Origin of the sequence: Liquorilactobacillus cacaonum DSM 21116 (genome assembly GCF_001436735.1) — a bacterium.
GTDB classification, from domain to species: Bacteria; Bacillota; Bacilli; order Lactobacillales; family Lactobacillaceae; genus Liquorilactobacillus; species Liquorilactobacillus cacaonum.
In genome coordinates this window covers 405,107-454,672 of the sequence record NZ_AYZE01000014.1, presented here as the reverse complement: position 1 = coordinate 454,672, position 49,566 = coordinate 405,107, and the positions used below count along the sequence as shown (strand labels likewise).

Below are 49,566 nucleotides of genomic sequence, written 5' to 3'. Positions count from 1 at the left end.
TCAACTTATTTGTAGCCCAAATCTGCTATTTCATAAGTTACTGTTAGTGCTCATTGTCTATTCAACATTTCTCACACTCTGATTTAATTAATTTGTTTTACAAAACATAAAATTTAACGCATAATTATAATTACTAACTCTTGCAGTCTATAAATGAATGAGTTATTTTATTCTTGTTAACACTACTAGGAGGAATTTGAATGAGTGAAAAAACTGACACCGCTATTTTTGCTGGGGGATGCTTTTGGTGCATGGTAAAACCTTTTGATGAGTATCCTGGAATTATCAAAGTTGTTTCTGGGTATACTGGTGGGCATGTTGCTAATCCCACTTATGAACAAGTGTGTTCGCACACTACTGGACATACTGAGGCGGTTGAGATAACTTTTGACCCAGAAGTTGTTTCTTATGAAAAATTAGTAGAAATTTATTGGCAGCAGACTGATCCAACCGATGCAATGGGTCAATTTCAAGATCGAGGCGATAGTTATCGCCCCGTAATTTTTACAAAAAACAAGGAACAAAATAGAATTGCGATTGATTCAAAAGAAAAATTAGCTAAAAGTGGTAAATATGATAAACCAATTGTGACCTCCATCGAAGATGCAAAGCCTTTTTATAGGGCAGAAGAGTATCACCAAGAATTTTACAAGAAAAACCCTGAACGTTTTGCCATGGAAGAAATTGGTAGAATGGAGTATCAAAGAAGATTCTTATAATTTTATAGCAATTAAATCAATCAGAGGAGAATGAAAAAAGAATAAATGGACGAACTTCAAAAAATATGGAAGAGACATCAATATGTTGCCCGTGCTTCAACTGCCTTTATATATGGTATTTTGGTTTCTATTGCAATGAATTTTTTTTGGACTCCTGGTAAAATTTATTCGTCAGGGGTTACAGGACTAGCACAATTGATTGAAACAATTACGCGAAATGCTGGGCCTATTCATCTATCAACTGCTCTGCTTTTATTAATATTAAACCTGCCTTTATTTGTAATTGCTTGGCGCAATATTGGTCATCGTTTTACCTTTTTTACTTTCTTAGCAGTTATTTGTTCAAGTATTATGATAAAGTCCTTGAAACCAATTACACTTACAACTGATCCAATTATTTGTGCTATTTTTGGCGCAGCAATTAATGGTTTTGGAACAGGATTGGCCTTGAAAAACGGGATTTCTACCGGTGGTCTAGATATTATTGGGTTAACTTTGCGTAAAAAAACAGGTAAAAGTATCGGAACTATTAATATGGCGTTTAACGCTTTAATAGTTTTAGCTGCTGGTGCTGTATATGGATGGCCTTATGCTTTTTATTCTGCTCTCGGAATTGTAATTAATGCTCGGGTGATGGATATGGTTTATACAAGACAGCAAAAAATGCAAGTGATGATTGTGACTAACAAACCTAAAAGTGTGGTGGATTGTATTCAAAGCCATATGCGTCGTGGAATTACAATTGTACACGGAGCTGAAGGTGCTTACCATCATGATGAAAAGTCAATTTTATTTACTGTAATTTCACGGTATGAACAGGCTGAACTTAAAGCTGCAATGGAAGAATCTGATCCTTATGCATTTGTAAGTATTTCTGAAAATGTTCAAATTATGGGGCATTTTTATGAGCCTGAACCGTAAGTGAAAGAGGAGGATTAAGATGTTAATAGGATCACATGTTGGAATGAAAGGAAATGATATGCTATTAGGATCTGCTAAAGAGGCAGTATCCTATGGTGCATCAACTTTTATGATTTACACAGGGGCACCTCAAAATACTCGGAGAAAACCAATTTCTGAAATGAATATAGAAGCTGGTCATGAGTATATGAGTGACCATAATTTGAGTAACATTGTTGTTCATGCTCCTTATATTATTAACCTGGGGAATACCACGAAGCCTGAAAATTTTGGATTTGCAGTTGAATTTTTACGTGCAGAAGTTGAGCGTGCTGAGGCACTTGGAGCGACACAAATGACTTTTCATCCTGGAGCTCATGTGGGAGCAGGAGCAGATGCAGCGATTGCTAATATTGTCAAAGGACTAAATGAGGTTATTACGCCTAATCAAAAAATTCAAATAGCTCTTGAAACAATGGCTGGAAAAGGTACAGAAGTTGGACGTACTTTTGAAGAGATTGCGCAAATGATTGATGGCGTCAAGTATAATGATAAGCTATCAGTTACTTTTGATACTTGTCATACAAATGATGCCGGATATAATATCAAAGAAAACTTCGATGGTGTTCTTGAAGAATTCGACAAAATTATTGGAATTTCGCGTTTAAAGGTAATGCATGTCAATGATTCAAAAAACGTACAAGGTGCACATAAAGATCGCCATGAAAATATTGGTTTTGGGACGATTGGCTTTGATGCATTGAACTATATCGTACATCACGAATCATTAGTTGATGTGCCCAAAATTATGGAAACGCCTTATGTTGGTCCTGATAAAAAAAATCAATATGCACCGTATGCATTTGAAATTAAAATGTTTGAAGAACAATTATTTGATCCAAAAATGCAAGAAAAAGTATTTGACCAAAAAGGTAAATTATAAACAGTTAAATTCTGATGATTAATTTTTAAATTAACATAATGACAAAAAAGCCTTGTATCTAATAATTAGAATAGCAAGGCTTTTAATTACTTGGATACAAAGTAATTATTTTGGTAAACTTTCCATAATTAATGTTGCAGTTTCTTCGATAGATTTGTTAGAAACATTAATGATAAGACATCCAATTTTTTTATATAAATCGGCCGCAAATGCTAGTTCTTTTTCAATGTTTTGAATGCTTGAGTAGTTCGTATCAGGGTTTAAACCATAGGTAATCATTCTTTCCCTACGAATATTATTTAGAATTGTAGGATCATTTGTAAGTCCAAAAATTTTTTGAGGATCAACTTGCCAAATTTCTTTGGGAATTCCTGCCTTGGGGACAAGCGGAAGATTTGCAACACGAAAATTTTTATTTGCTAAATATAATGAAAGTGGTGTCTTAGATGTTCTTGAAACACCTAGAAGTACAATGTCAGCTTTTTCAAAACCTGCGGGGTCTTTTCCATCATCATATGTGACCGCAAATTCAAGTGCTTCAATTCGATTAAAATAACTTTGGTTAAGATTATGATTTCTTCCAGATTGGTATAAGGGAGTTTCTCCAGTTTTTTCTTCAATTGTTGTAATAATATTGGACATCCCATCTAGTACACAAAGATGATTTTCATTGCAATAGGAATTGACATAAGAGGCCAGTCCTTTGCCGACTAGTGTGTGCACGACGAATGCATCTAATCTTTTAGCCTTTTCTAAAATGCCTGCTAAAAGAGAAGTTGTTTTAGTTAATGGAAAGCGATGATATTCAAATTTAACATTTGGAAATTGTACAGTAGCAGCTTCAGCAAGGTTATTTCCGGTTTCTCCAAGTGAATCTGAAATTACAAAGATAACCATCTTTTTTTCTTGTGTCATCTTTAATCCCCTTTATAAATATTTATAGTTTGTTTTATTATACATTAGAATAATATTTCTCGTAAATAAAACGATTTCATTGTTTTTTGAAGATGTTTACTTTGATGTATTGACGGTTTGTTACCATTTATGTATAATAGTTAGGAACTGTTATTAAATTTGTGTATTTATGCAAGAATAGACGGTTACTTTAAAGCTCGGAGGGAGGGAAACAATATGTCAAAGACAGTCGTTCGTAAAAACGAATCTCTTGATGATGCTCTTCGTCGCTTCAAACGCACCGTTTCAAAAACAGGTACTTTACAAGAATTCCGAAAACGTGAATTTTACGAGAAGCCAAGTGTGAAACGTAAGAAAAAGTCAGAAGCAGCAAGAAAACGTAAAAACAAGCGTCGTTTCTAATTCCTAAGGAGGGGTAGAACTGATGAGCTTACTAGATTCATTAAATAATGATTTGAAAACTGCGATGAAGGCTCACGATAAAGAAACCTTAAGTACTGTTCGAATGTTAAAAGCAGCTGTTACGAACGAACAGATTAAGGTTGGTCATACTTTGACCTCTGATGAAGAAGTTAGTGTCTTATCTCGTGAACTAAAACAACGTAAGGATTCTGTTGATGAATTTACATCTGCAGGTCGTAGTGACTTAGTTCCTGCACTTGAGAAGGAAATCGAGATTGTCGAACGTTATTTGCCGGAGCAACTTAGTGAGGATGATGTAAAGTCAATTGTTGAAGAAACGATTCGACAAATTGGAGCAACATCTAAGGCTGATTTTGGTAAAGTAATGGGTGCAGTTATGCCTAAACTCAAGGGACAAGCCGATGGAAAAATTGTTAATTCAGTTGTGAAATCATTATTGAACTAATATGTAAGTAATAACCAAAACAAGCGAGTTAATTTTTGATTAGCTTGTTTTTTTTTGTAAAGCGATAATTTATATATTGGGAATACTAGGAATTAAAGCAATATAATTCTTGTTCTATCTCCTAGGCTTTATTAGATATTAAATATATGCTATTATTTAGGCATAATATGGTTATTTGAAGGAGTCCATGCGGATTGACGGAAGAACAATTAATTGAAAAAGAATTTAGATTAGAAGATCCACAACAAAGCGTTGCATTGATGGGTACGCATGATAAGTACATCAAGTTAATTGAAGAAAGCGAAAATGTTGTTTTAAAACCATTTGGTGAAGTAATCAAAGTTAGTGGAACAAGTGTAGTTGTTGACAAGACAGTGGAAATACTAAAGCAGTTGACAAATTTAATTACACAAGGTGTTTCAATTAGTAGTACTGATGTTTTATCGGCTATTAAAATGGCAGACCGTGGTACCTTGATATATTTTCAGGATTTGTACACTGATACACTTTTACGAGATCAAAAAAAGAAGCCAATTAGAGTGAAAAATTATGGACAGCGTCAATATGTTCAAGCCATAAACAATAATGACTTGGTTTTTGGAATTGGTCCAGCTGGAACAGGAAAAACATTTTTGGCTGTTGTAATGGCGGTAGCAGCTCTTAAAAAAAATAAAGTAGAAAAAATCATTTTGACTAGGCCGGCAGTAGAAGCTGGAGAGTCACTCGGATTTTTACCTGGAGATTTGAAAGAAAAAGTCGATCCGTATTTAAGGCCTGTATATGACGCACTTTATAGTGTTTTAGGTAAGGAACATACAGAAAGATTGTTAGATAGAGGAATTATTGAGATTGCGCCCCTTGCATACATGCGTGGTCGAACACTTGAAAATGCATTTGTGATTCTTGATGAAGCACAAAATACGACACGTGCACAAATGAAGATGTTTCTAACTAGGCTTGGATTTGGTTCTAAGATGGTCGTTAATGGTGACAAAACACAGATTGATCTACCCAAAGGTCATAATCAAAGTGGGCTTGTAGATGCTGAAAAAATATTAGTTGGTCGTCCGCATATTAGTTTTGTGAAATTTGATGCTGCCGATATCGTACGTCACCCAGTTGTTGCAGAAATAATTGATGCTTATTCGAAACAAGTTGAAAAAGAGAGGTAAATTGATGGATTTAGAAATTTTTGATGAAACTAAAAGTGTTTCTGAAAAAAGAATTGATTTGGTAAAAAATGTATTGGACTATGCTGGAAAGTATATTAATTTACCTGATGATACAGAAATGTCAGTAACATTAATGGATAATGAACGAATACATGAAATAAATAAGCAATATCGTGGAGTTGACAAGCCGACTGATGTTATTAGTTTCGCAATTGAAGAAGAAAGTGATGACGACTTGCCAATAATTCTGCCAGATGATGAAGATTTTGATGTACCTAAAAATATTGGTGATATTATGGTATCTATGGATAAAGTAAAGGAACAAGCAGAATATCTTGAACATTCAGAAGAACGTGAATTAGGTTTTTTGGTTGTACATGGTTTTTTGCATTTAAATGGTTATGATCATATGCGTAAAGAAGATGAGGAAGTTATGTTTGGATTGCAACGTGAGATATTAGATGCCTATGGACTTAAAAAATAAACGTGCCGCAAAGTGGAAACACCATCATTTTTGGGTATCTTTTTGTCATGCTTGTCAAGGGTTGAATACTGCATGGAAAGAGGAGCGTAATTTACGATTTCATTCTATGATGACAATCTTGGTAATACTTATTGGTTTTGGGCTTAAAGTTACCTTAGGGGAGTGGTTATGGCTTGGGCTAAGTATAACGTTAGTTTTGGTTTGCGAGTTAATTAACACGGCAATTGAGAATGTTGTTGATTTGATTGTTGGTGCTCAAAATAATAGTTTGGCAAAAAAAGCAAAGGATATTGCATCTGGAGCTGTTTTGGTTGCTTCCATTTTTTCATTAATTGTTGGTTTTATGGTCTTTGTACCTCATTTGTGGCAAATATTTTTTAATTAGAAGGGATTATAAATGCAAATAAAAAAACATTCAGGATTTATTGCGATAATTGGAAGACCAAATGTTGGTAAATCAACATTTTTAAACCAAGTAATTGGCGAAAAAATTGCAATTATGAGCGATAAGGCCCAAACTACTCGAAATAAAATTCAGGGGATTTACACGACAGAAGATACTCAAATTGTTTTTATTGATACTCCAGGAATTCATAAACCCCAAAGCCGTCTAGGAGACTTTATGGTGGAATCAGCATTGTCAACTTTAAATGAAGTTGATACAGTCATTTTTATGGTTAATGCAACTGAGAAAAAGGGACGTGGAGATGAATTTATTTTAGAACGTTTAAAACAAGTTAAGAGTCCAGTTTTTTTGGTGATTAATAAAATTGATAAAATTCATCCTGATGCTATCTTTGATATTGTCGAGAATTACCGTAATGAGTTAGATTTTAAGGAAATTTTTCCAATTTCAGCCTTGCAAGGAATTAATTGTGAGGAATTAGTAAGTTCAATTAGTAATAGCTTATCTGAAGGACCACAATATTATCCCGAAGATCAAGTAACTGACCATCCAGAACGGTTTATAGCTGGTGAACTAATTCGTGAACAAGTGCTTGATTTAACACACGAGGAAGTTCCCCACTCTGTTGCGGTGGTTGTCGAAAGAATTAAACGCGAAGATGAAGAAAAGATTTTAGTGCAGGCTACGATTATTGTTGAGCGTTCTTCTCAAAAGGGAATTTTAATTGGTAAAGGCGGTAAAATGCTCAAAACAATTGGAACAAGGGCACGTAAGGAGATAGAAAAAATGCTTGGTGATAAGGTCTATCTTGAGTTGTGGGTTAAAGTACAACCTAATTGGAAAGATAAAAAAGCAGATTTACAAGCACTTGGGTATAAGCAAGATGACTATTAAAAAACACTCTTGAAGATCTTGAGGTGAAAACCAGTGGGAAGTACAAAAATGGCTGAATTTTCTGGAATTGTGGTTTATCGCAAAGATTATCGTGAACGTGACATGTTAGTTAAAATTTTGACTGATCACTTTGGGTTCAAAATGTTTTTTATAAGAGGCGCACGAAAAAAAGGGTGCAAGTTAGCAGCTGCAATTTTACCGTTTACCTCTGCAACTTTTATTGGAACAATAAATGACAATGGTCTTTCTTTTATTTCTGCAGCAAAAGAAGTTTCACAATTTCAAATGATTTGTAATGACATTGAACTAAATGCATATTCATCGTATATTCTTGGTTTGGCAGAAGCTGCTTTTGGTGATACATCTTCGTTAGGAATATGGTATGAGAGATTATTGCATATCTTACAGGTGATTAATAAGGGAATTGATGCTGGGATTCTTACAAATATTGTGGAGCTGCAGTTGCTAAGTTACTTTGGAGTCAAACCAAATCTTATTGGTTGTGTAGTTTGTGAAAACCAAACGAGCCAATTTGATTTTTCACAAAGTTTTGGTGGTCTCTTATGTCAAAATCACTGGCACTTAGATCCCAATCGGATGCATTTAGATAAAAGAACTATCTTTTTTTTGAGACGCCTTAGTACAATTGACATTTTGAAGGTCCGTAGTATTAATGTCAAAGATGAAACCAAAAAGAATTTGCGGATGACACTTGATCAAATTTATAACAATGAAGTTGGTGTTAATATCAAGGCCAAACACTTTATTGATAATATGGTTAATTGGCCAACTGAGATATTGATTGATCGAGAAAATGAGCAAACAAAGGATTGACAAAATTTAGTGAAACGCTTATCCTTACTTAGTAAGATGTTATGAAGATAATGATGAAAAAAGGTGTTACCTTTGGTACCAAAAGCGAGTTCGAAGAGTGAAAGCGGACAATTATGAGGTAATATTGGCATTTTCGGAGTCTTCATTAGTATGAATGAAGTTGCTAGCTTTTGCTAGAAGTAGGGTGGAACCGCGATTATTATAAAGTCGTCCCTATGTAACCATTATTTATGGGTTGCATAGGTTTTTTTGTGTTTAAAACTCATAAATAGTAAAAAGAATATCTAAATTTAGGAGGAAGAATATGTCAAAAAAATTAGCACTACAAGATATTATTTTAACCTTGCAACAGTTCTGGGCGAAACAAGGGTGTATGTTAATGCAATCTTATGATACTGAAAAAGGTGCAGGAACAATGAGCCCTTATACATTTTTGAGAGCAATCGGTCCTGAACCATGGAACGCAGCTTATGTTGAACCTTCTAGAAGGCCTGCAGATGGGCGATATGGTGAGAACCCTAATCGATTATATCAACATCACCAATTTCAGGTAATTATGAAGCCATCCCCTTCAAATATTCAAGAATTATATCTAGATAGCTTACGTGCACTTGGAATTGATCCAAAGGAGCATGATATTCGTTTTGTTGAAGATAATTGGGAAAATCCGTCGATGGGTTGTGCTGGTGTTGGTTGGGAAGTTTGGTTAGATGGCATGGAAATTACGCAGTTTACCTATTTTCAACAAGTTGGTGGATTAGAGGTTCGTCCGGTTGCAGCTGAAGTGACTTATGGTTTAGAAAGATTGTCATCATATATTCAAGATGTGAACTCTGTTTTTGATCTTGAATGGTCAGATGGGGTTAAATATGGCGATATTTTTAAGGAACCTGAATACGAACATTCAAAATATTCTTTTGAAAAAAGTAACCAAGAAATGTTATTTAATTTTTTTGATACTTATGAAGCTGAAGCAAAGAAGCAAATAAAAAATGGATTAGTACATCCAGCCTATGATTATGTTTTAAAATGCAGTCATACCTTTAATCTATTAGATGCTCGAGGTGCAGTATCTGTAACTGAGCGCGCAGGATACTTAGCTCGAATTAGAAATATGGCAAAAGATGTGGCAAAGGCGTTTGTTGCTGAACGAAAGAAACTTGGATTCCCGTTAATAAAGGATGAAAAAATTCGTCAAAATTTGTTGAAGGAGGATAAATAAGATGACTCATACATTCCTTTTAGAGGTGGGGTTAGAAGAAATTCCAGCTCATGTAGTAAGTCCAAGTGCAAAACAACTTACAGAGCGTGTTAGCTCGTTTTTGAAAGAACAGCGACTTTCTTTTGAAAGCATTGAAACTTTTTCAACACCAAGGCGTTTGGCTGTTAAAGTCTCAAAACTGGCTGAAAAACAAACTGATATTGAGGAAGAAGCAAAGGGACCTGCAAAAAAAATTGCACAAGATGCACAAGGTAATTGGTCCAAAGCAGCAATTGGATTTTCTAGAGGTCAAAAAATGGCACCCGAAGATATTTACTTTAAGGAGTTAAAAGGTGTTGAATATGCTTATGTAAATAAGTTTATTGCTGGAGAAAAAGCACTAGTGATTCTTAGTGATGTCAAAGAAGCCATCATATCAATGATTTTCCCAACAATGATGCGCTGGGGAAATAATGATTTTAAATTTGTACGTCCTATCAAATGGATTGTTGCGATGCTAGATGAAGAAATTGTTCCGTTCAATATTTTAGATGTCAAGAGTGGTAATGAGACAAAAGGGCATCGTTTCTTAGGAAAGGAATTTGCAATAAAAAATGCTAACGACTATCCAGATGTACTTCTAAAGGAATTTGTAGTTGCAAATAGCCAAGTGAGAAAAGATATGATTAGACAGCAAATAAAGGATTTGGCAGTTAAAAATAATTGGCAAGTTGTTATTGACGAAAATTTACTTGAAGAAGTTAATAACTTAGTTGAATATCCAACTGTTTTTGCAGGCAGTTTTGCAACAAAATACCTTGATATTCCAGATGAGGTTTTAATTACTTCAATGAAAGACCATCAACGATTCTTTTATGTTAAAGATGCTGCAGGTAATTTATTGCCAAACTTTGTTTCTGTCCGCAATGGGGTAAATGAAAATTTGAATACCGTAATTGCTGGAAATGAAAAAGTTTTAACGGCACGTCTTGAGGATGCAGAATTTTTCTTTCAAGAAGATCAAAAAAATTCAATTGCTGACTATGTGGAACGATTAAAGAAAGTTATGTTTCATGATAAAATTGGAACTACTTTTGAAAAAATGCAGCGAGTGCAATCACTAAGTGGGCTTTTAGCAAACTTTTTAGGATTTACTGAGGAAAAAAGAGAAGACTTAAAACGAGCTTCTGAAATTTATAAATTTGATTTAGTTACAGGTATGGTTGGGGAATTTTCAGAATTACAAGGCATTATGGGTGAGAGATATGCATTGATGATGGGTGAAAAACCAGCAGTGGCAACGGCAATTCGAGAACATTATCTACCAGTTTCTGCAGAAGGTGAATTACCTGTATCAGATATTGGCTCATTATTAGCACTTGCTGATAAATTAGATAGTATTGCAGCTTTTTTCGCTGCTGGAATGATTCCAACTGGTTCCAATGATCCTTATGCACTTCGTCGTCAGGCAGCAGGAATAACTAGGATTATTATGAATCATAATTGGCCATTATCCGCAGTTCAATTATTTGCATTTGTAGAAGAAAATGCTTCTAAAGTACCAAGTTTATATCAAAAGATTGCTCCCAACAATATAAAATCAGAGTTTACGAATTTTATAATTGAGCGTATTAAAAAGATCCTTGAAGAACAACACTATAGTTTTGATATTATTGAGACTGTTGTAGCGGTACCTAGCAATGGTTTTGCAAAAATGCTTGAAGCGGCTGAAGTTTTAAAAAATCATAGTACTACCGCAGATTTTAAGGGGACAATTGAAGCAACTATTCGTGTTTTAAGGCTTGCAAAAAAAGCAAAATTACCTGCAGGTATTAAGTTAAACACTGAATTATTTGAAAACACAGCAGAAAATGTTTTTTCAGAAAAACTATCCTTAATTAAGGATAAAGTTTATGAAAGTGAAGAAGCGGTATTTGAAGAACTAAGCAATATGCGTCCTGTAATAAATGCTTATTTCGATCAAACGATGGTCATGGTTGAAAATGAAGAAATTCGCAATAATCGACTCTATCTATTAAGTCAATACGCATTATTTTCATACCAATTGGGAGATTTAACGAAATTAAATGTAAAATAAATTTTATTTTTAATTCGTCTAAGATCTAAAGTTGTAAAGGGCTGAGTCAAAAGTTAATTTTGACTTGGCTCTTACTTTATCTCAGTAGTTATTTTTCATAAATTTTGATTTTTGCGGATAGCCTTCTGGGTCTATTCACATTTCTTCTTCTTTGATTTTCATTCTTAATATTGTATAATTGTAAATGATTGTTTTTAGAGTGATTTAGCTAATACATGGAACATATTTATAATGATGAACAGTGAGTTTAAGTAGGCACATTAACTTTTCACCTAACATTGTAATTTCGTTGAAGTTTTTTGGTAATTAATTCTGTACACTAAGTCAATGAGCGGGGTGATTTTTTTGAGTCAACGAATACCTGAACAAGTAGTCGAAGACGTTAGGAATAATGTCAATATTGTTGATATCATTGGCCAATATGTTCAGTTGAGTAAGTCAGGAAAGAATTTATTTGGTCTTTGTCCTTTTCATGAGGAAAAAACACCTTCTTTTTCAGTTGCGGAAGAAAAACAAATATTTCATTGCTTTTCTTGCCATAGGGGTGGAAATGTTTTCAAATTTATAATGGAAATTGAAAATATAAATTTTCCAGAAGCTGTTCTTAAAGTTGCAGAATTAGGAAACGTACAGGTTGATGAAAAGATTTCTCAGGAATTTGATTCAACTCAGAGTGAATCATCTAAGTCGATAAGATTAAAGAAAATTCATGCTGATGCTGCACAATTGTATCACCATATCTTAATCAATACAGAAATTGGTGAAGAGGCGCTTAATTATTTACATGAACGTGGCTTATCAGATGATATTATTAATGATTTCAATTTGGGATATGCACCTGATAGACCAATATTGGAGGCTTTCTTTAAAGAAAGAATGGTTGATCAGGAACTACTGAGAATGTCTGGACTTTTTGTTGAACGTGGAGATGGGACCTTAAATGATCGGTTCCGGAATCGAGTTTTATTTCCGATTAGGGATGCCCAAGGAGCAACAATTGCTTTTTCAGGGCGATTGCTACAAAAAAATGATAAGTTACCCAAATATCTGAATAGTCCTGAAACAGAATTGTTTAATAAACGCAAAATTCTTTTCAACTTTGATAAAGCTAAAAGTGAAATTAGGAAAAAACATTTTGGAATTTTATTTGAAGGTTTTATGGATGTATTAGCTGCTTATCGTTCTGGTGTGAAAAATGGAATTGCTTCAATGGGAACAAGTTTAACTAATGAACAAATTTATTTACTTGAAAGAACAACTGATGAGCTGTTTTTATGTTACGATGGTGACAAACCTGGGCAAAATGCTACAGCTCGTGCTCTAGAGTTACTTGAACCGATTACTAAGTTAAAATTAGGCGTAATTCGAATCCCTGAAAAGTTAGATCCTGATGAGTATGTAAAAAAGTACGGGGAAAATGCATTTGAAAAGCTTGCACTTACTTCACATGAAACAAAATTGGCTTTTTATATGCGCTATTTTCAAGCTGAGCGAAATTTAGCAAATGAAGAAGATCAACTTGCATATATCTCAGATGTTATGCAAAAGTTAGCGGGTGTTGAGTCACCTGTTGAACAGGATTTGTATCTTAATCAAATAGCTAATCGATTTTCTCTAGAAAAAGATAGTTTGAAGTTGCAATTACTTGAATTTATTAATAAAACGAAGTCTAAGCATCAAGTAAATTCAGCTAGAAAAGAAAATTTATACTATTTAAGCAGGAGTTCAACAGATAATTTTCCAAAGTATTCAAAAGCAGAACGGGCAGAAAGATTATTAGTTTATCGGCTATTACATGATCCCAATATACGGATTAGGATGAAAAACTATCCAGATTTTTCATTCATTCATGAAGAATATCAGATGATTTATATCCTTTCAGAAGGCTATTTCAACGCATATCCAGAATATGAGACTGCACGGTTTCTGGATTTTATAGATAAAGAAAAGATTAGACAAATTGTTGTAAGCCTTGAATTGCAAAATCTTTCCAAGGAGTCTAGTGACGAAGAATTTGAAGACTGTATTAATGTAATTGGGAGACAATCTCCCCTTGAACAACAGATTAATAATCTGAAACAACAAATTACAGATGCAAAAAAATTAAACAATATTGAGCGCGTTACTTTTCTAACGATTGAGTTAATAAAATTGCTTCAGCAACAACAAAATGATAAGTCAGCATCATTATAAGGAGGACCATCATGGCAGAAAATATGAATAATGGAACTGAAAGTGCAGCATATATTAAGACCTTGAATGAAATAATAAAAGAATATAAGGTTCAAAAAGAAATAAATTATGATGATTTAAGTGAGAAATTAGTTACACCGTTTAGTTTGGATTCTACTCAAATGGATGAGCTGATTCAAAAACTTGAAGATTCTGGTATATCTGTTGTCGACGAAAAAGGTGATCCTAGTGAACATAGTTTAAAAGCCACATCAGATGTTGCTGAAAAAGCTGCAAAAGATAACAACATTTCGGCTCCAGCAGGAGTTAAAATTAACGATCCAGTTAGAATGTATCTTAAAGAAATTGGACGTGTTAATTTGCTAACTGCAGATGAAGAGGTTGCTCTTGCCTTAAAAATTGAGGAAGGTGACGAGGAATCTAAGCAACGTCTAGCTGAGGCCAACTTAAGATTGGTTGTTTCAATTGCTAAACGTTATGTCGGACGTGGAATGTCTTTCCTAGATCTTATACAAGAAGGAAATATGGGTCTAATGAAGGCTGTTGAGAAATTTGATTATCGAAAGGGATTCAAATTTTCAACTTACGCAACTTGGTGGATTAGACAAGCGATTACACGTGCAATTGCAGATCAGGCACGTACTATTAGAATTCCAGTTCATATGGTTGAGACTATCAATAAATTGATTCGAATACAACGTCAGATGTTGCAAGATTTAGGGCGTGAACCTGTTCCAGAAGAAATTGGTGCAGAGATGGATATGCCAACTGATAAAGTTCGTGAAATTTTAAAAATTGCTCAAGAACCAGTCTCTTTAGAAACACCAATTGGTGAAGAGGACGATTCACATTTAGGAGACTTTATTGAAGATCGTGATGCGACAAGCCCTGCTGACCATGCGGCATATGAGTTGTTGAAAGAACAATTAGAGAGTGTTCTTGATACTTTAACAGATCGTGAAGAGAATGTTTTACGCCTTCGATTTGGGCTTGATGATGGGCGTACTCGTACACTCGAAGAAGTAGGTAAAGTATTTGGTGTGACTCGTGAGCGTATTCGCCAAATTGAAGCAAAGGCATTGAGAAAATTACGACATCCTTCACGTTCAAAACAGTTGAGAGATTTCTTAGAATAAAAAACACTTGATTTTTATAAATTTATGGGTTAACATTCTCCTTATTAAGAAAAGAGGTTTGACAAATGGTTGTACTTAACTTTAAAAAGATGAATAATGCTTGTTGCTGTCTCATTCCGCGTGTTAGTGTGGATGAAACGGCTACTTTGGGTTGGAATCTTTCTTTTAGAGAGTTGAGTTAAGAAAAATTCCATTTGAAGGGCTTTTCCGGACTAGGGCGCGAATCTTTTAAGATTCGTGCCTTTTTTCTTTTCAAAAATTAAGGAGGATTCAAAATGATTTACCATAATATTGAAGAATTAGTAGGAGATACACCATTATTGGAGTTAGATATCAAAGTGCCTAACGGCTCACATATTTATGCAAAGATTGAATCAAAAAATCCTGGTGGGAGTATCAAAGATCGTTTAGGATTTTATATGATTGAACAAGCAATGTCAGAAGGAAAGCTAAGAAAGAAGATGACTGTAATTGAACCAACTGCGGGAAATACCGGAATTGGTATAGCTATGGCAGCATCGTATTATGGAATGAAGACAGTACTGGTAGTTCCTGAAAAGTTCAGTCAAGAAAAACAAACACTAATGCGCGCCCTAGGAGCACAAATTGTACATACTCCTAGTCAAGAGGGAATCGTTGGTGCTATAAAAAAAGCACGAGAACTTGAAAAAAATATTGAAAATAGTTATGTTCCAATGCAATTTGAAAATTTAGATAATCCTGATGCATATTATCATAGTATCGCACCAGAGATTTACCACGAGATGAAAGAGAACAATTTGAAAATTAATGGTTTTGTTGCAGGCGCTGGGAGTGGTGGAACCTTTGTTGGAATGGCAAGGTATTTTAAAGAACAAGATAGAAGTATAAAAACAGCGATTGTAGAACCAGAAGGATCAATTCTAAATGGTGGTCCAAAGCATGCTCATCGAACAGAAGGAATTGGTGTTGAATTCATCCCACCGTTTTTGGAAAGAGATAATCTTGATTATATTTATACAATTAGTGACCACGATGCTTTCGACTTTGTAAAAAGGCTAGCTAGTGATCACGGCATTTTTGCTGGTAGTTCTAGTGGTGCAGCTCTTGCAGCAAGCATTAAACTGGCAGAAGAGCTTCCTGCAAATAGTAATATTGTCACCGTTTTTCCTGATAGTAGCGAACGTTATTTAAGTCAAAAAATATACAATTAATTCAAAGGGAGATATTAATAATGAAATTTAATACAAAACTTATTCATGGTGGAATTAGTCAAGACAAAACCACCGGAGCAGTAACAGTTCCAATTTATCAAACATCAACTTACGCTCAAAAAGAACTAGGTGGGACGCCTGAATTTGAATATTCAAGAACTGGCAATCCAACTAGAAAAGCCGTTGAAGATTTAATTCGTGATCTTGAGGAAGGTGTTGCAGGTTTTGCCTTTGCATCAGGTTCTGCAGCAATTCATACAATTTTTACACTCTTTTCGGCGGGTGATCATATTATTGTAGGCAATGATGTTTATGGTGGAACTTTTAGGCTAATCAATACAGTTTTAACTAGATTAGGGTTAACGTTTACAGTTGTTGATACACGTAATATAGCTGAGATAAAAGAAGCGATTAAGGACAACACCAAAGCGATTTATATGGAAACTCCAACAAATCCATTGTTACGTATTACCGACATTAAGAAAGTGTCACAAATAGCAAAGAAAAATGATTTATTAACGATTGTAGATAATACTTTTGCTACTCCATATATTCAAAAGCCCCTTACCTTAGGCGCCGACATTGTCATTCATAGCGCATCTAAATATCTTGGAGGACACAGTGATTTAGTTGCAGGTTTAGTTATTGTTAATACAAAAGAATTATCAAATCAAATCGGCTACCTACAAAATGCAATTGGTGGGATTTTAGGTCCTCAGGATAGTTGGTTATTGCAACGAGGAATAAAGACTTTAGCGGTAAGAATGGAAGCACATCAAAAAAATGCGATTGCAATTTATCAATTTCTAAAAAATGATAGTAGAATTGCTAAGATTTATTATCCAGGCGATGAATCTGCACAAGATTTTGCGGTAGTCAAGAGTCAAATGAATGGTTATGGTGGAATGCTTTCCTTTGAATTGCGACAGGGGTTATCTGTTAAAAAATTTGTTGAATCTCTTCAAATTATTACCTTGGCAGAAAGTCTAGGTTCTGTTGAAAGTTTAGTTGAGGTTCCAGCCGTGATGACACATGGTTCTATACCTGAAAAAATCCGTTTACAAAATGGAATTTCTAATGAATTAATTCGGTTATCAGTTGGAATTGAACAAAAAGAAGATTTATTAGCTGATCTGAAACAAGGTTTGGATGCTGCAACAAAATAAATAATTTTTGAGATTGTTAGGAGCAAGGATCTATGTTAGTATCAACTAAATAATTAATTTGGTTGTGGGGGGATTACCCATGTTATTGGAACATTTTGATGCTAATGAAGGAATAATTACTCCTTGGGAAAGTGATTTAGAAAAAACAGTAGAGTTTTTACCCAAAACATTAATAATGCCATTTGATAAGGATATAAATCAACGGATATTTCAAGATGCAAACTATCAAAAGATAGGTGTTCAACACAGTATTGTACAGGATGCAGTAATTGGAAGTTACTCATATGGTGCACAGAAATTTACTATTGCAGCAGCTGACTTGGGCGCCCCAGCTTTGATTGGTAGATTAGAGGAGTTAATGTCTGGAGGAATTGAGAATGTAATCTTATTTGGAACCTGTGGTGTTTTGGATAAAAATCTTGCTGCACATCAAATAATTATTCCTACTAGTGCTGTTCGAGACGAAGGAACTAGCTTTCATTATGTCCCAGCAAGTGATGAAATTCAGATGAATCCGAAGTCAGTTAAAGCATTGACAGCAATTCTCGATGAATTGAAAATTGGCTATACGACTGCTAAAACGTGGACAACAGATGCTCTTTTTCGTGAAACACTAGAAAAAACAAGAGAAAGAGTTGCCATGGGATGTTCAGTTGTTGATATGGAAGCTTCAGCTGTTGCTGCTTGGGCACACTATAGGCAAAAAAATGTTTATCAGTTCTTTTATACTGCAGATCATTTGAATACTGAGACAGGTGAGTGGAACAAGAGAAGTGAGGAGCGGATGCAGGGAAGATCAGTCTATGATTTTTTTGAGTTAGCACTTACAATTGGAAGTAAATTAGATTAGCTATAAGAAGGTTATAAGTACATTTAAAAAAGTGACTGAACTAAATTCATGCTTTAAACTCCTATATAAAAGATTGTGACAAGTTGTAGACTTGGAACGGTCTTTTTTTGTGGAAAAACATGTCTTTTTTTATTGTTAAATCTTCGTTATACTTTAGTAATAAGAAGGAGTGTTTTTTAATGGATGCAAGACATTTATCACAGCGACTTTTAGGAGTTGCTTCATATGTTCCAAATAATGCAAGGTTGGCAGATATTGGTTCTGATCATGCTTATTTACCAGCGTATCTGGGATTAAATAATAAGCTTGCTTTTGGAATTGCGGGTGAAGTTGTTGAAGGACCATACCAAAATGCTATTAGTGAAATAAAAAAAGAGGGATTAAGCGAGATAGTCAAAGTTCGACAAGCTGATGGATTAGCAGCTATTAACGATGATGACGATATTGATGTAATCACGATTTGTGGCATGGGTGGTCCATTGATTAGAGAAATTTTGGAAAAAGGAAATTTAAAATTGGTTAATCATCCATTATTGATTTTGCAGCCAAATGTTGGTGAAAAACAGGTTCGTAATTGGATTGTAGCCAATCATTATAGAATTATTGCTGAAGAGATATTAACAGAAGATAATCATATCTACGAAATAATTGTGGCTAGATACGATGAAAGTCTGTTTGAACTAACAGCGACAGATTTAGAATTTGGTCCATTTTTAAGGAAACAAAAAAATGAGGTTTTTGTTGCAAAATGGCAGGCTGAACTACAAAAAATCAAGTATGTCCTTGAAGAAATGAAAAAGGCAAAGGAATTTCCAATTGAACAAGAACACAAAATGTTAGCAAAAATTAAACGGATAGAAGGAGTATTAGATGACTAATGTTGGTGAAATAGTTGCACGATTTGAACAATTTGCACCACAAAATTGGGCAGAAGATGGTGATCCAGTAGGGTTACAATTAGGAGATTTAAAACAAACAGTTCATAAAATGATGGTGACTCTTGATGTACGACCTGAAGTTGTAGATGAAGCAATTAAAAATAATGTTGATTTTATTTTTGCTCATCATCCAGTCATTTTTCGACCGATAAAAAAATTTGATTTAGCTGATCCGCAAAATAAGATGTATGCATCTTTGATTAAGCATAATATTACTGTGTATACTGCTCATACAAATTTAGACAATGCTCCAAATGGAATGAATGATTGGTTAGCTGATTTGCTAGAATTAAGTAAACGTGAACCACTTCTAAAAGAACATGAAGAAAGCTTACTAAAACTAGCAGTATTTGTACCAAAGAAAGCAGCAGCAAAGCTCAGAAACGCGTTGACAACAGCAGGAGCTGGTCAAATCGGTGATTACCTTGATTGTTCATATACCCTCAGTGGTATTGGACGTTTCACACCCCAAAAAGATTCACATCCAACAATTGGAAAAAAATTAGAACCGACTGAAGTGGCAGAAGAAAAAATTGAAGTAGTATTCCCACAAAAATTACGTTCAAAAATATTGAAAACATTAAGAATTGTTCACCCTTATGAAGAACCGGCATTTGACCTATTTGAAATTCAAGGTAATGGAATAAAGTATGGGATGGGAAGAGTGGGCAACTTGGAACATGAGATGAGTGTTACTGAATTTGCAAAATATTGCCAAGCAAAGTTTAAAATTGCTCATTTAAGGATTGTAACAGACGATTTGGAAAAAAGAGTTAAGAAGATTGCAATTCTTGGTGGAAGTGGTGGCCAGTTTTATCGCGAAGCTTTAAAAAAAGAAGTTGATGTTTATGTAACCGGGGATATCTCTTATCACACTGGGCATGATATAATTGCTAACGGGTTGGTTGCAGTTGATCCAGGCCATCATATCGAACAAATTTGTAAACCATATTTGCAAGAACTTTTCTCAAAATGGAATGCTGAGAATTCCTGGAAAATTGAAGTTTTACAATCAAAACTAATTACTGATCCATTTATTTTTATTTAAGAAGGAGTAATTCAAAAATGACAAAATATGATAATTTGGTGCCACGATTTATAACATATGTAAAAAAAGAAACTAGATCAGACGAAAACTCAACATCAATTCCTTCGACTATTACTCAAGTTGAATTTGCAAAGGATATTGCACATGAATTGCAAGAAATTGGTTTAGAAAATATTCGAATTTCTGATAAGGATGGCTATGTATTTGCAACACTGCCATCTAATGTGGCCGATTCTGTAATAAAAAAAGTTGGGTTTATTGCACATATGGATACAGCAGATTTCAATGCAAAAAATGTTAAGCCCCAAATTCAGGATAATTATGATGGTGAATCTATCATCAATTTGGATAGTGAGGGGGCTTTAACATTAGATCCGAAAGATTTCCCAAACTTAAAAAACTATAAAGGTCATGATTTAATTACAACAGATGGAAGTACGTTACTCGGAGCCGATGATAAAGCTGGTGTTGCAGAGATTGTTACAGCTGTTCAATATTTGATTGACCACCCAGAAATTAAGCATGGTGAAATCGAAATAGGGATTGGTCCGGATGAAGAAATTGGGACAGGTGCTGATCATTTTGATGTTACCGGTTTTGGTGCGGATATTGCATATACAGTTGATGGTGGTCCGTTAGGGGAACTTGAGTTTGAAACGTTCAATGCAGCTAGTGCCAAGGTAAAGATTATTGGGAAAAATGTTCACCCAGCAACTGCAAAGGGTGTAATGATTAATGCTTTACAGTTAGCAATCAACTTGCAAAACGAACTCCCACAAGCTGAGGTTCCAGAAAAAACTGATGGCAGACAAGGATTTTTCCATTTGCTTCAATTAGATGGGACTGTTGATGAAGCACAAATGGCCTATATTATTCGTGATCATGATCGTGAAAAATTTGAAGATCGAAAAAAATTGTTTATGGAAATAATTAAAAAAATAAATGCTCAATTTGATGAGCCAAGACTATTGGTAGAGATGAATGACCAATATTATAATATGCGTGAAATTATTGAAAAAGACATGACGGTTGTTGACTTAGCAAAACAAGCAATGAAAAATTTAAATATTACACCTGTAATATATCCAGTTCGTGGAGGAACTGATGGCTCAAAAATTTCATTTATGGGATTGCCGACACCTAATTTATTTGCTGGTGGAGAAAATATGCATTCCCGTTTTGAATATGTATCTATCCAAGTTATGGAACAAGCAATAGATGTAATTTTAGAAATTATTCAATTAATCCCTAAGCAAAACGATTAACGCAAACACACGTTCGTGATATAATTATAGTTGACCAAGGGATGTTGTAAAAGAACACTCAATTATACAGAGGGGCTAGGTCAATTCTGACTCAGTCCCTAATTTGTTTATCATAATTGCGTTTCATAAGTAAAATTAGTTAGGCTATTTGGTCATAGAATAAGTATATTCTAATTTTTAATACATTCCTTTATTTTGAAAAGAAGTGGAGTGAAGTTTATGGCAGAAGATCGATTGACAAGCGCCGTACAGTCAGCTATTGGTCAAGCACAACAAGTGGCAATCACAAGACATCATCAAGAAATTGGGATTCCGGAACTATTTAAGGTAATTATACAACCGGGTGAATTTGGAGCTGAACTTTATCAACGATCAGGTTTAAACGTTGATTTATTCGAAAAAAAAATTGATGAAGAACTTGATAAAATTGCGACTGTGGAAGGTGAAGTTGCTTATGGGCAAAGTTTAAGTCAAGACATGGCTCGTTTATTACAAGAAGCTGAACAGTTACGTGAAAAACAAAGTGATGAATATATTGCTTTAGACACAGTAATTTTGGCATTAATGAGACTTAAGAATCAACCACTAAAATTGTATATTGAACAACAAGGACTAACACAAAAGAAGTTGCAAGCTGTTATTAAAGATTTGAGAGGGGGAGAAAAAGTGACTTCAAAAAATCAAGAAGAAAATTATAAAGCACTCGAAAAATATGGGATTGATTTAGTTAAGCAAGTAAGAAGTGGCAAGCAAGATCCTGTTATTGGACGAGATGAAGAAATTAGAGATGTGATTAGAATTTTGTCTCGTAAAACCAAAAATAATCCAGTTTTAATTGGAGAGCCCGGTGTTGGGAAGACAGCTATTATTGAAGGATTAGCACAGAGAATTGTGCGTAAAGATGTTCCCGATAATTTAAAAGACAAAAAAATTTTTTCATTAGATATGGGATCCTTAATTGCTGGAGCTAAGTATCGGGGAGAATTTGAGGAACGACTCAAAGCTGTTTTAAAAGAGGTCACAAAAAGCGAAGGTCAGATTATTTTATTTATTGATGAAATCCATAATATAGTTGGAGCTGGCAAAACAGAAGGAAGTATGGATGCAGGCAACTTGTTGAAGCCAATGCTTGCAAGAGGTGAGCTTCATTTGATTGGGGCAACTACACTTGATGAATATCGTGAATATATGGAGAAGGATAAAGCTCTCGAACGACGATTCCAAAGAGTTCTTGTTAAAGAACCATCTGTAGAAGATACGATTTCAATTTTGAGAGGTCTAAAGGAACGATTCGAGATCCATCATGGTGTTAGAATTCATGATAATGCTTTAGTTGCTGCTGCTACTTTATCTAATCGATATATTACAGATCGCTATTTGCCAGATAAAGCAATCGACCTTGTTGATGAGGCATGTGCTACTATTAGAGTTGAGATGAATTCTATGCCAACGGAATTAGATCAAGTAACCAGACAACTTATGAGACAAGAAGTTGAAGAGGCAGCGCTTAAAAAAGAATCCGATGCAGCCTCACAAAAAAGGCTGAGTGAATTACAGAATGAGTTGGCTGAAACCCGTGAAAAAACAAATACTTTAAAGATGCGTTGGGAAAATGAAAAAGAAGACATCCAAAAAGTTAGTAACAAAAAAGCAGAATTAGATAAAGCAAAGCATGATTTAGAAGAGGCAGAAAATAATTATGATTTAGAATTAGCTGCTAAATTACAGCATGCCACAATTCCACAGATTGAAAAAGAATTAAAAGATTTAGAGCAAGTAGAACGGCCTGATAATTGGTTGGTAGAGGAATCTGTGACAGAAAATGAAATTGCACAAGTAGTGAGTCGAACAACTGGAATTCCAGTTGCAAAATTAGTTCAAGGAGAACGAGAAAAGCTTTTAGATTTACCTAAGACTTTGCATGAAAGAGTGATTGGGCAAGATGAAGCGGTTGATGCAGTTGCAAATGCTGTTATTCGTGCACGTGCAGGGTTACAAGATCCAGATCAGCCACTGGGAACATTTATGTTTTTAGGCCCGACAGGTGTTGGGAAAACTGAGTTAGCAAAGGCATTAGCTGAAAACTTATTTGATTCACAAAAACATATGGTTCGAATTGATATGAGTGAATATATGGAAAAACAATCAGTTTCAAGATTAGTAGGTGCTGCTCCGGGTTATATTGGTTATGAAGAAGGTGGGCAATTAACTGAGGCAGTTAGGAGAAATCCATATACCATTGTTTTATTAGATGAGGTTGAAAAAGCACATCCGGATGTATTTAATATTTTATTACAAGTTTTTGATGATGGGCGTTTAACGGATGGACAAGGAAGAACTGTTGATTTCAAAAACACGATTATCATAATGACTTCAAATCTTGGCTCAAGTATTTTGCTAGAGAATGTGTCCGATAGTAAGATAGATGATAAAACTAAAGATTTAGTATTAAAACTTGCACAACAACATTTCAAGCCAGAATTTTTAAATAGAATTGATGACATTATTATGTTTACACCTTTAAGTTTAGAAGCTATCAAGAAAATCGTTTCAAAATTTATAGCTTTGCTTTCTAGCCGATTAAGTGAACAAGAAATCAATCTTGAAATTGCAGATGATGCAAAAAAATGGATTGCAAATGAAGGCTATGACCCGGCATATGGAGCGAGACCATTACAGCGTTTTATTACTAATCATGTTGAAACACCGCTTGCAAAAGAAATAATTGCGGGTAAAATAATGCCACACTCGCTTGTTACAATCAAGTTAGACGAAAAAAATAATTTAATATTTGAAACAGTGCCTGATACTGAAAGAAAATAATTTATAGAGGATTGTTTCTAAAACCTAAAGGGCTAACTCAGAATATAATTTCTGACCTAGCCCTTTAGGTTTTTATTTATTTAGATGCAGGTTTTACAAAATAATCTAGTGCATTTATAAAAACTATGCCAATTATCATTGCAAAAAGCCCACTGAACAATGGTGAAAATGTACCACCGGAAAGAGCAGAACTAATATAACCAATGACTTCACCATAGATGAAGCCCCAAAATAAAATTGTTAACTGTTTAGCCATATGATCAACACCTCTCAATACAAATGTAGTTTAGCACATTTTACTTTATTTTACACTACTAAAAAGTCTAAGATGTTTTTTTAAAGAGAGTGTTGCTATAATGAATATAAGATATAAAGGGGTGAAAAAATGGGTGGTGCAGCGTTACAAGTTATCAGTAGCTACAGTTTGCTACAAAGCTCAATACGAATAGAAGAAGTTGTTCTGAATGCAAAACAAAGAGGCTATACTGCACTAGCTTTAGCGGATATCAATGTACTGTATGGCGCACTTTCATTTTATGATGCCTGTATGGCTAACGGTATTAAACCTCTTATCGGTATGACTTTAGAGACTTCTACGCAGAACAAAGAGACGCTTGTTGTAATTGCTAAAAATGAAGTTGGCTACAGAAATTTGATGCAAATTTCGACTAAAAAACAACTTCTCCTTGCTAAGAATATTTTAGACTTCAGTATAGAAGAAAATATTAATTTATTTGAAGATTTAATTATAATAATTCCACCAAATAACAGTTTTTTTGCCAACAAAATTTTGGATGGAAAAGTTGATATCGCAAAAAAATACCTAAGTTTTTTATATAATATAATAGGTGAAGATTTATATGTTGGAGTTAATACAACATTAGACGAAACTTTCTATGAGACAATTTTGCAATACGCAAACTTTGTAGGGGTGGAAACAATTGCTTTTGACACAATAAAATATTTAGAAAAAAACGGTAAGTTTATTTGTGAAGTTTTAGAGGCAATAAAAAGAGGAGAAACGCTTGATTATAAAAAATTGCAGTATGCAAATAAATCTAAAGGAATAAATTGGCTTAAACCTGTAAGCTCACTTGAAGCAAGCTACGTTGAAGTAAACCGCGCTAAAGCATTTCAGAATATGTTGAGCCTAATAGAACAATTCGATTTTAAATTAGAATCTAAAAGAATAACTTTACCAAAATACAAAACTCCTAATGGCTATGATGCAAACACTTATCTAAAAAAATTATGTGATGAAGGGCTACAGAAAAAGTTTTCCAAACAATCTGAAAATGATAAAGCTAATTATTTAGATAGAATGAACAAGGAACTACTGACCATTGAAAAAATGAGATTTGCAGATTACTTTTTAATCGTGTGGGATGTTACTAACTATGCACGTGAAAATCAGATTTTAGTTGGTCCTGGACGTGGTTCGGCTGCAGGATCATTAATTTCCTATTTATTGGGGATAACTGAGGTTGATCCGCTTAAATATAATTTGTTTTTTGAACGTTTTCTTAATGAGAAAAGAGCGCAAATGCCTGATATTGATCTTGACATTCCAGATAATCGACGACAAGAAATTATTGAATATGTTAATCGTAGGTATACAGAGGGACACATGGCTCAGATTATTACATTCGGTACTTTTGGCGCTAAACAAGCATTGCGTGATGTTGCTCGTGTAATGGGTATTTCTCAAGTGGAAAGTGACAACTGGAGTCGCTTAATTCCAAGTGGACCAGGAATTAATTTGAGGAAAGCACAGCAAAGTTCAGCAAAACTCCAAACTCATATCAATAAAAATGAACAAAATCAACTTCTTTTTAGAACAGCGATGCTTTTAGAAGGATTACCTAGACATTATTCTGTACATGCAGCTGGTATAGTTTTAAGTGATACTGACTTAAAGCAAGTAGTTCCACTACAAATGGGAAATGAAAATATTTTATTAACACAATATACTAAGAATGATGTGGAGCGAGTAGGATTACTTAAAATTGATTTTTTAGGTTTGCGAAACCTTACAATTTTAAATAATACACTACTATCTATAAAAAGAAATTTTAATAAGTCTGTTGATATTAATCAAATTCCACTAGATGATAGAAAAACTTTGAACTTATTTCAACAAGCAGAGACAAGTGGAGTTTTTCAATTCGAGTCTGGAGGTATTAGAAATGTATTACGCAAACTTCATCCTACTTCCTTTGAAGATATCGCAGCAGTCAACGCATTGTTTCGCCCAGGCCCAATGGAAAATATTGACAGCTTTATTGCTCGTAAACATGGACGAGAAAAGATTACTTATCCCAATGATTCATTAATTCCAATTCTGAAAAATACCTATGGTATTCTAGTTTATCAAGAGCAAGTTATGCAAGTTGCTTCTGTCATGGGTGGCTTTTCTTTGGGGCAAGCTGATATGTTGCGCAGAGCTATGAGTAAGAAAAATGCTGCTGTGATTAAAGATTTGAAGTCTAAGTTTGTAAAGGGCGCATTAGCACTTGGATATTCGAATGAAACTGCCAAAAAAGTATATGATTATATTGCTCAATTTGCCAACTATGGATTTAATCGATCTCATGCAGTTGCGTATTCAAAAATGGCATTTCAACTTGCTTTTTTGAAAGTTCATTATCCTGCTTCCTTTTTTGGAGCACTTCTAAATGCTGTTATGGGTGATATTAAAAAAACAAGAGAATTTTTATTAGAAGCAAAGCAATATGGATTGCTTCTAAAATCACCTAGCATAAATAAAAGCAATTACTATACCATATCAGGAAAAAATGAACTTCTTATTGGACTAGGGAACATTAAAACATTGCGTAGAGATTTCATTAAATCGATTATCACTGAACGTAAAATTGGAGGATGGTATAAATCTTTCAATGATTTCTTAAGTCGAATTGACCACAAATATTTAAAAGTGGACCCCATTAAAGCACTTATTTATTCCGGAGCTTTTGATTCATTTTCAGAAAATCGTGCAACATTGTTGGGTAATTTAGAAAAAAATATAAGTAATGTTGAACTTAGTGGTGAAAATAGTGAGCTATTATCCTTGTTGGCGCCTAAATCAAAAAAATTTGATGAACTTTCACTCGATGAATTATTAGCAGGTGAGAAAAAATATTTGGGCCTTTTTCTTTCTGCACATCCAGTTGAAAAATTTGATAAAGTTGCCAAATTTTATAATACTAATTTAATAGCGAAAACCCGGGCAAATACCAATCCTCGAATTTTGTGTTTAATTAAGGAAATAAAAGTTATTCGTACAAAAACTGGTGAGCAAATGGCTTTTATAACAGTGGAAGATCAATCTGGAGAAATTGACTTAACTCTTTTCCCAAGGGTATTTGATAGAGTAACAGAAGATTTAGAATTAAATAAAGTTTACTTGGTAGATGGAAAGAGTGAAATTCGACATCAGAAAATGCAATTAATTGTTTCAAGAATGAATTTGGCAGAAAAATTGAAAATAGAAATGAAAGAAAAACTTTTTTTGCGGCTTCCTAGTGAAAGTTCAAGTTCGGAAAAAGAAAATTTACTAAATATATTACAAAGCAATGCAGGAAACATTCCGGTCGTTTTATATGAAGAAAAAACTGCGATAAAATGGGTCTTAGATAAAAAATATTGGGTAAACAAATCATCGGAAGTAAAAAAACAACTTGATAACTTGATTGGCAAAAATAATGTTGTCTTTAGAAATGAAAGCAAATGAAAATATCATGTGATAATTTGAATTTAATTTATAATTTTACAAGACATTTGTGATTAAAAGTGATAATATATCCCTTGGAGAATGTGTTGTTCCATTATATTTACTTGAGGTGAAAAGAATGAAACGCATAGGTATTTTAACAAGTGGTGGAGATGCTTCTGGGATGAACGCAGCGATTCGTTCAATTGCTCGTTCGGCTATTTCAGCAGGTCTAGAAGCTTATGGTATTAACTATGGCTTTGCTGGATTGGTTGCTGGAAATATTCGTAGGTTAGAATCAAAGGATATGGATGGAATTATCGATCGTGGAGGTACCATTTTATATTCAGCACGTTTCCCTGAATTTGCGGAAGAAAAAACGCAATTGAAGGGTATTGAACAATTGAAAAAATTTGGAATCGACGCACTTGTAGTTATTGGTGGAGATGGTTCTTATCATGGTGCTGAGCGACTTACTCAACACGGATTCAATTCAATTGGCGTTCCAGGGACTATTGATAATGATATCCCAGGTACTGATTTTACAGTTGGATTTGATACTGCAGTTAATGTTGCATTGGATGCACTTGATAGAATCAACGATACCGCAACTTCTCATCAACGTACTTTTGTTGTTGAAGTGATGGGTCGCGGTGCAGGTGACATAGCTTTGTGGGCAGGAATTGCTGCTGATGCTGATGCAATTGTAATTCCAGAACGTGAATATGACGTTAAGAAGATTGCGGAACATCTCAAGCACAACTATGAGAATGGTAAAGATCACGGTTTGATTGTTTTAGCAGAAGGTGTGATGTCAGCTGCTGATTTTAAAGCTGAACTTGATCAATATGGTGACTTTGACAGTCGTGCAATTACTTTGGGACATATACAGCGTGGCGGACGTCCAACTGCAAAAGATCGAGTGCTTGCAAGTATGTTTGGTGATTATGCAGTTCGTCTCTTATTAGAAGGTAAGGGTGGCTTAGCAATTGGTATCAGAGATAACAAATTAGTTGCAACTGATATTATTGATACGCTCGAAAATCATAAGCATATTACTGACGTTTCGTTGCTTGATTTAAATGATCGTCTTCGTTTTTAGAACAACAATTAACTTTGTAAAGAATTGACATTAAAGTCATCTTTAAAATTATTCAAAGGGGAGATTTTACTCATGAAGAAAACCAAGATCGTAAGTACACTTGGTCCAGCTAGCAATAGCTTAGAAACAATTGTTAAGTTAATCGAAGCAGGTGCCAACGTATTCCGCTTTAACTTTTCTCACGGTGATCATGAAGAGCATTTAGGACGTATGCAACTCGTACATGAAGCAGAAAAGATTACAGGAAAAATGGTTGGTATCATGCTTGATACCAAGGGTGCAGAGATTCGGACAACAGTTCAAAAAGAAGGCAAAATTCATTATGAAATTGGCGATGTAGTTCGTATTTCAATGGATAGCTCTATCGAAGGAACTCGTGAGAAGATCGCAGTTACTTATCCTGGCTTGATTGATGATGTTCATGTAGGCGGTCATGTATTGTTTGATGATGGCCTAATTGATATGCAAATCGAAGAAATCGATCAAGAAAACAAAGAATTAGTATGTAAAGTTTTAAATGCTGGTCTTTTGGGCTCACGTAAAGGTGTTAATGCTCCTGGCGTTTCAATTAACTTACCTGGTATTACTGAAAAAGATTCTGACGATATTCGTTTTGGTTTAGACAACGAGATTAATTTTATTGCTGCTAGTTTTGTTCGTAAACCATCAGATGTTTTAGATATTCGTGAATTATTAGAAGAAAAACATATGGAACATGTTCAAATCTTCCCTAAGATTGAATCTCAAGAAGGTATTGATAACTTTGACGAAATCATTAAAGTTTCCGATGGTTTGATGATTGCTCGTGGTGATATGGGTGTTGAGATTCCTGTAGAAAATGTTCCTTTAGTTCAAAAAGTTTTAATTAAAAAATGTAACGCTCTTGGCAAACCTGTTATTACTGCCACACAAATGCTCGATTCAATGCAAGAAAACCCACGTCCTACACGTGCTGAAGCTTCTGATGTTGCTAATGCTGTGTTTGATGGTACAGATGCAACAATGCTTTCTGGGGAAAGTGCAAACGGTGATTACCCTGTTGAATCTGTTTCGACAATGGCACGTATTGATGTTAAGGCTGAAAATGTTTTACGTGAACATCACACATTTTCAATTAATGACTTTGACAAGACAGATGTAACAGAAGCTGTTGGTCGAGCAGTGGCTGAAGCTGCTGACAATCTTGGAATAAAGACAATCGTTGCTGCTACAAAGTCAGGTCATACAGCACGTATGATTTCGAAGTATCGTCCAGATGCTGATATTTTAGCTGTAACATTTGATGATCGTACTCGCCGTGGTTTATCAATTAACTGGGGTGTTCATCCTGTTCTTGCTGAAACACCTGCATCAACTGATGATATGTTCGCTTTAGCAACTGAAAAGGCTAAAGAGGCTGGTTTTGCCAAGGAAGGCGATTTAATTTTGATTACTGCTGGTGTGCCGGTTGGTGAAAAAGGTACAACTAACGTTATGAAGATTCAATTAATTGGTTCAAAACTTGTTTCAGGCCAAGGAGTTGGTGATGAAACTGTAATTGGTAAAGCAGTTGTAGCTGGTTCTGCTGAAGAAGCTAATGCAAATGCTGTTGAAGGTGGAATTTTAGTTACAAAGACGACTGATAAAGATTATCTTCCAGCTATTGAAAAATCAAGTGCTTTGATTGTTGAAAATGGTGGATTAACATCACATGCTGCTGTAGTCGGGATCTCTATGGGTATTCCTGTAGTTGTTGGTGCTGAAGGTGCTACTTCTTTGATTACAAGTGGTGAAGTTGTAACTGTTGATTCACGTCGTGGAATTGTTTACCGTGGAGCTTCAAGTGCACTTTAAAATTTAGTTATAATTGTATTAAATGATATGAGAGCTAGGTCAAAAGTTATGTCTTGACTTAGCTCTTTTTTATAACGTAATTTAGGACAGATATTAATTCGCAATTTATGCTATTTTCGGTTAAAATAGATAAGGAATATAAACGTTGAGGTGGATAAATGGAAAGTTGGATTTTTCTGGGAGTTATTTTTTTAGTTGCTTTTTTTGCTAAAAATACCTCGCTTACTATTGCTGCCGTTGTTGTATTGCTACTTAAAGCTATCCCTTTTGCAAACCATTGGATGACAGTGATACAGACAAAAGGTATCAACTGGGGGGTTACAGTTATTTCAGTGGCAATTCTAATCCCAATTGCTACTGGTCAAATAACTGTTAGTGATTTACTTCAAATTTTTAGAACACCTGTTGGAATTATTTCGGTTGCTTGTGGGATTTTAGTGGCAGTCTTATCACGACAGGGTGTTTCGTTACTAGCAAATTCCCCACAAGTTACTGTAGCATTAGTGATTGGTACAATTATTGGGGTTGTTTTCTTGCGTGGAGTTGCTGCAGGACCGGTAATTGCTTCTGGAATTGCATACTGTATAATGAGCTTACTACATGTGAGTCTTAATTAATAATGGAGGAAATAATGAATAAAAATGAAATGATAGGCCAAATTATTGAAGTCCGTGTGACTGATGCTAATGATGAATTTTATTTTTTACAAAATGAAGGAACAACTTATAGATTAGCAAAGGAGGAAATAACAACTCAATTAGATAAGGAAAATGTTATTTCTGGTTTTGCTTATGAAAATGAAAATCATGAGTTACAAATAACAACAAATCTACCAAAAAGTCAATTTAATCGGTATGCTTTTGGAAAAGTCGTTGCAAGTCGAAGAGATTTAGGTGTTTTTGTAGACATCGGATTACCAAACAAAGATGTTGTTGTTTCACTTGATGAACTTCCTGAACTGACAGATTTATGGCCCAAAAATGGTGATAGTTTAATGATTGCTTTAAAGGTTGATGGAAAAGGAAGACTTTGGGGTACGATTGCAACTGAGGAAATTTTTAAGGGAATATCTGTTAAAGCGAATGAAAGCATGAAAAATAAGGATGTCGAAGCAATTGCATATCGGTTGAAAATGGCTGGGACACATGTAATTACATCAGATTTTGAGCTAGGTTTTATTCATCCAAGTGAAAGAGATCGTGAACCACGTTTGGGTGAACATCTAAAGGCTCGTGTGATTGGAATTAGGCCAGATGGAACCCTAAACCTTTCTTTACGTAGAAGGGCATATGAGGCAATTAGTGATGATGCCCAAATGATTTTAGCCGCATTACAACATTCGGACGGGATTTTAAATTATACAGATAAATCAACTCCAGAAGATATAAAAAAATATTTTGGTATTAGTAAAGGTCAATTCAAGCGTGCAGTAGGACATTTAATGAAAGCAGGACTTGTTCGCCAAGTTGATGGTAAAATGTATATAAATGATACTAAGTAATTGATGAAAAAGGGGATTGATGTAATGGAAATTTTGGAGACACAAATAACTGACATTGAGTCCAAACTTCATCAGGCAGGATTAAAATTAACTCCACAAAGACGTGCAACTGTTGGCACTCTTTTACATAATTATGAAAAGCATCTTTCGGCAGAGGAATTGTTTACTCTGGTTAGAGAAAAAGAATCAGACATTGGGTTAGCGACAGTTTATCGAACTTTGGAAATTTTATCAGAGTTAGGGATAGTAAACAAAATTAATTTTGAAGATGGTATGACTCGGTATGACTTAAGATTATCTGACCAAGATTATTTTCACCATCATTTATTATGTAAGGTATGTGGGAAGATTCAGGAGATACATGAAGATTTAATGACCGATGTAGAAGAAGAGGTTATGAACAAATTTGGATTCAAAGTAACAGAGCATCGATTAATTTTCCGCGGTATTTGTTCTAACTGTCTTAATAAAAGAATTAGATAATTTTCTGCATTTCTGAGGGTGATTTTATCAAAAATATTATTTTGGATTATATACATTATTTAAAAGTTGAACGTGGTCTTTCAGAAAACACTGTAAGTAGTTACAAAAATGATTTAGTTCAATTTGTTTTTTTCCTTGAGCAAAAAGAAATCACTGATTTTTCTGCGATTACTAGACAGATAATTGTAGATTTTCTTGAATTAGAAGCTAATCAACAAAAAGCGACAAGCTCGATTGTACGGTCAGTTACTAGTTTACGCAAATTTTTCCAATATATGATTGAAGAAGGTATTATTCAAAATGATCCAATGGAGTTGATTGATGCACCAAAGAAAAATGAACATTTGCCAGAAGTGCTGTCAACATCTGAGGTGGAAAGGTTATTAGCTACACCGGATGTTTCTAAACCTTTAGGGCTTAGAAATAGAGCTATCCTTGAATTAATGTATGCTACTGGTTTGCGCGTTAGTGAAGTAATAAATGTGCAACTTGCAGATCTTCATCTGAGTTTAGGTCTAATTCAAACAATTGGAAAAGGGCAAAAAGAAAGAATAGTACCTGTTGGTGATAAAGCAATTTTATGGATTGAAAGATATTTAAGTGAAGTTCGACCTAAATTATTAAAAAAACAATCAAGTAACTTTTTATTTTTGAATCATCATGGAAAAAAACTGACAAGACAAGGTATCTGGAAAAATTTAAAGGCAGATGTCTTAACTGCTGGTATTGAAAAAAATGTTACACCACATACTTTAAGACATTCATTTGCAACACACATATTGGAAAATGGTGCTGATTTAAGAATAGTACAAGAACTTTTAGGACATGCAGATATTTCAACCACACAAATTTATACTCATCTGTCAAAGCGAAGATTAGCAGAAATCTATGGAAAATATCATCCACGTGCTTAGAATAAATTGTTTATAGAATTAAATTATGATAGAGTTAGTTCAACTATATTTGATAATGTTTTTTCGACCATGGGAGGTCATCATGCTTTATAAGTATAAAAACGATTACGAAAAAATTACAATGGGACTACTTTCATTTATTCCTGATTTGAAAGAGTTCTCACATTTAAAAACGGAACTGAACTGGTACAATAGTACAAAAGAACGGTGCCTCTATCTTTGGAAGAATGAAAATGGCGATTTTATTGGAGTTGTTGGTGTTGAAATCTCTGATGATATTTTGATGGTCCGGCATATTGCAATAACCCCAACTGAGAGAAATGAAGGTGTTAGTTTTGCAATGCTTAATGGATTGTGCGAATTGTATCCAGGTAGAAAAATGATGGGAAGCATTGAAACAGCTCGGCTAATCGCTAAATGGGAGCATCGAAATGATGACAACTAATTCTGAAAATCAGAAACCGATGTTTAAATTAGAAATTTTTGAAGGTCCTTTGGATTTATTGTTGCAGCTAATCAAGCAAAATCGGATGGATATATATGATATTCCAATGGCTGAAATAACAACTCAATATATTGAGCAACTCCATCAAATGCAAACGTTGGAATTAGATATTGCGGGAGAGTATTTGGTGATGGCATCGACTTTACTGAATATTAAAAGTAAATTACTTTTGCCCAATCATGAGGAGTTAGAAGACGATAACACGATTATTGATCCAAGATTGGAATTAGTTCAACAACTATTAGAACATCAGTGTTATCAGATGGCTGCTGAAAATTTAGATGGCTTGTTTGCAACAAGATCTTTACATTATACAAGAGAACAGGCACCTGAACCTGATGGTGTGCGAAAAATATTATTAAAAGATCAGCAGCCTGTCGCTATGTTGCAGCAGGCTTTTTTTAGATTATTAGTATCAAAAAAAAATAAAATTACTACAAAAAGCCATATAAAAAAAGAAAATTTTACAATTGAAGATGAAATGACAAACATACTTTTTTTATTATCAAAACAGCCTTCCTTGACGTTTGATGAACTTTTTTTAAACGAAGAAATACATATTGAGAAAGTTGTGACTAGTTTTTTAGCTATGCTAGAACTTACTAAAAGAGGTACAGTGGAGATAATTCAAGAAAAATACTTGTCTAATATTATTTTGAGGAGTGTATAGTCAATGTCATCAATGATTTTAGCAAAAATTGAAGCACTCCTTTTTGTATCTGGAAACGAAGGAATATCATTAAATGAAATTTCTCAGTTAATGGGTTTGCTTAAGCCAGCTGTGATGGAACAAATAAATCTATTGAAAAAGAAGTATGAAAAAGATCCAAGCTGTTCTTTAGAGATAATTGCCACAGATGAAGTTTATCGTCTAGCAACCAAAAGTAATTTTGCAATGTTATTAAAGAGTTATTTTGAAACACCAAATATGACTAAACTTTCGCGTGCATCATTAGAGGCATTAGCAATTATTGCATATCAACAACCGGTTACAAGAGTAAAAATTGATGAAATCCGTGGGATTAAATCACATGGCTCTATTCAAAAGTTATTAGCTTTTGAACTTATTAAAGAAGATGGACGCTTAGATGCTCCAGGAAGACCTATCTTATACACAACAACAGAAAACTTTTTAAATTACTTTGGATTACACTCCTTAGAGGATTTGCCGCCATTACCAGAAGTTTCTGATGAAGTTGCACTTGATAGTGGTAGTGGTGAACAAAATTTACTTGATTTATTTAATCAAACTTTTGAAGATACTAAATAAAGAAATGGGAGAAAAAAACATGGAAACAACTGAACGATTACAAAAGGTCATGGCAAATGCTGGAGTAGCTTCAAGAAGAGCTTCTGAAAAAATGATTTTGGCTGGACTAGTTTCTGTTAATGGAAAAATTGTTAAGGAATTAGGGACAAAAGTATCAGTTAGCGATGTAGTTGTAGTTTCAGGCAAAACACTAGATATAGAAAAAAAAGTATATTTCCTTTTTTATAAACCTAGAGGAGTAATTACAGCAGCAAGCGATGATAAGGAAAGGAAAGTTGTAACTGATTATTTTAAAAATGTTGAGCAGCGAATTTATCCGGTAGGACGATTAGATTATGATACATCAGGATTGTTACTCATGACAAATGATGGGGATTTAGCTAATAAATTGATGCATCCTAGAAATAAGATTGCCAAAACATACGTTGCTAAAGTTTCAGGTATTCCAGCAAATGAAGACTTTAAAAAGCTAAGGTTGGGTATAACAATTGAGGGAAAGAAGACAGCACCTGCGAAAGCAAAGTTATTATCTTCTGATCAGAAAAAAAATAAATCATTGGTTTCGCTGACAATTCATGAAGGTCGTTATCATCAAGTTAAAAAAATGTTTGATGCAATTGGACATCCAGTGGAAAAATTAAAGCGTGAAACGTACGGTTTTTTAACTTTGGATGGCTTGACATCCGGTGAATACCGAGAATTAACAAATGACGAAGTTTTACATCTTAAAAATAAGTAAATAAATAGTTGCATTAATGAAAAAATAGTGCTACACTTTGTTTTGTAATAAAAATAATATGGTTTATCTTCAGGGGCAGGGTGAAAATCCCGACCGGCGGTAAAAGTCCGCGACCTGCATTTATGCAGTTGATTTGGTGTAATTCCAAAACCGACAGTAAAGTCTGGATAAAGAAGATAGGGCTTGTTTGATTATAAAATGTCATTTAACCCTGTTGGTCTCTGATCAGCAGGTTTTTTGTATTCAAATGGATCCGTGAAGATGAACATCAGGAGGTTTTTTTGATGGTCTATACTGCTACTCGTCGTTATGTTATTTCTGCTAGTTTAGCTGGAATTTCATATTTGTTAATGTTTTTGTCTTTTGTCGTAATTCCTTTAGTTCCATATATGAAAGTTGATTTTTCGGATATTCCTATTTTGTTTGGAATGTTCATTTTGGGACCTTTAGGTGGTATTGAGATTGCTTTGATTCGCTCAATTCTTTATTTTTTAATCTCAGGACCTTCGCTTGATAATCTAATTGGTGTGGCAACTAATTTTATTGCCTCTTTAACATTGACGTTGCCAATATTTTTTACATTACGTAACCATCATGCAGTCAACTTTTGGAATATTATTAGATCAATAATGTTTGGAACACTGAGTTTAACTGTCATTTTATCTCTAGCCAATTATTTTGTATTTATGCCACTATATATGAGCATTTTGGGTATGAAGCTATCTATGCCACTTGCAAAATTTGTTTTAATTGGAATTGTGCCTTTTAATTTAATAAAAGGATTACTAGTTGGTATTGTTTTTTGGGTCTTATTTGTTAAGTTGCGCGAATGGATAGTTTCCAGATCAATAGTACTAAAATAAATTATGCAGGATTTAAAATTGAATAAATATTAATATGTCAGTGAAAAGTTAGGCTAATGGTTGCATTATAGTCTAACTTTTTTGGTTCCTATAAAAAACCATCAGCTAGACAATAATATTGTTGTACATGATTCTTTTGCAATTTTAAAATAATTACCAATTTTTTTCATATTCTCACCCAATTCCGTATTAATAATGTAGAATAGATATGTTATTAAAAAAGGAGGGCTATTTGTGGGTGAAAAAAAATGGTTACTCTTTTTTTCAGAGACTCAATCTAGACGACCTATTGTGATTAGACAGATACTTTGTAATAAAAGAACAGTTTCAAACCTTTATTGGGGAATGCAATATCATATTTTAGATTGGTTAAATGTTGAACCGACATTAGATGAAAAAAAGTTTGATTTACAAATAAATAAATTAATAAAAAATAAATATTTATTAGCTACACCGAAAGGCCTTGTTCTTACGGCTGAAGGAATTTTTCAAAAGAAAGAATATCTTGATAATACATATGTAATTTCAAAACCATATATTTTTCAATATATTAATGAAAAGCGATGGTTAGAGCTATTACCATTACTTATACAAGTTATATCAGAACTTTCATATCACAACAAAAAATACTATGTAGTAAACTCTCCACTAAGAGCCCAATTTGCGTTGAAAAAATGGTTATCATTAGTAAAAGATAGAAGTGAGTTACCGCAAGTTCTTAAACAGAAATTATTAACTTTTTTGGGCGAATTTCCACACGAATACGGCAATATCTTTATGGCTCTTTTTACCGGACATGCTAATATTGGGCAAACTGCGGAACAAATCACAGTTTTAATACCACAGTTTTCTAAGGAAGAAATTTTATTACTTTGGCGTGATTTGAGTATGCAATTTGCTTTTTTTCTTCTAAAAGAAGATGGTCTTTTTAGACAACTGATTGCTCCCTTTAGTAATCTGAGTCAATTGTCAAAAAGTACAGAGATTTCATATCAGTTATTTAAAGAAAATTTAACAGCTAATAAAATTGCAACACAGAGAAATTTAAAAATCAGCACAATTAAAGAGCATTTGTTAGAAAGTGCTATTTTGCGTAATGATTTTAGTTATAGTAAAATTATTACGCATGATGATTATAGTATACTAATGAATACTTTCAAGGGTAATCCGATTGATTGGGAATACAGGCAATTAGATAATAAAATAGAATTTTTCAAATTTAGATTATTTCAGATTGAAAGGAGTAAAAATATTGGATAGTAGTCAACTGAAAAATTTTTTAAAACATTATTACGGCTATTCCGATTTTAAGAGGGGTCAAAGTGAAATTATCGAAAATTTGTTAGAAGGTAAATCAACACTAGGAATTTTGCCAACAGGTACGGGCAAGTCTTTGTGCTACCAGCTGACAGGTAAAATTTTAAAAAAAACTGTCATTGTCATTTCACCATTATTATCATTGATGCATGATCAAATAGAGCAACTAAAATATGCCGGTGAAAAAAAGGTAATTGCATTAACCTCTGAATTATCATTTGTAGACAAGCAAATGATATTAGCAAATATTTCTGATTATTCCTTTATCTATTTATCACCAGAAATGTTAAAAAATGATCTGGTTGAAAAAAAATTGGCTATGTTATCAATCGGTCTTTTAGTAGTTGATGAAGCTCATTGTATTTCTCAGTGGGGACCGGATTTTCGCCCGGATTATTTAAGGATAAAAAAGTTTCGTCATTTATTACATAATCCGCTAACTCTTGCATTAACAGCAACAGCAACAAACAATGTTGCCCAAGATATTCAACACAATTTGTTCTCCAACGATGAAAAAAAATTTGTCGTCCGGCGCTCAGTTGATCGACCTAATATTTTTTTGGGTGTTCATGAAACCATATCAAATTATGAAAAGAACACTTACCTAATTGATATAGTTAAAAAATTAAAATCTCCTGGAATAATTTATTTTTCAAGTAAAAAACAGGCAAACAAGATTAGTGAATTACTAAAGGCGGAAACAAGTCTTCGTATAGCACCTTATCATGCTGCTTTAAGTTCTAGGGATCGGTATATGACTCAACATCAGTTTATGGAGAATCAGTTAGATATCATTTGTGCAACAAGCGCTTTTGGAATGGGAATTAATAAGAAAGATGTTCGTTTTGTTATTCACTATCATCTTCCAAGTGACTTGGAAAGTTACGTGCAAGAAATTGGAAGAGCCGGAAGAAATGGGGAAAGGAGCCTTGCAATTTTACTCTATACCAAAGCAGATATTAATTTACAAGAGCAACTAAGCATTAATAGTTTACCTGATGATTTTGATATTGAAAATTTTCAACCTAAAGGTACTGTTGCTAATGTTTCTGACAAAGAGAATGTTTTACAATATTATTTTGAGCAAGGAATTCCTACTTCTGAAATAAAACAAATTTTTTTAAAAAGGCGCCAGGAGAAATATAATAAATTAATGTATCTTTTGGAATATATTGAGACACCTAGTTGTAAAAGAAAATTCCTATTGCAATATTTTGATGAAGAAATGCAAACTAAGCACGGTGTTGATTGTTGTCAATTAAAGGGTGAACCAATCAATATAGACTATTTTAAATGTGAGAAAGAGAAAAAAGAACAAATTATTAATCAAGTATCAGATTATGAAGATATCCTGGATATTTTTTTTAAAACTTTATAACTTAAAGTAATTCTTAAGTAAAGAATTATGACTTGCTATATAAACCTATGGTAGAATATATATGATTATTTGAGGGGGAAATTTTTATGAGTCGTAAAACTTCAGACCAAGAAAAACAACAACCTTGGGATAAATCTTTTGACAATGTTCGAGATAATAGTGGAAATTATTCACGTTCAGCGAGTCGAAAGAGCAGTCGTGCTAATAGTGTGTTAACTACATCGTTATTGGTCGTTTTTATTGCAATTATTCTAGGAACAGTCGCACTTTACTTTATATCACAAAACACATCACAATCAGCTTCTGGCGGTGGTAGTAATATTGATGTTGCTGAATCTAGTTCGAGTAAAAAAAGCAGTTCAAAAAAGGCATCGTCAAAAAAAGTATCTTCTTCAAGTTCTGTAGCTGTTTCCTCAGCTACAAGCTCTACAAATGAATACACTGAAGATGAATCTTCAAGTAGCTCTAGTTATGTTGCTGCCAGTTCAAGTGAAAGTACGACAACTTCTTCAAGTACGCCAAGTGTAGCATCCAATTCTTCTTCGACAGCGAGTGGTGAATATGTGACCGTTGCTGCTGGCCAGGGTATGTATCGTGTAGCTGTTAACAATGGTCTCACTGTTCAGGAATTACTTGAGTTAAATCCTACACTTAGCGCAAGTTCAACACTTACGCCAGGACAGTCAATACGTGTTAAATAGAAACAAAAATAGAAGTATTTCTTTTTTACAAATCTAAATTTATAATCAGAAAGGCTTACTCAAAATGGCAAAATTATTACAAATTGCAATTGATGGACCTGCTTCTGCTGGTAAAAGTACAATTGCAAAATTAGTTGCTCATAATTTGAATTATGTGTACTGCGATACTGGTGCAATGTATCGTTCAGTGACTTGGGCAGCAATACAAAAAGACATTCCGTTGGATAATGAGTTAGAATTAGAAAAAGTTCTAGATGATATAACTATCAAATTTGTACCTTCTGAAGACGGACAGCAAGTTTTTGTTAATAATCAAGAAGTAACAAAAGAAATTAGAATGCCTAAAATCAGTAATAATGTTTCAACTGTTGCAGCTCAGGTAGCTGTCCGAAAATATCTCACCGATTTACAGCAAAAAATTGCTTCTGCAGGTGGAATCGTGATGGATGGTCGTGATATTGGAACAACAGTTTTACCTGATGCAGACATAAAAATTTTTATGGTAGCTAGTGTAAAAGAAAGAGCTTTGCGCCGATATAAAGAAAATATTTCAAAAGGGATTGATACGCCTCTTGCGATTTTGGAGCAAGAGATTGAAAAAAGAGACTATAAGGATTCTACACGTTCAATCTCTCCACTTGTAAAAGCAGAAGACGCAATCAAATTAGATACAACAAATTTGACAATTGAACAAGTAATTGTCAAAATAATGAAAATAATTGAAAAAAAAGCTTGAAATCTCACTAAAAGTATATTTTAACTGGAATTTTTAATTGAATTCGGCTAGAATAGAGATTAGAGTTGAGTCGTTAAGGAGGACATGGTCCATGAGTGAAACAGATGCAAATAAGGATTTATTAGAGGCTTTAAATAGCGTTAATGAAGTTAAAATTGGTGATGTGGTTAAGGGTGAAGTTTTAGCCATTGATGATGCTAAACAAGTTATTGTTGGAATTGAAGGAGCTGGCGTTGAAGGTGTAGTTCCATTTAAAGAATTAAGCCTTAAACCTGACGAAGAAGTTTCTGATAATATTACTATAGGTGACGTGATTGACCTTGTAATTATTTCTCGGATTGGTTCAGATAAAGAAGGCGGTAGCTATTTGTTATCCCAACGTCGTCTCGAATCACGCAAAATATGGGATGAAATCGAGAAAAAATTTGAATCAGGCGAAACGATTGTTGCACCTGTAACTCAAGTAGTTAAGGGTGGATTGGTTGTTGATGCTGGAGTTCGTGGCTTTATTCCTGCATCGATGGTTGATGATCGCTTTGTAGAAGATTTAAATCAATACAAAGGTAAGGAACTTGAGCTTAAGATTATCGAAATCGAACCAAGTGAGAACCGTTTAATTCTTTCACACAAAGAAATTGTTAAGGCAGCTCGTGACGCTAAAAAAGCTGAGACATTGTCTAATTTAGTTGTTGGTGATTTTGTTGAAGGTAAAGTTGCTCGTTTAACAAACTTTGGAGCTTTCGTAGATCTTGGTGGTATTGATGGATTAGTGCATGTTTCAGAGATTTCATTTGAAAGAGTGAATAAACCATCCGATGCTCTAAAAGTTGGTGAATCTGTAAAAGTTAAAGTGCTTTCCATTGATTCTGAAAAGAACCGTATTTCACTTTCAATCAAGCAAACCTTACCACAACCATGGGATAATATTGCAGAAAAAGTTGCTGAAGGCGATGTACTTGAAGGTACTGTAAAACGCCTTACGAGTTTTGGAGCTTTTGTTGAAATTTTCCCTGGGGTAGAAGGTCTTGTGCATATTTCTCAAATTTCACATAAACATATCGCTACACCAAATGAAGTTTTAACTTCAGGTGAAGTTGTAAAAGTTAAGGTTCTAAATGTACATCCAGATGAGCACCGCTTGGCATTATCAATTAAAGCACTCGAAGAAAAGCCGAGTGTTGCTAGTGATGAACAAAAGAAAGCTCCTCAGAAAGAAAAAGTTGAACTTCCTGAAGAAAGCACTGGATTTACACTTGGAGATCTTATTGGTGATTTGAAGGATGAAGACTAATTAAGTAAAATCTTTCAAGTAGTTCAGTATTAAATAAATCTAGTAGTTATTCTTTAGCACAGAAGCGATAGATTGTTGAATATCTATCGTTTTTTTGCTGATATAAGCAAATTAATATATTTTAATAGAAAAGAGGGATGTAAAATGGCAAACCCAGTTGTAGCAATTGTCGGCCGTCCAAATGTTGGAAAATCAACGGTATTTAATAGAATTGCTGGTGAAAGAATTTCAATTGTTGAAGATATTCCAGGTGTTACTAGGGATAGAATATATACACACAGTGAATGGCTTGGCCAAAAATTCAACTTAATTGATACTGGTGGTATTGATATCGGGGACGAACCATTTTTAACACAAATTACGGAACAAGCAGAAATTGCGATTGATGAAGCTGATGTAATTGTGTTTGTTGTAAGTGTCAAAGAGAGCATAACAGATGCTGATGAAAAGGTGGCACGTATCTTATATAAATCCGATAAACCTATTATTTTAGCGGTCAATAAAGTTGATAATCCAGAACTTAGGGGAGATATATTTGATTTTTACTCACTTGGCTTTGGTGAACCAATAGCTATTTCAAGTACTCACGGAATAGGGATTGGTGATTTGTTAGATAAAATTTGTCATTCTTTTCCAAAAAGAGAAGAAGAAGAAGAAGATACAACTATCAAATTCAGTTTGATTGGTCGTCCTAATGTTGGAAAATCCTCTTTAGTAAATGCAATCCTTGGAGAAAATCGGGTAATTGTTTCTAATATTGAAGGAACAACTCGCGATGCAATAGATACTCCTTTTATTTCAAATGAAGGCGATGAATTCACAGTAATTGATACTGCGGGGATTAGAAAACGTGGTAAGGTTTATGAAAATACAGAAAAATATTCTGTTTTAAGAGCAATGCGTGCAATTGACCGGTCAAATGTAGTTTTGGTAGTTTTAAATGCAGAAGAAGGAATCAGAGAACAAGATAAAAAAGTTGCTGGCTATGCACATGAGGCTGGCCGTGGAATTATCATTTTAGTTAATAAATGGGATACACTCAAAAAAGATAATCACACAATGTCTGATTTCGAAGAAAAAATTCGACAAGAATTTCAATACTTGAGTTATGCACCAATCATTTTTGTTTCTGCCTTAACAAAACAACGACTTGATAAACTTCCAGAATTAATTAAGAAAATTAATGATAATCATCAAAGAAGAATTCCATCAGCTGTTCTAAACGATGTTATTATGGATGCAATTGCTCGTAATCCAACACCAACAGATCATGGAAAGAGACTCAGAATTTATTACACAACCCAAGTTGCTATACAACCACCGACTTTTGTTGTTTTTGTCAATGATCCAGAGTTAATGCATTTTTCATACCAACGTTTTTTGGAAAATCAAATTCGAGATTCTTTTGATTTCACTGGAACACCAATACATTTAATAGAACGTAAGCGTAAATAGTTTTATTAAATTACACAATATGTTAAGCTATCTTTTTAGTAAACTTTATTGATTTTAAAAACCCAGTAAAGTTCATAAAAATAGGTGAAAAACCTTGTTATGTTAGGCTTTATATGCTATCTTAGTTAAAGAGATAATGATTTGTTAGTCATTGTTTCGTCATTATAACAAGGGCGAAATTACGCCAGCAGATAAAAATTTATATCTGTGCCTATTTCTTCTTATGAGGAGGTGAAACACATGGCAAACAAAGCACAATTAATCGAAACAGTTGCAACAAAGACAGGTTTAACAAAAAAAGATGCAACTACTGCTGTTGACGCAGTTTTTGAAACAATTCAAGCTACATTAGCAGAAGGCGAAAAGGTTCAATTGATTGGATTTGGTAACTTCGAAGTACGTGAACGTGCAGCTCGTAAAGGTCGCAACCCACAAACTGGTAAGGAAATTCAAATTCCTGCAAGTAAAGTTCCTGCATTTAAGCCAGGTAAGGCTTTAAAAGAGGCTGTTAAATAAGCACTAATACTTATTCGTCAAAGGGCTGTTTCTAAACTTATGTTTGGTTGCAGTCTTTTTTTTGTTAAAAATATCGATTTTTGTGTGTTATCTAGTATAATCTAATTTCAATGTTAACTGTATTTTTATTTTTAATAAAAAGGGGAATTTATGAACCGTTCTGAAAATGTAATTAATCTAATTGAAGATGGAAAAATTGAAAAAGCAACTGAACTTTTTAACCAGGTGCTCAAAGAATCTGATGCCGAAGAAATATATAATTTAGCAGAAGATTTATATATGCTAGGCTTTTCTAATTTTGCTAAAAAAGCTTACCAATCGTTATTAGCTAAGTTCCCGAATGAAGATATTTTGCGTGCACAATTAGCAGATCTTGCTGTTAGCGATGGACATGATGAAGAAGCTCTTGAATACTTGTCTGCAATAAAACCTGAATCTGATGCCTATGTGAACTCACTTTTAGTTGCAGCGGATTTGTACCAGACACAAGGACTGCTAGAAGTTAGTGAGCATAAGTTACTTGAAGCGTTGCAACTTGCACCTGATGAAGAAGCAGTTATTTTTGGTTTAGCAGAATTTTATTTTAGTACAAAGAAATTTGGTAAAGCAATTGAATCTTATCTCACATTAGTTAAATTAGGGTTTACTCAGTTAGCTAGTGTGTCTATGGTACAACGACTTGGACAATGTTACGCTGAAGTCGGGAAATTTGAACAAGCGCTTGGTTACTTTGACCAATTAAATGACAAACAAATTAGTCCGGATGCGAGATTTCAAATTGCATTTACCCAACTTCAAGTCAAAAACTATGAAGAAGCTATCAAAAATTTTGTTAAGCTTAAAAGTAACTATAAAGATTATACGACCTTATATCCCTACCTTGCGATAGCATATGAACAACAAGGCTTGTTAAATGAAGCACTTGAAACATTACAAGAGGGGCTTAGCGTTGACCAGTATAATATTAAACTTTATGAGCAAGCAAGTTCGGTTTCCTTAAAACTACAGCAAGTTGAAAGTGCACAGACATATCTTGAAAAAGCTCTTGAAATTGATCCTGATAACTTAACAATTGTGATTCAATATAGCAATTTGTTGGTTAGTCGGCAAAAATATCAAGAAACAATTGATTTTTTAAGTTCATTTATCCAAAATAATGAAATTGACCCACAGATTTATTGGAATTTAGGAAAAGCGTATAGTGCGCTTGATAATGATACTAAAGCTATCAAATACTATGAATCGGCTAGTCGAGTATACGATGATAATCCGACCTTTATCAGAGAATTTGCGATTTTGAATCGGCGAGTTGGTAATCTTGAAGAGGCTCGTGAAAATGTGGCACAATATCTTAGATTAGTGCCAGATGATTTAGATATGCAAGAGTTTGAAGATGAATTGCTAGAAAATTTTTAAGCTAGGTCAAATTTAATCTGTAGCCTTACTACTTTAAAAAATTATAAAAAACCCGGTAATCAAAATGTACAATTACAAATTTTGATTGCTGGGCTTTTGTGATTAAATAAGACAAACTATGAAATGTTATTTTTTTAATTTAAAGATTCTTTTCTTAGGAATCGCATAACTAAAACCTTCTCCAAAGACTTCATTGACTGTTAAAACAGAAACAAAAGCTTTTTCATCATACTTAGCGACAATATGTTTTAATGTCATCAATTCGCTAGGACTAACAACACAATAAATAGCTTGTCTTGTCTCATTAGAGTAAGCCCCAGTGGCTTGTAAATGACTGACACCACGTTCCAAAATATCCATAATATCTTTTGTAATTTTTTCATATTCGTTACTCATAATGATAACACCACGAGCAGTATATGCTCCCTCAAGGGTAAAATTAACAATCTTGGAAAATACATAAGAGGCTAACAATGTGTACATCATTCTCCTAAGATCAACGTAACTTAAGGAAGCAGTTAAGACAATACAATCCAACATTAAGAGTGTACGTCCCATAGCGACACCTTGTTTTTTTTCTAGAATTCGGGCAACAATATCTGCACCACCAGTTGTACCACCGAAACGATAAACAATTCCAGACCCAATACCACCAAGTACTCCAGCCAAAATTCCAGCTATAAACAAATCATGGTGAATATCAATTGAAAATGGAAGCCTTTGCCATAACCAAATAAAAATTGAAAGTGAGACAGTGCCATATACGGTGTAAATAAGTGCTTTTTTACCTAAATATCGATATCCTATGATAACCAATGGAATATTAATTGCAAGTGTAGTAAATGCTGGATCAATATGCAGCCAATAGCGTGTTATAAGTGAAATTCCTGTCACTCCGCCTTCAGCAAGATTGTTACTGATATTTATCATTACAAAACCAAAAGCATACATCCCACAGCCAAAAGCAATCATAATAAAATCAATTAGACGAACTTTTGAATCAGTTGAATACATCTTTCTTACCTCCAAAAACTTAGTATCTTCTAAGAGCATAACATAACTTTTAAGAAAAAAATGCATACGTGAGTACTTGCTAAGGAGAATTTCATTATTCTAGCAGATGCAGGTAAGTCCACAATCTGTTAGAATGAATAAGAATAAACAAAAGTGAAGAGGATGATAGTATGATTAAAGTTTTAGTGGCCGGTTTTAAAGGACGAATGGGAAATACAACTACAAAGATGGTTATCCAAAACACAGATTTTGAGTTAACGGGCGTATATGATCCAAATGCAACTGAGAAAAATATTAATGAAATTCTTGAGTTTAAAAACATGGATATTCCAGTCTATACAAAAACAAGTGAAATTAATACAGAAAATACCGATGTTTGGATTGATTTTACTTCACCATCTTCGGTATATGAAAATGCTAAATTTGCTCTTATGAATAAAATTTCCCCTGTAATTGGTACTACAGGTTTGACTAGTGAACAAGTTGACAACTTAAAAAAAATTGCTATAGAAAAAACTACTGGTGGTTTAATTGCTCCAAACTTTGGAATTTCAGCCGTTTTATTGATGCAATTTGCACAACATGCTGCAAAATATTTGCCTGATGTTGAAATAATTGAAATGCATCATGATAATAAGTTAGATGCTCCTAGTGGAACCGCCTTAAATACTGCAAAAATGATTGCAGAGGTTCGCAAGCAAAAAATCCAAGGTAACCCAGAAGAAAAAGAAAGTTTGCTTGGCGCACGTGGTGCAGATTATGAAGGCATGCGAATTCATAGTGTTCGTTTACCTGGATATGTTGCCCATGAACAAGTCCTATTTGGTGGAAAAGGGGAAGCATTGACAATTCGTCAAGATTCCTTTGATCGTATTTCCTTTATGTCAGGAGTTGAAGTTGCCGTTAAAAAAATTGGTGCTTATAATGAATTACTCATAGGACTTGAGAACTTGCTATGAGATTAGTAAAATTACCACTTGAATTTCAGAAAGCTAAAATAATTCTTGACAAAATTTGTGAAGCTGGATTTCTTGCTTACTTTGTCGGAGGTAGCGTACGTGATACACTACTTGAATTACCACTACACGATGTTGATATTGCTACAAGTGCTTATCCTGCTGAAATTAAACACATATTTAAGAAAACCATTGATACAGGAATAGAACATGGAACTGTCACTATCCTTGATCATGGAGAAGGATATGAGGTAACCACCTTTAGGACTGAGTCCACTTATCAAGACTACCGTCGCCCTGACAGTGTCAAATTTGTACGCTCGCTTGCTGAAGACTTAAAGCGACGTGATTTAACAATTAATGCATTGGCACTTAATTTAGATGGTGAGATTATAGATCTATTTAACGGACTGGATGATTTAAAAAAGAAAGTGATTAGAGCCGTAGGGAATCCCAACGAAAGGTATCATGAAGATGCACTTCGAATGATGAGAACGGTACGTTTTGCTAGTCAATTAGATTTTGATATAGAATCAAAAACACTTAATGCAATTACAACAAATTCAAAGTTGCTTAAAAAAATTGCCGTTGAAAGAATCAATGTCGAATGGGTAAAATTACTTCTAGGCAAAAATCCTAAGAAGGGGCTACAAAGTTTTGTTGATTGCGGTCTTTATCGTTATTGCCCTTTACTTGAGGATAAAGAACAGATTCTGAAATTGATTCTGTCACTAGATAATTTACAAATTGGAGATGAAGTAGTTGCTTGGACTCTTTTTTGTTACTTATCTTTCCAAGACTACAATAAAATAACCCTTTTTTTGAAGTCTTGGAAATGCTCAAATGACTTAATAGCACGTGTTGAAAGGTCTTTTTTAGCTACTTCTTTACTCAAACAAAACCAAGTTAATGATTGGGATCTTTATACTATTGGGATACAATCTTTTGAAATTGCAAATGAAGTTGCTAAATTATTGGGTTTTGAGAGAGATATTTCGATAATCCGCCAAAATTACGAAATGTTGCCAATCAAAAATAGAAAAGAGCTTGTGATTAACGGTGGAATTTTAATTAAAGAATTAGATTTTGTTCCTGGCCCTTTTTTAGGTAATATTTTATCAAAAATTGAAAAAAAAGTGGTTTGTGGTGAGCTTCCAAATGAGTTAGCTGTTCTTAAAGAACTGGCATTAGAAAATAAGAATAATTAATAGAAAAAGAGTGAAGAAATGCAGACATTACGTGTTGAAAATTTGAGCAAAACATATGGAGAAAAAACACTTTTTGAAAACTTGAATTTTTTGATAAATGAACATGACAGAATTGGTTTAATTGGAACAAATGGTTCAGGAAAAACATCTCTTCTGAATGTCTTGACTGAACAAGATAGTGCTGACAGTGGAAAATTAATAGCTCCTAACAATTATCGTATCAGTTATTTAAAGCAAATACCTGAACTAGATGAAAATGCTACTGCGTTAGAAGCAATCTTTGATGGTGCAGCTCCAATTTTCAAAACAATTCGTAGTTACGAAGAAGCCTTAACTTTTTATGGGTTAAATCCAAATGATGTAAAAGCACAGCAGCGTTACGACAATGCTGAAGCAGCAATGAATAGAGAAGATGCCTGGAGTGCTGAAAGTGATGTAAAAACCATTCTAAGCCAATTACATCTTGAGCAGCTAGATGTTGCTGTTAAGACACTATCGGGTGGTCAAAAAAAGCGGGTGGGCCTTGCGCAAGTTTTAATTCAAGCACCAGACTTACTTATATTGGATGAACCTACTAACCATCTTGACTTTGATTCAATTAATTGGTTAC

The 49,566-nt window shown here is 34.0% G+C and carries 47 protein-coding genes and 1 riboswitch (1 of these 48 running past the window's edge); of the genes, 44 read left to right on the top strand and 3 right to left on the bottom strand.

All coding sequences use genetic code 11. The annotated features are described in order from the left end of the window. Positions 1 to 200: 200 nt before the first annotated feature. The 3 genes from msrA to FC80_RS06090 are packed head-to-tail and all read left to right on the top strand — an operon-like array spanning position 201 to position 2,562. Positions 201 to 719: a peptide-methionine (S)-S-oxide reductase MsrA gene (msrA, locus tag FC80_RS06100; protein WP_057829239.1), complete on the top strand. Its 519-nt coding sequence runs from the start codon at positions 201 to 203 to the stop codon at positions 717 to 719. Between the two features lie 45 nt (positions 720 to 764). Continuing rightward, entirely contained in the window at positions 765 to 1,640 is an 876-nt protein-coding gene (locus FC80_RS06095; RefSeq protein WP_057829238.1) for a YitT family protein, read from the top strand. Between the two features lie 19 nt (positions 1,641 to 1,659). Then, complete coding sequence (locus tag FC80_RS06090; RefSeq protein WP_057829237.1) at positions 1,660 to 2,562, top strand: deoxyribonuclease IV; 903 nt, start codon at positions 1,660 to 1,662, stop codon at positions 2,560 to 2,562. A 105-nt stretch (positions 2,563 to 2,667) separates the two neighbouring features. Here the strand turns inward: FC80_RS06090 and FC80_RS06085 are convergent, their stop codons facing one another. Next, a complete protein-coding gene (locus tag FC80_RS06085) occupies positions 2,668 to 3,477 on the bottom strand; it encodes a pyruvate, water dikinase regulatory protein (protein WP_057829236.1) in 810 nt (269 codons plus the stop codon). Positions 3,478 to 3,693: 216 nt separating this feature from the next. Between FC80_RS06085 and rpsU the strand changes: the two genes are divergently transcribed. From rpsU to clpB, 18 genes are all read left to right on the top strand, one after another. Beyond that, a complete protein-coding gene (rpsU, locus tag FC80_RS06080) occupies positions 3,694 to 3,879 on the top strand; it encodes a 30S ribosomal protein S21 (protein ID WP_057829235.1) in 186 nt (61 codons plus the stop codon). Between the two features lie 22 nt (positions 3,880 to 3,901). Further along, positions 3,902 to 4,345 (top strand): GatB/YqeY domain-containing protein, encoded by a 444-nt coding sequence (locus FC80_RS06075; RefSeq protein WP_057829234.1) that lies wholly within the window; start codon positions 3,902 to 3,904, stop codon positions 4,343 to 4,345. A gap of 194 nt (positions 4,346 to 4,539) precedes the next feature. Continuing rightward, positions 4,540 to 5,517, top strand: coding sequence for a PhoH family protein (locus tag FC80_RS06070; RefSeq protein ID WP_057829233.1), 978 nt, complete (start codon positions 4,540 to 4,542; stop codon positions 5,515 to 5,517). Positions 5,518 to 5,521: 4 nt separating this feature from the next. Continuing rightward, complete coding sequence (gene ybeY, locus FC80_RS06065) at positions 5,522 to 6,001, top strand: rRNA maturation RNase YbeY (protein ID WP_057829232.1); 480 nt, start codon at positions 5,522 to 5,524, stop codon at positions 5,999 to 6,001. Continuing rightward, positions 5,985 to 6,386 carry a diacylglycerol kinase gene (locus tag FC80_RS06060; protein WP_057829358.1) on the top strand — a complete coding sequence of 134 codons (402 nt, stop codon included), beginning with the start codon at positions 5,985 to 5,987 and terminating at the stop codon, positions 6,384 to 6,386. Before ybeY ends, FC80_RS06060 begins: the two co-directional genes overlap by 17 nt. 12 nt (positions 6,387 to 6,398) lie before the next feature. After that, positions 6,399 to 7,301, top strand: coding sequence for a GTPase Era (era, locus tag FC80_RS06055; RefSeq protein ID WP_057829231.1), 903 nt, complete (start codon positions 6,399 to 6,401; stop codon positions 7,299 to 7,301). 33 nt (positions 7,302 to 7,334) lie between these two features. Then, a complete protein-coding gene (recO, locus tag FC80_RS06050; RefSeq protein WP_057829230.1) occupies positions 7,335 to 8,135 on the top strand; it encodes a DNA repair protein RecO in 801 nt (266 codons plus the stop codon). A gap of 304 nt (positions 8,136 to 8,439) precedes the next feature. Then, complete coding sequence (gene glyQ / locus FC80_RS06045; protein WP_057829229.1) at positions 8,440 to 9,357, top strand: glycine--tRNA ligase subunit alpha; 918 nt, start codon at positions 8,440 to 8,442, stop codon at positions 9,355 to 9,357. A gap of 1 nt (position 9,358) precedes the next feature. Then, complete coding sequence (gene glyS / locus FC80_RS06040) at positions 9,359 to 11,434, top strand: glycine--tRNA ligase subunit beta (protein WP_057829228.1); 2,076 nt, start codon at positions 9,359 to 9,361, stop codon at positions 11,432 to 11,434. A gap of 345 nt (positions 11,435 to 11,779) precedes the next feature. Then, a complete protein-coding gene (dnaG, locus tag FC80_RS06035; protein ID WP_057829227.1) occupies positions 11,780 to 13,627 on the top strand; it encodes a DNA primase in 1,848 nt (615 codons plus the stop codon). Positions 13,628 to 13,650: 23 nt separating this feature from the next. Next, entirely contained in the window at positions 13,651 to 14,763 is a 1,113-nt protein-coding gene (gene rpoD / locus FC80_RS06030) for an RNA polymerase sigma factor RpoD (RefSeq protein ID WP_162260506.1), read from the top strand. Between the two features lie 275 nt (positions 14,764 to 15,038). After that, positions 15,039 to 15,956, top strand: a complete 918-nt coding sequence (locus FC80_RS06025; protein ID WP_057829225.1) for a PLP-dependent cysteine synthase family protein — start codon at positions 15,039 to 15,041, stop codon at positions 15,954 to 15,956. Positions 15,957 to 15,976: 20 nt separating this feature from the next. Then, entirely contained in the window at positions 15,977 to 17,122 is a 1,146-nt protein-coding gene (locus FC80_RS06020) for a trans-sulfuration enzyme family protein (protein ID WP_057829224.1), read from the top strand. A 79-nt stretch (positions 17,123 to 17,201) separates the two neighbouring features. Continuing rightward, positions 17,202 to 17,972, top strand: coding sequence for a nucleoside phosphorylase (locus tag FC80_RS06015; protein WP_235807241.1), 771 nt, complete (start codon positions 17,202 to 17,204; stop codon positions 17,970 to 17,972). A 179-nt stretch (positions 17,973 to 18,151) separates the two neighbouring features. Beyond that, positions 18,152 to 18,850, top strand: a complete 699-nt coding sequence (locus FC80_RS06010) for a tRNA (adenine(22)-N(1))-methyltransferase (protein WP_057829223.1) — start codon at positions 18,152 to 18,154, stop codon at positions 18,848 to 18,850. Beyond that, positions 18,843 to 19,958: a Nif3-like dinuclear metal center hexameric protein gene (locus tag FC80_RS06005; RefSeq protein ID WP_057829222.1), complete on the top strand. Its 1,116-nt coding sequence runs from the start codon at positions 18,843 to 18,845 to the stop codon at positions 19,956 to 19,958. Before FC80_RS06010 ends, FC80_RS06005 begins: the two co-directional genes overlap by 8 nt. A 17-nt stretch (positions 19,959 to 19,975) precedes the next feature. Beyond that, positions 19,976 to 21,223: a peptidase T gene (pepT, locus tag FC80_RS06000; RefSeq protein ID WP_057829221.1), complete on the top strand. Its 1,248-nt coding sequence runs from the start codon at positions 19,976 to 19,978 to the stop codon at positions 21,221 to 21,223. Between the two features lie 219 nt (positions 21,224 to 21,442). Continuing rightward, positions 21,443 to 24,046, top strand: a complete 2,604-nt coding sequence (gene clpB / locus FC80_RS05995) for an ATP-dependent chaperone ClpB (protein WP_057829220.1) — start codon at positions 21,443 to 21,445, stop codon at positions 24,044 to 24,046. Between the two features lie 76 nt (positions 24,047 to 24,122). Here clpB and FC80_RS05990 read toward each other — a convergent pair whose 3' ends face one another. Further along, a complete protein-coding gene (locus FC80_RS05990; protein WP_057829219.1) occupies positions 24,123 to 24,302 on the bottom strand; it encodes a YjzD family protein in 180 nt (59 codons plus the stop codon). A 129-nt stretch (positions 24,303 to 24,431) separates the two neighbouring features. On the opposite strand from FC80_RS05990, the gene dnaE reads away from it, so the two are divergent. From dnaE to FC80_RS05890, 20 genes are all read left to right on the top strand, one after another. Then, positions 24,432 to 27,779 carry a DNA polymerase III subunit alpha gene (gene dnaE, locus FC80_RS05985; RefSeq protein ID WP_057829218.1) on the top strand — a complete coding sequence of 1,116 codons (3,348 nt, stop codon included), beginning with the start codon at positions 24,432 to 24,434 and terminating at the stop codon, positions 27,777 to 27,779. Between the two features lie 118 nt (positions 27,780 to 27,897). Further along, positions 27,898 to 28,860: a 6-phosphofructokinase gene (gene pfkA / locus FC80_RS05980; protein WP_057829217.1), complete on the top strand. Its 963-nt coding sequence runs from the start codon at positions 27,898 to 27,900 to the stop codon at positions 28,858 to 28,860. A gap of 72 nt (positions 28,861 to 28,932) precedes the next feature. Then, on the top strand, positions 28,933 to 30,693 hold the full coding sequence (pyk, locus tag FC80_RS05975) for a pyruvate kinase (RefSeq protein ID WP_057829216.1): 1,761 nt from the start codon (positions 28,933 to 28,935) through the stop codon (positions 30,691 to 30,693). A gap of 158 nt (positions 30,694 to 30,851) precedes the next feature. After that, complete coding sequence (locus FC80_RS05970) at positions 30,852 to 31,310, top strand: DUF441 domain-containing protein (RefSeq protein ID WP_057829215.1); 459 nt, start codon at positions 30,852 to 30,854, stop codon at positions 31,308 to 31,310. 14 nt (positions 31,311 to 31,324) lie between these two features. Next, on the top strand, positions 31,325 to 32,194 hold the full coding sequence (locus FC80_RS05965; protein ID WP_057829214.1) for a CvfB family protein: 870 nt from the start codon (positions 31,325 to 31,327) through the stop codon (positions 32,192 to 32,194). Between the two features lie 24 nt (positions 32,195 to 32,218). Further along, positions 32,219 to 32,677, top strand: a complete 459-nt coding sequence (locus FC80_RS05960; protein WP_083486931.1) for a Fur family transcriptional regulator — start codon at positions 32,219 to 32,221, stop codon at positions 32,675 to 32,677. A gap of 26 nt (positions 32,678 to 32,703) precedes the next feature. Further along, positions 32,704 to 33,591 carry a site-specific tyrosine recombinase XerD gene (gene xerD / locus FC80_RS05955; protein WP_338038228.1) on the top strand — a complete coding sequence of 296 codons (888 nt, stop codon included), beginning with the start codon at positions 32,704 to 32,706 and terminating at the stop codon, positions 33,589 to 33,591. A gap of 82 nt (positions 33,592 to 33,673) precedes the next feature. Further along, positions 33,674 to 34,036: a GNAT family N-acetyltransferase gene (locus FC80_RS05950; protein WP_057829212.1), complete on the top strand. Its 363-nt coding sequence runs from the start codon at positions 33,674 to 33,676 to the stop codon at positions 34,034 to 34,036. Further along, a complete protein-coding gene (locus FC80_RS05945; RefSeq protein WP_235807240.1) occupies positions 34,023 to 34,766 on the top strand; it encodes a segregation and condensation protein A in 744 nt (247 codons plus the stop codon). Before FC80_RS05950 ends, FC80_RS05945 begins: the two co-directional genes overlap by 14 nt. A gap of 3 nt (positions 34,767 to 34,769) precedes the next feature. After that, positions 34,770 to 35,366: an SMC-Scp complex subunit ScpB gene (gene scpB, locus FC80_RS05940; RefSeq protein ID WP_057829211.1), complete on the top strand. Its 597-nt coding sequence runs from the start codon at positions 34,770 to 34,772 to the stop codon at positions 35,364 to 35,366. Between the two features lie 19 nt (positions 35,367 to 35,385). Continuing rightward, positions 35,386 to 36,105, top strand: coding sequence for a pseudouridine synthase (locus FC80_RS05935; protein WP_057829354.1), 720 nt, complete (start codon positions 35,386 to 35,388; stop codon positions 36,103 to 36,105). A 61-nt stretch (positions 36,106 to 36,166) separates the two neighbouring features. Continuing rightward, positions 36,167 to 36,287, top strand: a riboswitch (FMN riboswitch). A 102-nt stretch (positions 36,288 to 36,389) separates the two neighbouring features. After that, a complete protein-coding gene (locus FC80_RS05930; protein WP_057829210.1) occupies positions 36,390 to 36,968 on the top strand; it encodes an ECF transporter S component in 579 nt (192 codons plus the stop codon). A gap of 234 nt (positions 36,969 to 37,202) precedes the next feature. Next, positions 37,203 to 38,228 (top strand): helix-turn-helix domain-containing protein, encoded by a 1,026-nt coding sequence (locus FC80_RS05925; RefSeq protein ID WP_057829209.1) that lies wholly within the window; start codon positions 37,203 to 37,205, stop codon positions 38,226 to 38,228. Next, positions 38,221 to 39,663 (top strand): RecQ family ATP-dependent DNA helicase, encoded by a 1,443-nt coding sequence (locus tag FC80_RS05920; protein WP_057829208.1) that lies wholly within the window; start codon positions 38,221 to 38,223, stop codon positions 39,661 to 39,663. The genes FC80_RS05925 and FC80_RS05920 overlap by 8 nt, the downstream gene beginning before the upstream one ends. Before the next feature lie 86 nt (positions 39,664 to 39,749). Continuing rightward, complete coding sequence (locus tag FC80_RS05915; RefSeq protein WP_057829207.1) at positions 39,750 to 40,364, top strand: SAG1386/EF1546 family surface-associated protein; 615 nt, start codon at positions 39,750 to 39,752, stop codon at positions 40,362 to 40,364. Positions 40,365 to 40,428: 64 nt separating this feature from the next. Next, positions 40,429 to 41,100 carry a (d)CMP kinase gene (gene cmk, locus FC80_RS05910; RefSeq protein ID WP_057829206.1) on the top strand — a complete coding sequence of 224 codons (672 nt, stop codon included), beginning with the start codon at positions 40,429 to 40,431 and terminating at the stop codon, positions 41,098 to 41,100. A 91-nt stretch (positions 41,101 to 41,191) separates the two neighbouring features. Further along, positions 41,192 to 42,391 (top strand): 30S ribosomal protein S1, encoded by a 1,200-nt coding sequence (gene rpsA, locus FC80_RS05905; RefSeq protein ID WP_057829205.1) that lies wholly within the window; start codon positions 41,192 to 41,194, stop codon positions 42,389 to 42,391. Positions 42,392 to 42,535: 144 nt separating this feature from the next. Then, the gene (gene der / locus FC80_RS05900) at positions 42,536 to 43,846 is read left to right on the top strand and encodes a ribosome biogenesis GTPase Der (RefSeq protein ID WP_057829204.1); all 1,311 of its coding nucleotides are present in this window, start codon (positions 42,536 to 42,538) and stop codon (positions 43,844 to 43,846) included. A gap of 240 nt (positions 43,847 to 44,086) precedes the next feature. Continuing rightward, positions 44,087 to 44,362: an HU family DNA-binding protein gene (locus FC80_RS05895; RefSeq protein WP_057829203.1), complete on the top strand. Its 276-nt coding sequence runs from the start codon at positions 44,087 to 44,089 to the stop codon at positions 44,360 to 44,362. Positions 44,363 to 44,512: 150 nt separating this feature from the next. Further along, positions 44,513 to 45,778, top strand: a complete 1,266-nt coding sequence (locus tag FC80_RS05890) for a tetratricopeptide repeat protein (protein ID WP_057829202.1) — start codon at positions 44,513 to 44,515, stop codon at positions 45,776 to 45,778. Positions 45,779 to 45,904: 126 nt separating this feature from the next. Here FC80_RS05890 and FC80_RS05885 read toward each other — a convergent pair whose 3' ends face one another. Continuing rightward, complete coding sequence (locus FC80_RS05885) at positions 45,905 to 46,792, bottom strand: YitT family protein (RefSeq protein ID WP_057829201.1); 888 nt, start codon at positions 46,790 to 46,792, stop codon at positions 45,905 to 45,907. Positions 46,793 to 46,962: 170 nt separating this feature from the next. Here FC80_RS05885 and dapB point away from each other — a divergent pair, with 170 nt between their 5' ends. The 3 genes in view from dapB to FC80_RS05870 are tightly spaced (at most 18 nt apart) and all read left to right on the top strand, a layout consistent with a single transcriptional unit that may run on beyond the window. After that, the gene (gene dapB, locus FC80_RS05880; protein ID WP_057829200.1) at positions 46,963 to 47,751 is read left to right on the top strand and encodes a 4-hydroxy-tetrahydrodipicolinate reductase; all 789 of its coding nucleotides are present in this window, start codon (positions 46,963 to 46,965) and stop codon (positions 47,749 to 47,751) included. Beyond that, positions 47,748 to 48,956: a CCA tRNA nucleotidyltransferase gene (locus FC80_RS05875; RefSeq protein WP_057829199.1), complete on the top strand. Its 1,209-nt coding sequence runs from the start codon at positions 47,748 to 47,750 to the stop codon at positions 48,954 to 48,956. Before dapB ends, FC80_RS05875 begins: the two co-directional genes overlap by 4 nt. Before the next feature lie 18 nt (positions 48,957 to 48,974). Then, positions 48,975 to 49,566: the 5' end (the start) of an ABC-F family ATP-binding cassette domain-containing protein gene (locus FC80_RS05870; RefSeq protein ID WP_057829198.1), read on the top strand. Its footprint extends 1,298 nt past the window's final position; only the first 592 of its 1,890 coding nucleotides appear in the window; its start codon is at positions 48,975 to 48,977; its stop codon lies beyond the right edge, outside the window.

Excerpts from the sequence above, each read along its gene's own strand:
- msrA (WP_057829239.1), top strand. The coding sequence starts at position 201 with ATGAGTGAAAAAACTGACACCGCTATTTTTGCTGGGGGATGCTTTTGG.
- FC80_RS06095 (WP_057829238.1), top strand. The coding sequence starts at position 765 with ATGGACGAACTTCAAAAAATATGGAAGAGACATCAATATGTTGCCCGT.
- FC80_RS06090 (WP_057829237.1), top strand. The coding sequence starts at position 1,660 with ATGTTAATAGGATCACATGTTGGAATGAAAGGAAATGATATGCTATTA.
- FC80_RS06085 (WP_057829236.1), bottom strand. The coding sequence starts at position 3,477 with ATGACACAAGAAAAAAAGATGGTTATCTTTGTAATTTCAGATTCACTT.
- rpsU (WP_057829235.1), top strand. The coding sequence starts at position 3,694 with ATGTCAAAGACAGTCGTTCGTAAAAACGAATCTCTTGATGATGCTCTT.
- FC80_RS06075 (WP_057829234.1), top strand. The coding sequence starts at position 3,902 with ATGAGCTTACTAGATTCATTAAATAATGATTTGAAAACTGCGATGAAG.
- ybeY (WP_057829232.1), top strand. The coding sequence starts at position 5,522 with ATGGATTTAGAAATTTTTGATGAAACTAAAAGTGTTTCTGAAAAAAGA.
- FC80_RS06060 (WP_057829358.1), top strand. The coding sequence starts at position 5,985 with ATGGACTTAAAAAATAAACGTGCCGCAAAGTGGAAACACCATCATTTT.
- era (WP_057829231.1), top strand. The coding sequence starts at position 6,399 with ATGCAAATAAAAAAACATTCAGGATTTATTGCGATAATTGGAAGACCA.
- glyQ (WP_057829229.1), top strand. The coding sequence starts at position 8,440 with ATGTCAAAAAAATTAGCACTACAAGATATTATTTTAACCTTGCAACAG.
- glyS (WP_057829228.1), top strand. The coding sequence starts at position 9,359 with ATGACTCATACATTCCTTTTAGAGGTGGGGTTAGAAGAAATTCCAGCT.
- rpoD (WP_162260506.1), top strand. The coding sequence starts at position 13,651 with ATGAATAATGGAACTGAAAGTGCAGCATATATTAAGACCTTGAATGAA.
- FC80_RS06025 (WP_057829225.1), top strand. The coding sequence starts at position 15,039 with ATGATTTACCATAATATTGAAGAATTAGTAGGAGATACACCATTATTG.
- FC80_RS06020 (WP_057829224.1), top strand. The coding sequence starts at position 15,977 with ATGAAATTTAATACAAAACTTATTCATGGTGGAATTAGTCAAGACAAA.
- FC80_RS06015 (WP_235807241.1), top strand. The coding sequence starts at position 17,202 with ATGTTATTGGAACATTTTGATGCTAATGAAGGAATAATTACTCCTTGG.
- FC80_RS06010 (WP_057829223.1), top strand. The coding sequence starts at position 18,152 with ATGGATGCAAGACATTTATCACAGCGACTTTTAGGAGTTGCTTCATAT.
- FC80_RS06005 (WP_057829222.1), top strand. The coding sequence starts at position 18,843 with ATGACTAATGTTGGTGAAATAGTTGCACGATTTGAACAATTTGCACCA.
- pepT (WP_057829221.1), top strand. The coding sequence starts at position 19,976 with ATGACAAAATATGATAATTTGGTGCCACGATTTATAACATATGTAAAA.
- clpB (WP_057829220.1), top strand. The coding sequence starts at position 21,443 with ATGGCAGAAGATCGATTGACAAGCGCCGTACAGTCAGCTATTGGTCAA.
- FC80_RS05990 (WP_057829219.1), bottom strand. The coding sequence starts at position 24,302 with ATGGCTAAACAGTTAACAATTTTATTTTGGGGCTTCATCTATGGTGAA.
- dnaE (WP_057829218.1), top strand. The coding sequence starts at position 24,432 with ATGGGTGGTGCAGCGTTACAAGTTATCAGTAGCTACAGTTTGCTACAA.
- pfkA (WP_057829217.1), top strand. The coding sequence starts at position 27,898 with ATGAAACGCATAGGTATTTTAACAAGTGGTGGAGATGCTTCTGGGATG.
- pyk (WP_057829216.1), top strand. The coding sequence starts at position 28,933 with ATGAAGAAAACCAAGATCGTAAGTACACTTGGTCCAGCTAGCAATAGC.
- FC80_RS05970 (WP_057829215.1), top strand. The coding sequence starts at position 30,852 with ATGGAAAGTTGGATTTTTCTGGGAGTTATTTTTTTAGTTGCTTTTTTT.
- FC80_RS05965 (WP_057829214.1), top strand. The coding sequence starts at position 31,325 with ATGAATAAAAATGAAATGATAGGCCAAATTATTGAAGTCCGTGTGACT.
- FC80_RS05960 (WP_083486931.1), top strand. The coding sequence starts at position 32,219 with ATGGAAATTTTGGAGACACAAATAACTGACATTGAGTCCAAACTTCAT.
- FC80_RS05950 (WP_057829212.1), top strand. The coding sequence starts at position 33,674 with ATGCTTTATAAGTATAAAAACGATTACGAAAAAATTACAATGGGACTA.
- FC80_RS05945 (WP_235807240.1), top strand. The coding sequence starts at position 34,023 with ATGATGACAACTAATTCTGAAAATCAGAAACCGATGTTTAAATTAGAA.
- scpB (WP_057829211.1), top strand. The coding sequence starts at position 34,770 with ATGTCATCAATGATTTTAGCAAAAATTGAAGCACTCCTTTTTGTATCT.
- FC80_RS05935 (WP_057829354.1), top strand. The coding sequence starts at position 35,386 with ATGGAAACAACTGAACGATTACAAAAGGTCATGGCAAATGCTGGAGTA.
- FC80_RS05930 (WP_057829210.1), top strand. The coding sequence starts at position 36,390 with ATGGTCTATACTGCTACTCGTCGTTATGTTATTTCTGCTAGTTTAGCT.
- FC80_RS05915 (WP_057829207.1), top strand. The coding sequence starts at position 39,750 with ATGAGTCGTAAAACTTCAGACCAAGAAAAACAACAACCTTGGGATAAA.
- cmk (WP_057829206.1), top strand. The coding sequence starts at position 40,429 with ATGGCAAAATTATTACAAATTGCAATTGATGGACCTGCTTCTGCTGGT.
- rpsA (WP_057829205.1), top strand. The coding sequence starts at position 41,192 with ATGAGTGAAACAGATGCAAATAAGGATTTATTAGAGGCTTTAAATAGC.
- der (WP_057829204.1), top strand. The coding sequence starts at position 42,536 with ATGGCAAACCCAGTTGTAGCAATTGTCGGCCGTCCAAATGTTGGAAAA.
- FC80_RS05895 (WP_057829203.1), top strand. The coding sequence starts at position 44,087 with ATGGCAAACAAAGCACAATTAATCGAAACAGTTGCAACAAAGACAGGT.
- FC80_RS05890 (WP_057829202.1), top strand. The coding sequence starts at position 44,513 with ATGAACCGTTCTGAAAATGTAATTAATCTAATTGAAGATGGAAAAATT.
- FC80_RS05885 (WP_057829201.1), bottom strand. The coding sequence starts at position 46,792 with ATGTATTCAACTGATTCAAAAGTTCGTCTAATTGATTTTATTATGATT.
- dapB (WP_057829200.1), top strand. The coding sequence starts at position 46,963 with ATGATTAAAGTTTTAGTGGCCGGTTTTAAAGGACGAATGGGAAATACA.
- FC80_RS05875 (WP_057829199.1), top strand. The coding sequence starts at position 47,748 with ATGAGATTAGTAAAATTACCACTTGAATTTCAGAAAGCTAAAATAATT.